53 protein-coding genes (1 of these 53 only partly in view) are annotated in these 56116 nt (G+C 74.6%); 34 read left to right on the forward strand and 19 right to left on the reverse strand.

The genetic code is table 11. The features are described 5' to 3' along the window. Positions 1 to 352, forward strand: partial view of a CocE/NonD family hydrolase gene (locus ACIGG8_RS11935; RefSeq protein ID WP_396547373.1) — the 3' end only. Its footprint begins 1460 nt before the window's first position; the window shows 352 of its 1812 coding nt (coding positions 1461–1812); the start codon falls outside the window, past its left edge; its stop codon occupies positions 350 to 352. Between the two features lie 242 nt (positions 353 to 594). Beyond that, entirely contained in the window at positions 595 to 1593 is a 999-nt protein-coding gene (locus ACIGG8_RS11940) for a ScbA/BarX family gamma-butyrolactone biosynthesis protein (RefSeq protein WP_396547375.1), read from the forward strand. 139 nt (positions 1594 to 1732) lie between these two features. Here the strand turns inward: ACIGG8_RS11940 and ACIGG8_RS11945 are convergent, their stop codons facing one another. Then, positions 1733 to 1969 carry a multiprotein-bridging factor 1 family protein gene (locus tag ACIGG8_RS11945; RefSeq protein WP_396547376.1) on the reverse strand — a complete coding sequence of 79 codons (237 nt, stop codon included), beginning with the start codon at positions 1967 to 1969 and terminating at the stop codon, positions 1733 to 1735. Between the two features lie 320 nt (positions 1970 to 2289). Beyond that, complete coding sequence (locus ACIGG8_RS11950) at positions 2290 to 5457, reverse strand: putative bifunctional diguanylate cyclase/phosphodiesterase (protein ID WP_396547378.1); 3168 nt, start codon at positions 5455 to 5457, stop codon at positions 2290 to 2292. A 327-nt stretch (positions 5458 to 5784) separates the two neighbouring features. Here ACIGG8_RS11950 and ACIGG8_RS11955 point away from each other — a divergent pair, with 327 nt between their 5' ends. From ACIGG8_RS11955 to ACIGG8_RS11995, 9 genes are all read left to right on the forward strand, one after another. Then, the gene (locus tag ACIGG8_RS11955; protein WP_396547379.1) at positions 5785 to 9288 is read left to right on the forward strand and encodes an amino acid adenylation domain-containing protein; all 3504 of its coding nucleotides are present in this window, start codon (positions 5785 to 5787) and stop codon (positions 9286 to 9288) included. Further along, positions 9285 to 10292: a leucyl/phenylalanyl-tRNA--protein transferase gene (locus ACIGG8_RS11960; protein WP_396547381.1), complete on the forward strand. Its 1008-nt coding sequence runs from the start codon at positions 9285 to 9287 to the stop codon at positions 10290 to 10292. The genes ACIGG8_RS11955 and ACIGG8_RS11960 overlap by 4 nt, the downstream gene beginning before the upstream one ends. A gap of 78 nt (positions 10293 to 10370) precedes the next feature. After that, a complete protein-coding gene (locus ACIGG8_RS11965) occupies positions 10371 to 11927 on the forward strand; it encodes a hypothetical protein (RefSeq protein ID WP_396547382.1) in 1557 nt (518 codons plus the stop codon). A 219-nt stretch (positions 11928 to 12146) separates the two neighbouring features. Further along, complete coding sequence (locus ACIGG8_RS11970; RefSeq protein WP_396547383.1) at positions 12147 to 13262, forward strand: hypothetical protein; 1116 nt, start codon at positions 12147 to 12149, stop codon at positions 13260 to 13262. Further along, positions 13259 to 13486, forward strand: coding sequence for a hypothetical protein (locus tag ACIGG8_RS11975; RefSeq protein WP_396547384.1), 228 nt, complete (start codon positions 13259 to 13261; stop codon positions 13484 to 13486). The genes ACIGG8_RS11970 and ACIGG8_RS11975 overlap by 4 nt, the downstream gene beginning before the upstream one ends. Positions 13487 to 13585: 99 nt before the next feature. After that, on the forward strand, positions 13586 to 13837 hold the full coding sequence (locus ACIGG8_RS11980; RefSeq protein WP_396547385.1) for a hypothetical protein: 252 nt from the start codon (positions 13586 to 13588) through the stop codon (positions 13835 to 13837). A gap of 136 nt (positions 13838 to 13973) precedes the next feature. After that, the gene (locus ACIGG8_RS11985; RefSeq protein ID WP_396547386.1) at positions 13974 to 14654 is read left to right on the forward strand and encodes a DUF1707 domain-containing protein; all 681 of its coding nucleotides are present in this window, start codon (positions 13974 to 13976) and stop codon (positions 14652 to 14654) included. Positions 14655 to 14725: 71 nt separating this feature from the next. Further along, on the forward strand, positions 14726 to 15496 hold the full coding sequence (locus tag ACIGG8_RS11990) for an HAD hydrolase family protein (RefSeq protein WP_396547387.1): 771 nt from the start codon (positions 14726 to 14728) through the stop codon (positions 15494 to 15496). Between the two features lie 496 nt (positions 15497 to 15992). Next, positions 15993 to 16766, forward strand: a complete 774-nt coding sequence (locus ACIGG8_RS11995) for a serine hydrolase (RefSeq protein ID WP_350519150.1) — start codon at positions 15993 to 15995, stop codon at positions 16764 to 16766. Between the two features lie 7 nt (positions 16767 to 16773). On the opposite strand, the gene ACIGG8_RS12000 is transcribed toward ACIGG8_RS11995, so the two are convergent. Further along, positions 16774 to 17241, reverse strand: coding sequence for a nuclear transport factor 2 family protein (locus tag ACIGG8_RS12000; RefSeq protein ID WP_396547388.1), 468 nt, complete (start codon positions 17239 to 17241; stop codon positions 16774 to 16776). A gap of 261 nt (positions 17242 to 17502) precedes the next feature. Between ACIGG8_RS12000 and ACIGG8_RS12005 the strand changes: the two genes are divergently transcribed. From ACIGG8_RS12005 to ACIGG8_RS12015, 3 genes are all read left to right on the forward strand, one after another. Then, positions 17503 to 17910, forward strand: coding sequence for a VOC family protein (locus ACIGG8_RS12005; protein WP_396547389.1), 408 nt, complete (start codon positions 17503 to 17505; stop codon positions 17908 to 17910). Between the two features lie 225 nt (positions 17911 to 18135). Next, positions 18136 to 18534, forward strand: a complete 399-nt coding sequence (locus tag ACIGG8_RS12010) for a hypothetical protein (protein ID WP_396547390.1) — start codon at positions 18136 to 18138, stop codon at positions 18532 to 18534. Further along, positions 18531 to 19328 (forward strand): hypothetical protein, encoded by a 798-nt coding sequence (locus tag ACIGG8_RS12015; protein ID WP_396547391.1) that lies wholly within the window; start codon positions 18531 to 18533, stop codon positions 19326 to 19328. Before ACIGG8_RS12010 ends, ACIGG8_RS12015 begins: the two co-directional genes overlap by 4 nt. Before the next feature lies 1 nt (position 19329). Here the strand turns inward: ACIGG8_RS12015 and ACIGG8_RS12020 are convergent, their stop codons facing one another. The 6 genes from ACIGG8_RS12020 to ACIGG8_RS12045 all read right to left on the reverse strand — a co-directional run bounded on the left by ACIGG8_RS12020 (position 19330) and on the right by ACIGG8_RS12045 (position 26149). After that, positions 19330 to 20463: an FAD-dependent monooxygenase gene (locus ACIGG8_RS12020; RefSeq protein WP_396547392.1), complete on the reverse strand. Its 1134-nt coding sequence runs from the start codon at positions 20461 to 20463 to the stop codon at positions 19330 to 19332. Positions 20464 to 20599: 136 nt separating this feature from the next. After that, positions 20600 to 21205: an ATP/GTP-binding protein gene (locus ACIGG8_RS12025; protein ID WP_350519144.1), complete on the reverse strand. Its 606-nt coding sequence runs from the start codon at positions 21203 to 21205 to the stop codon at positions 20600 to 20602. A gap of 2 nt (positions 21206 to 21207) precedes the next feature. Beyond that, entirely contained in the window at positions 21208 to 21573 is a 366-nt protein-coding gene (locus ACIGG8_RS12030; protein WP_350519283.1) for a DUF742 domain-containing protein, read from the reverse strand. 122 nt (positions 21574 to 21695) lie between these two features. Beyond that, complete coding sequence (locus ACIGG8_RS12035; protein ID WP_396547394.1) at positions 21696 to 22160, reverse strand: roadblock/LC7 domain-containing protein; 465 nt, start codon at positions 22158 to 22160, stop codon at positions 21696 to 21698. Next, positions 22160 to 25207, reverse strand: coding sequence for a nitrate- and nitrite sensing domain-containing protein (locus ACIGG8_RS12040; protein WP_396547395.1), 3048 nt, complete (start codon positions 25205 to 25207; stop codon positions 22160 to 22162). Before ACIGG8_RS12040 ends, ACIGG8_RS12035 begins: the two co-directional genes overlap by 1 nt. Before the next feature lie 258 nt (positions 25208 to 25465). Then, positions 25466 to 26149, reverse strand: a complete 684-nt coding sequence (locus tag ACIGG8_RS12045; RefSeq protein ID WP_396547396.1) for a FadR/GntR family transcriptional regulator — start codon at positions 26147 to 26149, stop codon at positions 25466 to 25468. Positions 26150 to 26329: 180 nt separating this feature from the next. Here ACIGG8_RS12045 and ACIGG8_RS12050 point away from each other — a divergent pair, with 180 nt between their 5' ends. Together ACIGG8_RS12050 and ACIGG8_RS12055 are read left to right on the forward strand one after the other, a co-directional pair. After that, positions 26330 to 28126 carry a 2-isopropylmalate synthase gene (locus tag ACIGG8_RS12050; RefSeq protein WP_396547397.1) on the forward strand — a complete coding sequence of 599 codons (1797 nt, stop codon included), beginning with the start codon at positions 26330 to 26332 and terminating at the stop codon, positions 28124 to 28126. A gap of 221 nt (positions 28127 to 28347) precedes the next feature. After that, positions 28348 to 28833, forward strand: coding sequence for a YbaK/EbsC family protein (locus tag ACIGG8_RS12055; RefSeq protein WP_396547398.1), 486 nt, complete (start codon positions 28348 to 28350; stop codon positions 28831 to 28833). A 152-nt stretch (positions 28834 to 28985) separates the two neighbouring features. Here ACIGG8_RS12055 and ACIGG8_RS12060 read toward each other — a convergent pair whose 3' ends face one another. Continuing rightward, positions 28986 to 29798, reverse strand: coding sequence for a nucleotidyltransferase domain-containing protein (locus tag ACIGG8_RS12060; protein WP_396547400.1), 813 nt, complete (start codon positions 29796 to 29798; stop codon positions 28986 to 28988). A gap of 206 nt (positions 29799 to 30004) precedes the next feature. On the opposite strand from ACIGG8_RS12060, the gene ACIGG8_RS12065 reads away from it, so the two are divergent. Then, a complete protein-coding gene (locus ACIGG8_RS12065; protein WP_396547401.1) occupies positions 30005 to 31222 on the forward strand; it encodes a glycosyltransferase in 1218 nt (405 codons plus the stop codon). A 159-nt stretch (positions 31223 to 31381) separates the two neighbouring features. On the opposite strand, the gene ACIGG8_RS12070 is transcribed toward ACIGG8_RS12065, so the two are convergent. Together ACIGG8_RS12070 and ACIGG8_RS12075 are read right to left on the reverse strand one after the other, a co-directional pair. Further along, positions 31382 to 32284 (reverse strand): hypothetical protein, encoded by a 903-nt coding sequence (locus ACIGG8_RS12070; RefSeq protein WP_396547402.1) that lies wholly within the window; start codon positions 32282 to 32284, stop codon positions 31382 to 31384. Beyond that, positions 32281 to 32814, reverse strand: coding sequence for a SigE family RNA polymerase sigma factor (locus ACIGG8_RS12075; protein ID WP_350519135.1), 534 nt, complete (start codon positions 32812 to 32814; stop codon positions 32281 to 32283). Before ACIGG8_RS12075 ends, ACIGG8_RS12070 begins: the two co-directional genes overlap by 4 nt. Positions 32815 to 33024: 210 nt before the next feature. Here ACIGG8_RS12075 and ACIGG8_RS12080 point away from each other — a divergent pair, with 210 nt between their 5' ends. The 10 genes from ACIGG8_RS12080 (at position 33025) to ACIGG8_RS12125 (ending at position 42037) form a co-directional block, all read left to right on the forward strand. Further along, positions 33025 to 33783, forward strand: coding sequence for an alpha/beta fold hydrolase (locus ACIGG8_RS12080; protein WP_396547403.1), 759 nt, complete (start codon positions 33025 to 33027; stop codon positions 33781 to 33783). A gap of 219 nt (positions 33784 to 34002) precedes the next feature. Beyond that, on the forward strand, positions 34003 to 34782 hold the full coding sequence (locus ACIGG8_RS12085) for an alpha/beta hydrolase (RefSeq protein WP_396547405.1): 780 nt from the start codon (positions 34003 to 34005) through the stop codon (positions 34780 to 34782). A gap of 210 nt (positions 34783 to 34992) precedes the next feature. Next, positions 34993 to 35964, forward strand: coding sequence for an urea transporter (locus ACIGG8_RS12090; RefSeq protein ID WP_396547407.1), 972 nt, complete (start codon positions 34993 to 34995; stop codon positions 35962 to 35964). A gap of 57 nt (positions 35965 to 36021) precedes the next feature. Beyond that, entirely contained in the window at positions 36022 to 36327 is a 306-nt protein-coding gene (locus tag ACIGG8_RS12095) for an urease subunit gamma (protein ID WP_363652535.1), read from the forward strand. Positions 36328 to 36330: 3 nt separating this feature from the next. After that, entirely contained in the window at positions 36331 to 37266 is a 936-nt protein-coding gene (locus tag ACIGG8_RS12100; protein ID WP_396547409.1) for a sirohydrochlorin chelatase, read from the forward strand. A 23-nt stretch (positions 37267 to 37289) separates the two neighbouring features. Beyond that, entirely contained in the window at positions 37290 to 37835 is a 546-nt protein-coding gene (locus ACIGG8_RS12105; protein ID WP_396547411.1) for an urease subunit beta, read from the forward strand. Continuing rightward, positions 37835 to 39559, forward strand: a complete 1725-nt coding sequence (ureC, locus tag ACIGG8_RS12110; protein WP_396547413.1) for an urease subunit alpha — start codon at positions 37835 to 37837, stop codon at positions 39557 to 39559. The genes ACIGG8_RS12105 and ureC overlap by 1 nt, the downstream gene beginning before the upstream one ends. After that, entirely contained in the window at positions 39556 to 40281 is a 726-nt protein-coding gene (locus tag ACIGG8_RS12115) for an urease accessory protein UreF (RefSeq protein ID WP_396547414.1), read from the forward strand. Before ureC ends, ACIGG8_RS12115 begins: the two co-directional genes overlap by 4 nt. 86 nt (positions 40282 to 40367) lie before the next feature. After that, on the forward strand, positions 40368 to 40988 hold the full coding sequence (ureG, locus tag ACIGG8_RS12120; protein ID WP_350519127.1) for an urease accessory protein UreG: 621 nt from the start codon (positions 40368 to 40370) through the stop codon (positions 40986 to 40988). After that, the gene (locus tag ACIGG8_RS12125; RefSeq protein WP_396547416.1) at positions 40985 to 42037 is read left to right on the forward strand and encodes an urease accessory protein UreD; all 1053 of its coding nucleotides are present in this window, start codon (positions 40985 to 40987) and stop codon (positions 42035 to 42037) included. The genes ureG and ACIGG8_RS12125 overlap by 4 nt, the downstream gene beginning before the upstream one ends. Here the strand turns inward: ACIGG8_RS12125 and ACIGG8_RS12130 are convergent. Then, positions 42034 to 42516 carry a MarR family transcriptional regulator gene (locus tag ACIGG8_RS12130; RefSeq protein ID WP_350519125.1) on the reverse strand — a complete coding sequence of 161 codons (483 nt, stop codon included), beginning with the start codon at positions 42514 to 42516 and terminating at the stop codon, positions 42034 to 42036. The two genes, ACIGG8_RS12125 and ACIGG8_RS12130, sit on opposite strands and share 4 nt — an antisense overlap. An 86-nt stretch (positions 42517 to 42602) precedes the next feature. Here ACIGG8_RS12130 and ACIGG8_RS12135 point away from each other — a divergent pair, with 86 nt between their 5' ends. The 4 genes from ACIGG8_RS12135 to ACIGG8_RS12150 all read left to right on the forward strand — a co-directional run bounded on the left by ACIGG8_RS12135 (position 42603) and on the right by ACIGG8_RS12150 (position 45119). Then, positions 42603 to 43499 carry an NmrA family NAD(P)-binding protein gene (locus ACIGG8_RS12135; RefSeq protein WP_396547419.1) on the forward strand — a complete coding sequence of 299 codons (897 nt, stop codon included), beginning with the start codon at positions 42603 to 42605 and terminating at the stop codon, positions 43497 to 43499. 16 nt (positions 43500 to 43515) lie between these two features. Further along, complete coding sequence (locus ACIGG8_RS12140) at positions 43516 to 43947, forward strand: hypothetical protein (RefSeq protein WP_396547421.1); 432 nt, start codon at positions 43516 to 43518, stop codon at positions 43945 to 43947. 339 nt (positions 43948 to 44286) lie between these two features. Continuing rightward, the gene (locus tag ACIGG8_RS12145) at positions 44287 to 44490 is read left to right on the forward strand and encodes a hypothetical protein (RefSeq protein WP_396547529.1); all 204 of its coding nucleotides are present in this window, start codon (positions 44287 to 44289) and stop codon (positions 44488 to 44490) included. Continuing rightward, a complete protein-coding gene (locus tag ACIGG8_RS12150) occupies positions 44487 to 45119 on the forward strand; it encodes a restriction endonuclease (protein ID WP_396547518.1) in 633 nt (210 codons plus the stop codon). The genes ACIGG8_RS12145 and ACIGG8_RS12150 overlap by 4 nt, the downstream gene beginning before the upstream one ends. Here ACIGG8_RS12150 and ACIGG8_RS12155 read toward each other — a convergent pair. From ACIGG8_RS12155 to ACIGG8_RS12165, 3 genes are all read right to left on the reverse strand, one after another. Next, entirely contained in the window at positions 45100 to 48063 is a 2964-nt protein-coding gene (locus ACIGG8_RS12155) for an NACHT domain-containing protein (protein WP_396547422.1), read from the reverse strand. The genes ACIGG8_RS12150 and ACIGG8_RS12155 overlap by 20 nt on opposite strands. A 5-nt stretch (positions 48064 to 48068) precedes the next feature. Further along, positions 48069 to 48587 carry a protein phosphatase gene (locus tag ACIGG8_RS12160; protein WP_396547423.1) on the reverse strand — a complete coding sequence of 173 codons (519 nt, stop codon included), beginning with the start codon at positions 48585 to 48587 and terminating at the stop codon, positions 48069 to 48071. Between the two features lie 73 nt (positions 48588 to 48660). Then, positions 48661 to 50241, reverse strand: a complete 1581-nt coding sequence (locus ACIGG8_RS12165; protein WP_396547425.1) for a LuxR C-terminal-related transcriptional regulator — start codon at positions 50239 to 50241, stop codon at positions 48661 to 48663. A 149-nt stretch (positions 50242 to 50390) separates the two neighbouring features. Between ACIGG8_RS12165 and ACIGG8_RS12170 the strand changes: the two genes are divergently transcribed. The 3 genes from ACIGG8_RS12170 (at position 50391) to ACIGG8_RS12180 (ending at position 53327) form a co-directional block, all read left to right on the forward strand. Next, positions 50391 to 51317 (forward strand): NADP-dependent oxidoreductase, encoded by a 927-nt coding sequence (locus ACIGG8_RS12170; protein ID WP_396547427.1) that lies wholly within the window; start codon positions 50391 to 50393, stop codon positions 51315 to 51317. 309 nt (positions 51318 to 51626) lie between these two features. Beyond that, the gene (locus tag ACIGG8_RS12175; protein WP_396547428.1) at positions 51627 to 52418 is read left to right on the forward strand and encodes an SDR family NAD(P)-dependent oxidoreductase; all 792 of its coding nucleotides are present in this window, start codon (positions 51627 to 51629) and stop codon (positions 52416 to 52418) included. Between the two features lie 132 nt (positions 52419 to 52550). Next, on the forward strand, positions 52551 to 53327 hold the full coding sequence (locus ACIGG8_RS12180; RefSeq protein WP_396547429.1) for a GNAT family N-acetyltransferase: 777 nt from the start codon (positions 52551 to 52553) through the stop codon (positions 53325 to 53327). Here the strand turns inward: ACIGG8_RS12180 and ACIGG8_RS12185 are convergent. The 3 genes from ACIGG8_RS12185 to ACIGG8_RS12195 form a co-directional block, all read right to left on the reverse strand. Then, entirely contained in the window at positions 53222 to 54244 is a 1023-nt protein-coding gene (locus tag ACIGG8_RS12185) for an NACHT domain-containing protein (RefSeq protein ID WP_396547430.1), read from the reverse strand. The two genes, ACIGG8_RS12180 and ACIGG8_RS12185, sit on opposite strands and share 106 nt — an antisense overlap. A gap of 144 nt (positions 54245 to 54388) precedes the next feature. After that, positions 54389 to 55060 carry an ABC transporter ATP-binding protein gene (locus ACIGG8_RS12190; protein WP_396547431.1) on the reverse strand — a complete coding sequence of 224 codons (672 nt, stop codon included), beginning with the start codon at positions 55058 to 55060 and terminating at the stop codon, positions 54389 to 54391. Then, positions 55060 to 55941, reverse strand: coding sequence for an ABC transporter ATP-binding protein (locus tag ACIGG8_RS12195; RefSeq protein ID WP_396547432.1), 882 nt, complete (start codon positions 55939 to 55941; stop codon positions 55060 to 55062). The genes ACIGG8_RS12190 and ACIGG8_RS12195 overlap by 1 nt, the downstream gene beginning before the upstream one ends. Between the last annotated feature and the right edge of the window lie 175 nt (positions 55942 to 56116).

Genomic DNA, 56116 nt, shown 5'->3' on the forward strand with positions numbered 1-56116 from the left:
GACCGGTGGTGTGGCGCGCCGGATCCGGGGCGCCGCGAAGGTGCGGCTCACCGTCCGCAACACGGAGGGGCCGGCCACGCTGGTGGCGTACCTCTTCGACGTCGCCCCCGACGGCACGGCGCGCATCATCACCCACGAGCCGTACACCGCCGCCGACCTGGCGCCCGCCGAGGACCGGACGGTCGGCTGGACGCTCCAGCCCGCCGCCTACGACCTGCCGGACGGCCACCGCCTCGCCCTGGTGGTCAACAGCTGCGACAAGCTGTACGCCTTCTCCGGCACGAAGGACAGCACGACCACCGTCTCCTCGCCGCGTGGGGAGGAGGCCGTCCTGGAGCTGCCGCTCGGCTGATCCCGGCCGCACCTCGTGCGAACGGCCCGTCGCGCCCGCGGCGGGCCCTTGCCGTGTCCGCCGCCGGGCTGCTGACCTGGGCAATCCCCGTAATAAGGAGCATTCGGGCGCTCCGTGCACGTGATCGCCCCCGCGTGGCCAGTGTGACAGTAGTAGCTTCGCGGGGAACGGAGGTACGCTCACGCCCGCACCTCGGATCGGAGGGGTACGCACACGCAGGAGTGCTAGGGGGAAGCTCAGCCATGTCCGTAATCCTTGATCGTGCTCTGACCTACTCGAACACCGTCCCGCGCGGCACGGTCCACCGGGCCGCCATCTGTGAGGTCTTCCTCACCGACTCCGTGCAGGTCTCCGGCGAGGAGTTCCTCGTCGCCGCGCAGCTGCCGCGCGTCCACAGCTACTACAGCGACCACGGCAGCGCGCCCGCCACGTACGACTCGATGCTGCTCATCGAGGTCTTCCGTCAGGCGTCGATCTACGTCGACCACACCTTCCTCGGTGCGCCGCTCGACAACAAGTTCGTCTTCATCAGCGGGGAGCTGGAGGTCACCGACCCGGCGGCGCTGGTCATCGGTGCCCGCCCCGGGCACGCCGAGCTCCGTGTCCGGGTGGCCGGGCTGAAGCAGCGGGGCGGCGTCGTCACCGGCAGCACCCTCGACCTGGTCATGTCGGTCGACGGTCGGGAGGCCGCGTCGATGCGCACCTTCGCGCAGTGGATGCCGGTCGCGGCCTGGGACCGGATACGCCGCAGCGGCCGCGCCGCGCTCGACCTCGCCCCGGCCCGGCCGCACCGGACCGGTGGCCGGGTCGCCGCGGTCACCGTCGGCCGCACCGTTGTGCAGAACGTCGTGCTCGCCGGGGCGGAGGTGGGCGACCGCGAGGTCCGCACCCAGGTCGTGGTCGACCAGGACAACCCGGCGTTCTTCGACCACCCGCTGGACCACATTCCGGGAGCGGTGATCTTCGAGGGGTTCCGGCAGTCGGCCATGTACGCGGCTCATGAGCTGTTCGGGTGGTCGCCGCGCGGCCTGCTGCTCTCCAGGGTGCAGACGGAGTTCACGCGCTTCGGCGAGTTCGAGCTGCCGACCGACTGCGTGGTGCGGGTCGTCGACCCGCCCGCGGCGGACGCCGTCGCGTTCGAGATCGCCATGGTGCAGGAGGACGAGCAGATCGCCCGCGCCCGGGTGCACCTGACCCGGACCGGTCAGGGCGCCGGCGACGTGCAGAATCGTTTCGCCTAGGGTGAGGCCAGCGCGCGGCCGACGACTGAGGACCGGCATCGCCCCTCCTCGCGTTCCGGGCCGCGGTTCGCCGAACCACGTGCGCAGCGCGTCGGCCAGTGGGCCCCCGTCCTGATCCGCCCGACCCCCTGACGTGAGCTCAGGGGGTCGGCCTCAGCCCCGCGGAGAGGGCCGTCAGCAGCGGCAGGGTGGGCATGGCGTGGCCGAGTTCCACGGCGCGGACCTGGCGCTCGGAGAGGCCGGAGCGCTCGGCGAGGTCGGGGACGGAGAGGCCCAGGGCGGTGCGGCGCTCGCGGACGGCGTCGGCCAGCGCGGCGGCCGGGTCGCCGTCGGGGTGGGCGGGGAAGTCCTCGATCAGGGGGCGCGCGTGGTCCACCGAAGCTCCTCGTCGGCGAGTGGGGGCCGCACAGTCTGGCACGCGGCCGGAAAGCCTGTGGGGCAAGCGGAGGTCAAGTTTCCTTGACCGTCGCTTGGTTGCGGATGGCCCGCGGGCTCACGGGCGGACCGCCGGCGGGCCCACGCACGCCTGTCGCCGGCGGGCTCGCGCACGCCTGTCGCCGGCGGGCTCGCGCACGCCTGTCGCCGGCGGGCCCACGCACGCCTGTCGCCGACGGGCTCGCGCACCCGCACGCCTATCGCCGGCAGGCAGCCGTACCCGCACCCGCACCCGCCCCGCACGCCTACCGCCGCCGGCGCTCACGCGCCCGTCACACCGGCCCGCAGGGCGGTGCTGCGCACGAGGGAGCGAGCGTGCGGGGAGTCCATGGGGTGGGCGAAGAGGTAGCCCTGGCCGAGCGGGCAGCCCATGGCGGCGAGCAGGTCCCGCTGTTCGGGGTGCTCGATGCCCTCGGCGATGACCTGGACGCCGAGGGTGTCGGCGATCCGGGCGATGCCCTCGACCAGGGCGTACTGCTGCCGGGAGTGGCCGAGGCCGTCGATGAAGGACTTGTCGATCTTGAGGAGGGAGATCGGGAACTCGCGGAGGTAGGAGAGGGAGGAGTAGCCGGTGCCGAAGTCGTCGATGGCGATGCCGACGCCGAGGCCGGACAGTGTGGCCATGTCGGCGTGGATGCGGTCGTCGCGGCGCATCAGGACGGATTCGGTGAGCTCCAGGACGAGGGTGTGCGGGTCGATGCCGGAGGTGGCGATGGCCTGGCGGACGACGTCGACGAAGCCGGCGTCGCGGAACTGCCGGGCGGAGACGTTGACGTTGACGCGCAGCGGGGGACGGCCTCCCGCGGTGCGGGAGGTGGAGCTCGCGGCGTGCCAGGCCGCGGCCTCCTGGGCGGCGCGTTCCAGGACCCAGGCGCCGAGCGGGACGATCTGGCCGCTCTCCTCGGCGAGGGCGATGAACTCGTCGGGCAGCACCATGCCGCGCCGGTCGTGCGGCCAGCGGACCAGGGCCTCGAAGGCCACCAGGTCGCCGGTGCGCAGGTCGACGATCGGCTGGTAGTACAGCTGGAACGCCGATTCCGCGATCGCGGAATCGAGGTGCTCGTTCAGCTCGTGCCGTTCCACCAGCCCCGCCTGCAGGGCCGGGCGGTAGTGGCACCACTGGCGGCGGCCGGCCGCCTTGGCCGAGTAGAGCGCGAGGTCGGCGTGGGTGAGGAGTTCGGCGGCGTCGACGCTGTCCTCGGTGGTCGCCACGCCGATGCTGGCGCTGACCCGGACCGCGCCCGCCTTGAGCTTGAACGGCTCGCTGAAGACCTCCAGCACGCTGGCCGCGATGGTGTCCACGTCGGCCGGCGCCAGCGCGTCCTCCACCAGTACCGCGAACTCGTCGCCGCCGAGCCGGGCCGCGGTGTCGGAGGAGCGCAGCGCGGTGGAGATCCGCAGCGAGACCGCGACCAGCAGTTCGTCGCCGACCGCGTGCCCCTGGGTGTCGTTGACCACCTTGAAGTCGTCCAGGTCGATGAAGAGCACCCCGGTGACGGACCCGCTGCGTTCGCCGCGCGACAGCGCGTGGCCGACCCGGTCCTGGAACAGCACGCGGTTGGCGAGGCCGGTGAGGGAGTCGTGGAACGCCCGGTGGGTCAGCTCGCGCTCCATCTGCCGCTGCTCGGTGACGTCGCGCAGGGTGAGCACCAGGGCGCCGACGGTCGGGTCCGCGCGCAGGTCGTTGAAGCGCACCTCGGCTTCGATCGGGGTGCGGTCCTGGCGCAGCAGCCGCCAGTGCTCGCGGGGCTGCTCGCCGGCGGACGGGGACGGGGTGTCGCGCATCCGGGAGAGCGCCGTGCCGACCGCCCGGCTGTCCTCGGGCGGGACGAGGTCGGTGAGCCGGGCACCCTCTAGCGTGGAGTTTCCGAGCACGGCCGTCGCGGAGGGGGAGGCGTAGCGCACGCCGCCGTCGGCGTCGAGGATCAGGATGACGTCGCTGGCGTTCTGGACGAGCGTGCGGAAGTACAGCTCGCTGTTGCGGCGGTTGACCTCCTTGCTCAGCACGACCCGCTCGACGGCGAGGGCGGCCTGCGCGGCGAGGATCTCCAGCGAGCTCCAGAGGCTGGCCAGCTCCTGCTCGGTGCCGGTGACGATGAGCGCGCCGATCAGCGGGTCGCCCGAGGGACGCTCGGCGAGGGTGAGCGGGCAGATCAAGGCGTACGACATCCCGTCGAGGTGCCCGGTCAGCTCGCTGGCGGGCAGGTCGACGGACTCGACGGGCAGCAGCCGGCTCTCGCGGTAGGCGGCGAGGGCCAGCACCTGGTCGGAGTCGGAGGCCGTGCCCAGCCGGTGCTGCGCCGTGCCGCGCTCGGCGTGCCGGACGTGCAGCACGCCCGCCTCGGCGACGGCGAGCAGGGCGACGTGCCCCGGTTCGGCGGGCATCAGGGTGGAGGCGGCGGACTGGACGGCGTCCGCGACCTCCTCCACGCCGACGGCGGCGGTCAGCCGGCTGCCCGCCTCGCGCAGCGCCCGCTCGCGGGCGATGGCCTGTCTGCGGGCGGAGACGACGACCGCGAGGCGGGCCAGCACGAGCAGGTACAGCACCGCGGAGAAGGCGCCGATCACGCCCGCGTTGTCGGTGTTCCCGGCGAGCGCCTCGATGATCAGGATCGCCGGGGCGATCAGCGAGGCGAGGGTGAGCAGCACCAGCCGCGGGGTGCTCAGGTCCGGTTCCTGGGTGGGGACGGGCTTGGTCAGCTCGACCATCGACGGGTGCAGCGCGGCCGCGCCCCACGCGGTGTAGTAGGCGGCCCAGCCGAGTTCGACGGGCGTGCCGATGCGCCAGGTGCCGTGCAGCTGGATGAGCCCGTACAGCACGTCGGAGACGAGCAGGCCGACGGTGCCGACGGCGAGCAGCTGCAGGGAACGGGAGCTGCCGCCGCGCGGGGTCAGCAGCCGCAGCAGCAGGGCGAGGACGACCACGTCGCCGAGGGGGTAGGCGATCGAGACGGCCCGTTGGAACCAGGTGAGGTCGGGGTTCTGGGTGTACGGGACGATCAGGTAGATCCAGGAGAGCAGGGCCAGGCCGATCGTGAGGATCAGCGCGTCGAGCAGCCCGGCGCGGTCCTGACGGGCCGTGCGCCAGCGGATGAAGCCGAGCAGGCCGATCGCGTACAGCACGTACTCGGCGAGGTAGAAGCCGTCCGCGATGGAGGGGAAGGGATTGGCCAGGTGCAGGATGTCCAGCTGGATGGCCTGCACCACCTCGCCCGCGGTGAAACTCAGGTTGGCGAGCGCCAGCACGTACCAGAAGCGTGCGTGCGCGGGGCGGTTGAGGCGGACGCCGAGCACGATGGCGGCGACGCCACCGAGGCCGATGCCCGTCCACCAGATGATCCGCTGGCTGGGATTGGCGTAGTAGATGCCGGTGAACAGCACCATCCAGAGCAGGTAACAGACCATCAGGCGTTGTCGCCGGCGTGTCAACGAGGCTACCTCCTCCGCGACGTCACCCCGCCGGTCGGACGGGGGAGTTCGGGCGCGGGCGGGATCCGGGAGCTCCGGGTGTCACCGGGGTCTCCGGACGGGGGCTCTGTGCGAGGGTCGGTGCCCGGGGCGGGCGTGCGACCGTGCTCGGGACGGCCGCTTCCTCGCGCGCGTGTGCGGCGTCCGGCCGGTGTGCGACCGGACGTTCTCAATGTGCCGTGAGTGCGTATAGTCGGAAATGTCGCACTCCCAAGCATTCTGCCGCCACAGCACGAGGTCAAGCCGGTGGATGACGCAGCAGACAGCGCACAGGGCGTACCAGCGGATGTGAGCTCCGGACATCACGCCGTGGTGCGCAACGACAACGGTCAGTACGCGCTCTGGCCCGGGGACTTGACCGTTCCGGCCGGGTGGCGGCAGGTGTACGGGCCGGCCGCGCGGGCCGACTGCCGGGCCTGGGTGGAGCGGGAGTGGCGTCCGGCCGGGCTGGGGTTCGCCGGCCCCGCGAGCCCCCGCCGGGTCTCGGCCGGGTTCGCCGACACGGTGCACGGACTGTTCCGCATGCGGGCGGCGCACGACCCGCAGGCACTCGCCGTGATCGCCGAGGACGCCACGCTGAGTTACCGCGAACTCGACCTGCGCAGCGACCGGTTGGCAGCCCGGCTGCGGGCGCACGGGATCGGGCCCGAGCAGGTCGTCCCGGTCTGCCTGGAGCGCGGGGGTGGGCTGGTGACCGCCTGGCTGGGCGTGCTCAAGGCGGGCGGGGCCTTCCTGCCGCTGGACCCGGCGCACCCGGTGCAGCGGCTGGCGGGACTGGTCGAGGACTCCGGAGCACGGGTGGTGGTCACCGACGGTCACGGCTTCCCCGGGGTCGCGGTGGCGCGGGTGGACGACCGGAGCGGCCCCGGAGGGGGCGAGCCGGGGGACCGGTCCGCGCGCGGGGAGTCCCGGCCGGGCGAGGGCGCCAGGCCCGGGGAGTTCCGGGACGACTCAGCCTCGGGGGAGTTCCGGCCGGGCGAGGGCGCCCGGCCCGGAGAGCTCCGGCCGGACGACGGCGCCGGGCCGGACGACCTGGCGTACCTGATCTACACCTCCGGCACGACTGGCCGTCCCAAGGGCGTTCCGGTCACCCACCGTGCGCTGGTGTTCACCCTCGACCGGATCGTCCACGCCTACCGGCTGTCGCCCGGCGAACGCGTCCTGCAACTGGCCGCGCTGGGCTCCGACACCGCACTGGAACAGCTGCTGGGCACGCTGCTGGCCGGCGCCACGGTCGTCCTGGGCGGCGGGAGCGGGGGCGGCGGCACCTGGGCGCCCACCGAACTGGTCGGCCGGCTGCCCGGGCTCGGCCTCGCCGTCGCCGACTTCACCCCCGCCTACTGGCACCACGTGCTCGACCTGCTCCCACCCGGCGGTCCCGGCCCGGACGGGCTGCGCCTGGTCGTGGTCGGCGGGGACGTCGTGCACACCGGCGACTGCCGCAGCGGCCTGGAGCGGCTGCCGGGCGCGCGGCTGCTCAACGCGTACGGGGTCACCGAGGCGGCCATCACCTCCACGCTCTGCGAGGTCACGGCGGAGCTGCTGGACGGCGGGGGAGCCGGCGGGAGCCCGGCCGCCGCCCCGGTGCCGATCGGGCGGCCGCTGCCGGGCGTGCGGGTGCACGTGCTGGACGCGCGGCTGTGCCCGGTCCGGCCCGGCGAGAAGGGGCAGATCCACCTCGGCGGGCCCGGCCTCGCCCGGGGCTACTGGCGGCAGGCCGGGCTCACCGCGGAGTCCTTCCTGCCCGATCCGTACGCACCGCTGCCCGGCGAGCGGATGTACCGCACCGGCGACGCCGGGCGCTGGCGGGCGGACGGGCAGCTGGAGATCCTCGGCCGCTTCGACGACCAGGTGAAGGTGCGCGGCCACCGGGTCGACCCGGCGGAGATCGAGGCGGTGCTGGCCGCGCACCCGGACGTCCGGCAGGCCCGGGTCGCGGCCGACGGGTCGGCGGCGGACGGCAGCCGGGTGCTCACCGCGTACTACACGCTCGCGGCCGGGGCGGACGACGGCGCCGAGGGGATCCGGGCGTTCCTGGCCGAACGGCTGCCGGAGTACCTGGTGCCGGCCGAGTTCGTGCCGCTGGAGGCGATGCCGCTCACCCCCGCCGGGAAGATCGACCGGCGCCGGCTGCCGCACGCCGCGGTGCGGACAGCGTCCCGGGCGGCGGGCGGGAGCGCGAACACGAGCGGGGGATCCGCCGGGGACCGGGAGCAGACCGGGAACGAGGAGCCGGGCGGGAGGGCCGGAGCGGCCGGGGGCGGGGGCGGGGGCGGCGCGGTCGAGGAGGCGGTCGGGCACCTGTGGGCGGAGCTGCTCGGCGTCGAGACCGTCGGCCCGGACGGCGACTTCTTCGCCCTCGGCGGCACCTCGCTGCTGGCCATGGAGATGCTGGCGCGCGCCCGGATCATGTTCGGCATCGATGTCGGCCGGGTGCGGGCGCTCACCCGGGCGCTGCTGCGCGAGCCCGTACTACGGGCCTTCGCGAAGGCGCTGCAGGAGGCGCGCGCGGGCGCCGGGCCCGGCACGGCCGCCGGGGCCCGCACCGAACCAGGCCCCCGTGCGTACGCGGTCCGCGGCGAAGCCGTGGTCGACTGGTTCGAGGAGGCCCGGCTCACCGACCCCGTCGGGCAGTCCTGGAGCCCCGCGCCCTCCCGGGCGGAACCCGCCGAGATCCTGCTCACCGGCGCCACCGGCTTCTGCGGCGCGCACCTGCTGCACGCGCTGCTCGCCACCACCCGGGCCCGGATCCACTGCCTGGTCCGGGCACCCGACGAGGAGCACGCACTGGAGCGGCTACGAGCCACCCAGCAGCGCTTCCTGCGGCACGACCTCGCCGACAGCCGGGTGGTGCCGCTGGTGGGCGACCTCACCGAGCCCCGGATCGGTCTGACGGACCGTCAGTTCGATTGGATGGCGGGCAACCTGGACACGATCCACCACCTGGGCGGGCAGGTCAACTTCCTCTACCCGTACCACCAGCTGCGCGACGCGAACGTCGGCGGCACCCGGGAGGTCGTCCGGCTCGCCGGGCACAGCCGGGGCATACCCGTGCACTACCTCTCCACCCTCGCCGTGCTGGCCGGCTTCGGCGCCGCGGGCGTCGACAAGGTCACCGAACGGACCCCGCTCGCCTACCCCGAACGGATCGGCGTCGGCTACGTCGAGAGCAAGTGGGTGGCCGAACAACTGCTCCATAACGCGGCCGAGGCCGGGCTGCCGGTCACCGTGCTGCGCACCAACGACGTCACCGGGGACCTCGTGAACGGGGTGATGAACACCGGCACCGAGCTGTGCGCGCTGATCAAGTACCTGGCGGACAGCGGCACGTGCCCGGACGTGCGGCTGCTGCTCGACTTCGTGCCGGCCGACCGCTTCAGCCGCGCCGTCGCCCACATCGCCGCCCACGCGCCCGCCGACGGTGAGGTCTACCACCTCACCTCCCCGCAGCCGGGCATCCTGGCCGACCTGGCGGACCGGCTGCGGGCACGCGGCCACCGGATCGACCGGCTGCAGTACGGGGACTGGGTGCACGGGCTGGTCCGGTTCGCGGCCGGGAGGCCGACGCACCCGATCGCGCCGTTCGTCCCGCTGTTCGTGGACCGCGCGCCGGGATCGGAGCTGTCGATCAGCGAGATGTACTTCCGGCCGACGTTCCCGCTCTTCGACCGGGCGAACACGGACGCTGCGCTGACCGGGAGCGGGATCGAACTGCCCTCCGTGGACGCGGTGTTGATCGACCACTACCTGACCGAGCTGGAACGGGAGGGGTTCCTGGGGACGGCCCGGTGAGCGGCGTCCACGAGCCGGCCGGCGGCGGCGACGCCCCCGTTCCGGCCGTCGTCCCCGTTCCGGCTTCCGCCCCCGGTTCAGCCCCCGCCCTCGACCCGGCCCCCGCCCTCGACCCGGCCTCCGCTCTCGACCCGGCCTCCGCTTTCGACGCGGCCGCTGTCCTCGACCGGGGCTCGGCCTTCGATGCCCTCGGCACCGAACTCGCCCCTGGCGACGGCCCGGTGGCGTTCGGCGGCACCCTCGGGCCGGGGGAGCTGCTGGCGGCGTACCGGCGCGGGCTGTTCCCGCTGCCGGCGGCGGACGTGTACGCGAGCGCGTACAACGAGGCGGTGTACGGGGACGCCGTCGAGGCCGGGCAGGTGCCGCTGCTGCCGGGCGGGGAGGACCCGTACGCGCTGGCGTGGTGGTCGCCCGACCCTCGGCCGGTGATCGCCGCCGACGGTGTACGGATCGGGAGCCGGCTGGCCCGGCGGTTGCGCAACCGGTCGGCGTGGTGGACGAGCGCGGACCGGGCCTTCGGCCGGGTGCTGGAGAACTGCGCCGAGCGGCGTCAACCGGCCTGGCTCACCAAGGAGTTGATGGCTGCGCTGACGCGCCTGCACGCGCTCGGGGCGGCCCACAGCGGGGAGGTGTGGGAGGGAGAGGAGTTGATCGGCGGGGTGTTCGGGATCGCGGTCGGCGCGGTGCTGAGCCTCGACTCGATGTTCCACCGCCGCCCGGACGCCGCCCGGGTCGCCGTCGCCGACCTCGGCGCCCGGTTCGGCGCGGTCGGCGGGCGGCTGCTCGACGTGCAGTGGGACGGCCCGCACGTGCGCAGCCTGGGGGCGCAGCCGATGGTGCGCTCGCGCTACCTCGCGGAGCTGGCCGGCGCGACGGGGGCGCCCGGGGCGGCCGGCGGGGCCGGGACGGTTGCCGGGGTCGGGGAGGCTGGCGGGGCCGGATCGGGCCGGCGGCCGGCGGGGTTGTTGCCGACCGAGCCGCTCCCGGTGTCGCGCCTCGGGTGACCTGCGGTTAAACCGGCGTTGGCCGGGGGTTTGGCCTGTCTTCGACAAAGTTATTCCTCGTCAGTAACATGGCGCCGCGTGTTCAAGAGTTCGATAGGCAGGGCCGCGGGCCCCGCCGTCCTCACCCTCATCCTCGCCGGGGCCGCCGCGTGCGGGCCGACCAGCCCCGGCCCCTCCCAGACCGGCGCCGCCCCCGCGGCCGCCACCGCCGCCGACGCCGGCACGCCCGCCGCCGGGGGCAGCCCGGCCGCGGCGGCCGCAGCCGCCGGCACCCCGAGTGCCAAGGCGGCCTCGCCCGCCGCGGGCCGTCCGACCGCAGGTGCGTCGGTGCCCGTCACCGCCGCCCCGGTCGGGGACAAGCAGGCCGCGATCGGCAGCCCCGGCAAGGACGGCGCCGCCGTCACCGCGGCGACGAAGAGCCTGCAGCTGACCGCGTACGACCCGGCGGGCGGCACGGCCGTCCTGACGGCGGCCGGCGGTCCGGCCCCGACCGCTACGGCGGCCCCGACCGCCCCGGGTGCCACGGCGGCCCCGGCCTCCCCGAGCGCCGCGCCCGGCGCCGCCGCCTCGGCCGCGGCCGCCGCGGTCCAGCCCGGCCAGCTGATCGCCAGCCCGCCCACCGCCGCCGCGCCGCAGGGCGCACTGGTCGCCGTCACCGGCGTCCACCCCGGTGCTGGCAACACCGTCAACCTGACCACCCGTCCGGCCACCATCGCCGAACTGCTGGGTGGCACCGAGGCCGACGGCAACGTGCCCGTCGACCCGCACGGCATCACGGTCACCCCGCTGGTCAAGGACCTCAAGGCGACCGTCGGCGCCGACCTGAACGGCGTGAAGGCCGACGCCTCCGGCACCCTGGAGGTGAACGTCAAGGCCCCCGTGCCGCTGCCCGAGGGCGCCAGCCTGGACGCCTCCGGCTCGCTCCAGCTCCACCCGGCCGTCCACTTCGCCTACCACGGCGCCGCCGCGGGCAGCCCGCGCACCGCGTCGATCGGCTTCGACCTGGGCGCCCACGCCGAGTGGAAGGTCACCGGCGACGTCGCCCGCAACACCGGCGCGGCGCCCATCCGGGTGCCCTTCGCCAAGCTGCAGGCCAGCCCCGTCCTGACCGTCGCCGGCCTGCCGGTGGTCGTCAACCTCGGCCTGACCTGCTACCTGGAGGTCAGCGCCGACGGCCAGGTCCACCTGGAGGCCGAGCAGGACGCCGTCGGCTCCTGGGCCGTGCGCGCCGACTACACCGGCGGCAAGGGCTGGACCCCGGTCACCAACGCCGACACCAAGGTCACCCCGGTGCACGTGCGGCTCAACGGCAAGGCCGGTGTGCGGGCCGCGCTCGGCGCCGAGATCAGCGTCGGCCTGTACGACACCGTCGGTGTGGAGACCACCGTCGCCCCCTACCTGAAGGCCCAGGCCGAAGGCTCGCTGATCGCCGATTCCTCCGGCAACCCGCCTCAGGTGCAGGGCAGTTGGTCGCTGGTCGGCGGCGTCGACCTGAACGGGGCGCTCACCGCGCACCTGAAGGTCTTCGGCACCCCGATCATCGAGGGCAAGCTGCCGCTGCCGCCGTTCCACCGCGAATGGCCGCTGATCGGCGGCTCCGCGACCCTGCCGGCGCCGAAGCCCAGCGCGAGCTGACGTAGCGTCATGTCGCCTGTGCCCCCTGGCCGGTCCCCGGCCGGGGGGCCTATTCGCTCCGTGCCGGTTGTCGGGATGCGCGCCCGCCTGCCGCCTGCCGCCGGGCCGACGGCCGACCGGCCGACGGCCCTCCGACCCACCCGGCGTAGTCGCGTGGGGCTCTTCCCATCGCACCGTCCACCTGCATCCTGATGGCCGCAACGGTCTGACGGGGCGGGGATGGGCGAGCGGGGCGAACGGGGCGAGCGGTACCGGGTCGAGAACGCGATCGACAACGGGACGTTCCACGGTCCCGTCGTCCAGGCCGGGAAGGTGTGGATGCTGTTCGGCTCCGGGCAGGGGCCGTTGGTGGTCCTGGCGACGGTGATGGCGCCGATCGCCGCCGTCACCACCTGCCTGGTGCCGGGCCGGGACGACGGCGCCGACCCGACCCTCACCGCCCGCTACGACTCGGCCCGGACGGAGACGGCGGCGATGATGCTGCCCCGGCCGTTCGGTCCGACCGCCGTCCCGGCCTCGGTCTCCGGCTGCCCGGCCACCTGGGCCTGGCTGCACACGCAGGGCGGCCTCGACGTGGGCACCTCGCACCTGGTGGTCGAGGCGACCGGCGGCCGCGGACACACCGTCGCCATCCGGTCCCTGAAGGCCACCGTCGTCGGCACGCCGCAGGACCCGCCGGCCGGAACCATCGCCTACTGCCCCCCACAGGGGTTGGGTGCCGTACTGGAGCCGGGCATCGACCTGGACTCCGCCGACCGCGTCGCCCTGATCGGCACGGCCACGGGCGAGACCTCGTTCGCGCCGTTCTTCAGGGACACGTACCTGTACCTGGAGGCCCGGAAGCCCGAGGAGGTGGAACTCGGCGTCCTCGCGACGAGCAAGAGCTACGAGTACGTCCTCACCGTCGAGGGATCGGTGGACGGCAAGCCCCGGACCTGGACCCTCAAGGACGGCGACCGGCCGTTCCGGGTCACCGGAATCCGCACCGACCTCCCCTCCGACCTGCGCGGCGACGCCACGGTCTGGGGCACCGAGTACGGCGTGCACGTCCCCCCGCCCTTCCGCGGCAACCCGTGCTCCAACGACGGCGCGCCGGTTCCGGGCACCTCCGTGCCCGCGGCGCCGAAGGGATCGGCGCCGTCGCCGGGTTCGCCGCCCCCGTGGGCCGCTCCGGCCGGACGGCCGAGCGCGCCCGCACCCCCGCTGACCGTGGTCCCGCAGGACCCGGAGTCCGTCCCGTCGCCCTCGCCTGGATCGTCACCGTCAACAGCTTCGACGTGCGGCGCGGCGACACCGGGCTGGGCGCCGTCCTGCCCCGACTGCGGCCGTACATGACGCCGAGGGCGGCGCAGGAGGCACAGGCGGAGGCGGCCGTCGGGCCGAAGCCCGACACCCCGGACTGGCCGCCGGAGGTGACCGCGCGCCGAGGCTGGTCGGCGGTCTCCTCCGCCTCGGCGGCCCTGGTGGTCGCGGACAGGCACCTCGCCGGGCAGCAGCCGGGGCAGAGCGCGACCGTGCGCGTGGCGGTGGAGGTCATCTACCGGGCCGACGACGAGTAGTCGCGGAGCGGCCCGGGTCTGTTCGTCGGACAGCTGATCCTGCAGCGGCAGTCCGACGGCACCTACCTGGTGGACGCCTTCCGGCGCGGCGCGTAGGTCGTGCGCTCGGGCGCCGCTCCGGTCCCGACCGTCTGCCGGGGCTTCACCGCCGACGGTCCGCAGGAAGCCTGGGGCCTGTTCAGCCGCAACCTCTGGCTCGACGACATGATGGGCGACCTCGCCACCCTCCTGGACCTGATCGCGCCGCACGTCCGGGAACCCGGCCACGGCGGCCACGTCCGCGAGGAGTGCGACACCGAGCCGAACCCCATCACCTTCCGGGACGGCACGTACGGGCCGCTGACGTTCTGAGCCCGTCCGCGCCGGTGTCGGGTCGGCGCGGGTGCTGACCGGCTCCGAAAGATCGGTCAAGTGTCCGGCACAGGAGGACAGTTCGCTCCATTCTTGGGGTGTGGGACGGGCTGGGCGGGTCGTAAGGTACGTGACCATGAGCATCGAGGAGCCGGGTGGCCGAGTCGAGCGGGATCCGAGTCTGCTGCGGGTCTCGCACGCGGACCGGGACCGGATGGTGGAGATCCTGCGGGACGCGGCGGCGGACGGCCGGTTGGACGCCGAGGAGCTGGAGGAGCGGCTGGAGCGCGCGCTCACCGCGCGCACCTTCGCGGACCTGGCGCCGCTGACGGAGGACCTGCCGGTCGCGCCGCTCGTCCCGCCGACGGTGCCGACGGCGGCGCCCGCCCGGCTCCACGCCGCGCCGGACCATGCTTCGCTTCCCGCGGCGCCGGCGGCGATGCCGGCCACGGCGGGCGGGGACGCGGAGCGGTGGCAGGTGACCGGTCACCGGTTGCGCCGGGAGGGTGCGTGGGTGGTGCCGCACACCATCGAGCTGGAGGTGTACGGGGGTTCGGCGCGGCTGGACTACACCCTGGCGCGGCTGCCCGGGGGCGGGCACAGTTCGATCCGGATCGACCTGCACGGCGGGAACGTGCGGCTGTTGCTGCCGCCGGGCGTCGCGGTGGACCTGAGCGGCATCACGACGTTCGGCGGCAAGGTCCGCGACCACGCCTCCCGGCACGCGCTGCCGGGGGTGGCGGTGACGCACGTGATCACCGTGACGGGGTCGACGTACGGCGGGAGCCTGCGGGTGGACGCCTCGCACGCCAAGTAGTCGATGGCGAGCCGGAGGCCATGAGTTCGCCTCATCCGTCGTGTACGGCGCAGGGTGGATATCATCACCCGATGATCACTTCCAGCGCTCGTACCACGGTCTTCGACATCGACGGCACGCTCTGCTTCGACGGCCGGTCCATCGACGGCCGGATCATCGCCGCCGTCGAGGCCTGCGAGCGGGCCGGCCACCAGCTGGTCTTCGCCTCCGCCCGGCCGGTCCGGGACCTCCTGCCCGTCCTCGACGGGGCCTTCCCCTCCGCCGTGCTGATCGGCGGGAACGGCAGCCTGGTCTCGGTGGACGGCCGGGTACGGGCGCGGGCGGCGTTCGGCGGCGGCGAACTCGCGGACCTGCTGGCGGAGGTCGAGCGGTACCGGGCTGAGTACCTCGCCGACGGACCCTGGGACTACGCCTACACCGGGCCGGCCGACCACCCGATCCGCAGCCGCGTCGACCAGGGCAATCTCGCCCGCAAGGTCGAACTCGCGGACCTCCCGGCCGTGGTGAAGTTCCTCGTCGTCGGCGCGACCGACCTGCCGGCCCTGGCCGAAGCGGGCCGCGCCCTCGGGATGACCGTCAACCACCACCTCGACGAGGCGATCATCGACTTCGCCCCCGGTGCCACGACGAAGTGGGAGGCGCTGGCCTCGCTGGGGATCGACGCGTACAACGCCTTCGGCAACGACATCAACGACCTCGACCTGCTGAGCCACGCACGCCACTCGGTGCGGGTGGGCGCCCACCCCGGCCTGGACGGCGTCGCCCGGGTCACCGTCGCGCCCGATCCGGAGGCCGTCGCCGCCGAGATCTCCCGCCTGGCGACAGCCGCACCCGTGCACTGAGGCCCGCCGGGGGCCGCTGGGCGCGCTCCCGCCGGGTCTTCCCGCGGTGCACTCGCCCACAGCAGCACGGGCGCACCGCAGCAGTCGCCCTCACGGCGGCGCCCGGCGGGCGGAGGTTCCTCGCCTACGCGGTGAGGCCGGGAACCGCCACCGACCTCACGGCCCTCGACTCCGCCGGCCGGCTGGTCTTCTCGGCGGGTGACAAGATCCGGCAGTTCGAGGACCCGGGCCGCTGACCAGACCACCGGGCCGGCTCCGTCGACGTCGGCCCGCGTATGAGTTCGTCGCATGTCAGTCGGCCGATGAGTCCGGCTCATGTCCTCCAGCTCATGAGGCCGGCTCATGTCGGGACTCATGAGCGCGGTTCATGTCCTCCTGCTCATGAGGCCGGCTCATGTCGGGACTCATGAGCGCGCCTCATGTCGGCTCTCCCATGAGCCCGGCTCATGTCGCGAGGGCGGCGGAGGTCCGGCGGAATCTCCCCTACCCTTCCTCCATGCTGTCTGTGGTGGTGGCCCCCTGGGCGGGCGAGGCAGAGCCGGTGTTCGTGCGCAACCCGGACGTCCTGCACGACGCTGCGAGCACGATGAAGGTCGCCGTGCTCGCTGCGCTCTGTCGCGGTGGGGTGAACCTCGGCGCCGAGGTTCCGGTGGTGAACCGTTTCACGTCCGCTGTCGGCGGGGAGTTCCGCAACGACCCGGAGTACGACAGCGACCCGCTTCCCTGGGAGTTGCTGGGCGCGCACGTTCCGCTCAGCCTGCTCGCCGAGCGGATGATCACCCATTCCTCCAACCTCGCGACCAACCTCTGCCTGGCCCGCACCACCCCGCAGTCCATCGCCGAGGTGTGGCGCCGCGCCGGAGCAACCCGCAGCTCCACCCCGCGCGGAATCGAGGACTACGCGGCGCGGGCCGCAGGCGTCAACAACCTGGTCAGCGCCCGCGACCTCGTTCGGCTGTTGCACTCCCTCGCCGGCGAGCCCGAACTCCTCGCCCTCCTCGAAGACAACGACTTCCGGGTGGACCTCGCGGCCGGCCTCCCCCCGAGCACCCGGATCGCCTTCAAGAACGGCTGGATCCCCGGGGCCCGCCACTGCGTCGGCCTCGTCCACCCCTACGACTGCCCGCCCTACCTGCTCGCCGTCTGCTACACCGGCCCGCTCGCCAATGGTGCCGACCGGGCCGACCCGGCCGCCCGCCTGCTGGCACGGATCTCGGCGGCGGTGTGGCGTCGGCGCCATGAGATCCGCTCATCCCCGCGCGGGGCATGACGAACGGTCATGCCGTGGCCCGGCGCAGGTGGCGGCTCATGTCGCCGACCAGGGTGATGCGGACCCGGCGCTCCGTGAACCGCCACCGGCCGTCCCGGCGTTCGAACCGGTCGTGGTAGCGGCCGGCGGCGATGGTCTGCAGCGGGAAGTCGGGCAGGGCCTGCAGCACGGTGACGTACGAACGCGCGACCGCCGTGCCCGCGGGTTCGTCGATCTCGACGGCGGTGTTGGTGGTGACGTGGTGGGTGCGCGGGGTGCCGTCGGCGTGGACGATCAGGGTGTCCCGGAACATCCGCTCGATCGCCTCGCTCCCGCGCACCGGTGCGCCGCTGCCGGTGAAGGCGGCGTCGGCGAGGAGGGCACCCAGGCCCGCGAAGTCGCCGTCGTCGACGAGTTCGGCGTAGCGGGCGATCAGGTTCTCCACGGCGCGGTGGCTCGCCGCCGGATCGGTGGACGGGTCGCTGGGTGCGGACATCGGTCCTCCTCGGGCGGGCCGGGTGGCACGAGCGGGTGGCACGAGCGGGTGGCACGAGCGGGTGGCATCGAGCGGACGGCACGAGTGGGTGGTGCGAGCGGGTGGTGTCGACGAGTGGGACCACCCTCCCGTGCACAGGACACCGGCCACATCGGTCATTCGACTGTCGACCACCGGTGGGAGAACCGTTCCGCCCGTCACACTTCCCGCCCGGGATCCGTCGGTGAAGCAACACACACCGACACACGGAAGGACGGCGCGATGCTGACCACCGTCATGTACGTCACGCTCTACGTCACCGACCAGGACCGCGCGCTGGGGTTCTACACGGAGCAACTGGGCCTGGAGAAGCGCATCGACTTCCCGGCTCCGGGCGGACGGTTCCTCACCGTCGGCGCCCCCGGCAGCCCGGTGGAGATCGTCCTGTGGGCGCTCGCCGCGGCAGCGGGCCGGCCGGTGGAGGTGGGTCCGAGTGGCGCGCCCGGTCCGGTCATCCTCGAATCGGATGATCTGCGGGCGGACTTCGAGGTCTTCCGCGAGCGCGGTGTGGTCTTCGACGCGGACGAGCCGGAGGAGTACGGGTTCGGCCTGCGCATCGAGGCCGTGGACCCGGACGGCAACCGCATCTCGCTGCGCGAACGCGGCCGGGCGGGCCGGGGCGACGGCTGACGAACGGAGTGGGAAGTCGGCCGGCCCGACTTCCCACTCCGTCGTCCCGGGCCATCGCGGGTCCGGTCCCGACGCCACCGGAGAGCCCGCGGGTTCGGTAAGCCGGTTACTGGTAGACCGGCAACCGGTTACCGGCGAACCGGTAACCGGTAAACCCTCCGTCGAATCCGTGGACGATCTGCGAGACTCATGGGCCGGCGACCACGATGCGTGGAGGGGCGGCGAGTGGACCTGGTGTCGGCGGCCGGATGGGGAGCAGTCGGCGGGCTGATCGCGGAGTTGTGCATCGGCTTCCAACGCGTGCTGACCTGGCAGCGCAAGCGGCACGCGGCACGGGCGGCGGGCCGCAGACTCCCGCCGTTCAAGAGGTACTTCGATCCGGTGGCGGATCCCTTGGCGGCCGCGCTGCGCGGGCTGATCGGGGCCGGGGCCGGTCTGCTGGTGCACGGTCAGGTGAACGGGGTCCTGCCGATCGTGGCGACCGGCTACGCGGGGATGGAGTTCCTGCAACGGCTGCCGTTGCTCTTCGGGCACGGGCTCACGGAGAGCGAGGAGCCGGAGCGGCCCGCCGCCGGGGCCGACGGTCGGGAACCGCAGAAGGCCGTGGAGCGGAGGACCCCGTGATCGGCTCGCTGGCGACGCGCTGTCTGGCCGCGCTGGCCGGCCGGGGCGTCGGCGTGCCCGAACGGCGGTGGCAGGGCTACTCGCTGGGCCGGCGGCTGCGGGCCTCGCTGTTCAACCTGCCGTTGGGCCCGCTGGCTTCGGCGCCGCCGCAGGCCCGGCCGAGGAAGGAGCGTCCGCAGGCGCCGACGCTGGCGGACCTCGCGGACCGGTGGATCCTGCGGACACCGGCGCAGCGCCTGGCACACCGAGGACTGCTCTGCGACGTCCTGGCGTCGGTCCGGCTGCTGCTGGCCGAGGCGACGTTGCTGATCGGTCCGGCGGTCGCGGGAGGGGACGAGCGGGTCGTGGACTTCGGTCTGCACGCCCGCGCGATGCTGCGACGGATCCTCGATCCGGACCTTCCCGCGGGGGAGGGCGCCGCCCTGCTGGAGCGCTTCACGCTCGACGCGCAGGAGATCCTCCGGCGCCGCCGCGTTCCCTGGGGCGTCGTCAACGACCTGTGGTTCGAGCCGGTGGCGGACCGGGCGCGGGCAACGGTGCGGGAGTTCGCCCGGGGGGCCGCCCTCCTGGCGTCGGTGGCCGACGAGTTCCTCGGGGCGGACCTGCGGGCGATGGGGACGCTGGACCACGTCCGGCTCGAAGGCGTCCGGTGGGACGCCGACACCCGGTGGCCGCCGGGGTGGGCCGAGCGGATGCGCCGGGTGTCGGAGGAGGAGCGGCCGGGCTCGGGCGTGTTCGTCGTGGTGGCCGAGCGGTCGGGGGAGCCGGCCATGGCGCCGGGCTCCCCCGACTGACTCAGTACGGCTGGGCGAGGACGTGCGCCGCGCCCGGGATGCCGACCTTCAGCAGCTCGTCCTCCTCGGCCGTGGTCGGGGTGCCGGTCTCCTGCTTGAGGATCGCCCGGGACAGGGCCTGCACCCACATGGCGCGCGGGCGGCGCCTGGCCTCCCACGCGGTGAGCGCGGACGGGACGTCGTCCGCCGCGTCCAGGCTCTGGGCGAGTACCAGGGCGTCCTCGACGGCCATCGCGGCGCCCTGGGCCAGGTGCGGGGTGGAGGCGTGGGCGGCGTCGCCCGCCAGCACGATCCGGCCGACGTGCCAGGGCTCCTCGACGGTGACCTGGGAGATCCGCGAGTGGACCACCGCGGCCGGGTCGGTGACCTGCGCGAGGGCTTCGGCGATCGGGCCGCCGAAGCCCGCCAGGCGCTCGCGCAGCTGCTCGTGGGCGTGCTCCGGGTCCGGGCGGAAGTCCTCGGCCTCGGCGAACACCGAGCCCAGGTACATCAGTTCCGCGCTGATCGGGGTGAGCAGCGCCTTCGCGTTGAGGTTGCCGGAGGACATCACCACGCCCTGCACCTCGGGCGAACGCGGCAGCGTGACGCGCCAGTTGGCGAAGCCGGTGTACTCGGGCGCGTACGCCTCGCCGTACAGGTGCCGGCGCAGCGGGGAGCCGATGCCGTCGAAGCCGACGACCAGGTCGTAGCGGCCGGTGTGGCCGTCGGTGAGGGCGACGTCGACGCCGTCGCCGTCGTCCGCGATCGAGGCGATGGTGGTGCCGAAGCGGACGGTGGCGCCGGCCCCGGCGGCCGCGTCGGCGAGGACGCGGGCGAGCGCGGGGCGCGGGATGCCGTTGTTGGAGGGGGCGTCGCCCATCCGGGGCTGCGGGATCGTGGCGAGGGTGGTGCCGGCCGGGTCGCAGATGGTCAGCACCTCCCAGGCGAAGCCGACGGCCAGGCATTCGTCCAGGACGCCGATCTCACGCATCACGTGCAGTGCGTTGGAGGGCTGGATGATGCCGACGCCGAGCGCCTCCGGCTGCTCGCGCAGCTCGGCGACGTCGACGTGGTGGCCGCGTCGGGCGAGGGCGGTGGCGAGTGTCAGGCCGCCGATGCCGCCGCCGTGGACGAGGACGCGCAGGGGTGTGGTCATGGTGGTGCTCCCAGAGAAGTGCGGTTCAACCGGGGGACGGGTGAGGCTGGGAAGTGGCCCGGGCCGGGGATGTCCGGGTGGGGCCGGGCCAGGTCGGGTCGGGTCGTGTCGCGCGGGTCGGGTCGGGGAGGCGGGATCAGCCGGCGGGGGAGGCGGCGGCGAGTTCCATCAGGTGGTCGACCAGGGCGAGCAGCAGGTCCCGGCCGAAGGCGCGCTCGCGGACGTCGCCGAGCAGCATCGGGACCTGCGGGTCGAGGTCGAGCGCGGCCCGGATCTCGTCGGGGGTGCGGGTGTTGGTGTTGTGGAAGCAGTTGATCGCGACCACGAACGGGATGCCCCGGCTCTCGAAGAAGTCGATGGAGGCGAAGCTGGTGTCCAGCCGGCGGGTGTCGGCGATGACGATCCCGCCGAGCGCCCCGTTGACCAGGTCGTTCCACATGAACCAGAACCGTTCCTGGCCGGGCGTGCCGAACAGGTAGAGGACCAGCTCGGGGCTGACGGTGATGCGGCCGAAGTCCAGGGCGACGGTGGTGGTGTCCTTCTGGTCGACGCCGGACAGGTCGTCGACGCCGATGCTGGCCCGGGTCAGGTACTCCTCGGTGCGCAGCGGGGTGACCTCGCTGACCGAGCCGACCAGGGTGGTCTTGCCGACGCCGAAGCCGCCCGCGATGAGGATCTTGACGGCGGCGGGGGCGGTGGCGGCGGTGGTGGGCCCGCCGGTGGCGGAGCGGGGTGTTGCCATGTTCAGAGTCTCCGGAGTCCTTCGCGTACGGCCGTGAGCAGGCCGAGGTCCACGCCCCCGGCGGCGCGGGCCACCGAGAGCGGCGCCCGGGCCTTCAGCAGGCCCTGGGCGACCAGGTCGCCCAGCAGGATCTTGGTGACCGAGACCGGGAGGTCCAGGCCGGCCGCCACCTCGGCGACGGCTGCCGGGCGCCGGCAGCGTTCGAGGATCATGCGGTGCTCGGGCTGGAGGCCGCGGGCACCGGTGCGGCTGCCCCGCGCCGGGGCCGCGGCGGCCTCCTCCCCGACCGTGGTGAGCACGGTGATCAGGGTGAGGTCGTCCCGTTCGGGCGCGGTCCGGCCGCGGGTGATGGTGTACGGGCGCACCATGGTGCCCGTCCCGTCCTCCGCGTCCTCGTCCTCCAGCTCGCTCCAGTGCGGCGGCGCGTCGCGCCGCCGACCGTCGTCGCGGCCGTCCCCGCAGGCGTCGTTCCCGTCCGGGCCCACCCGCGTCAGCCCCGGTTCCGGGCGGCGAAGACGTCGAACCCGGCGGGCGCGGCGGGGGCGCCGGACGGGCTGTCGGTGCGGGCCGGGGTGGTGAGCTTCTGGCCGACCTGCTGCACCAGGGTGTGCATCGCGACGGACATCACCTCGGCGTCCACCTCCTGGGAGGCGACCACGGCCAGGTGGGTGCCCTGGGCGGCGGCGATGACGAACAGCCAGCACTCGGCGAGCTCGACGATCACCTGGTGCACCGGCCCGCCGTCGAAGAGCACCCCGACGCCGCGGGCCAGGCTCTGCTGGCCGGTGGCGACGGCGGCCAGGCGCTCGGCGTCGGCCCGTTCGATGGTGCGGGAGTGGCTGACCACGAGGCCGTCGTCGGAGAGCAGGACGGCGTTCCTGGTCCCGGGTACGGAGTCGACGAGTCCGTCCAGCAGCCAGTCCAGGTCCTGGTGGGTGGCGATCGTGCGGTTCATCACTGGTCATCCGTTCGTGTGGTTCGGGGGTCCGCGGCGGGCACGGCCCAGGGGGAGGGGCCGGGCGCGGGCGCGGGAGCCGGGGGGCCGGCGGGGGCGGGGGGAGCCGACGGGACGTGGACGGCGGGCAACCGGTGCTCGCCGCTGTCCTGGGCCCGGGCGGCACGGGACTGGCGCTGGAAGGCGCCGATCGCCGCACCCGATCGCCGCACCGGGCGGTCGGAGCGCTGGAACGGGCCCGCGGGCGGCGGTGCGGCGCCCTCGGCCGGGCGCTCGACCCACTGCGGGTGGGCCGGCGGCACCCGCAGCTCGGCGGCCAGACTGGCCTGCCGGACGCGCTGCGGCAGCGGGGGCTGCCCGCCCTCGGCGGGGCTGTACGGCACCGAGGTGGGGTACTCGCGGGTGCCGCGGCGCTCGGCCAGCCGGTAGTGGTCGGCCGGCCGGTACTGCTCGTCGGCGTACGGGGCCTCGGCCTCGGTGACCAGGGCGTAGGCGATGTCCGGGTAGGCCGGGGTCTCGTGGGCGGTGGTCGGCTCGGCCGGGGAGCTGTGCTCGATCGGCTGCTCGGCCCGGCGGGGGTGCCGCCCGGTCGGCTGGGCGGGGTGCTGCACGGGGGCGTGCGGCCGGTCCTGCGGGAGAGCGGGGTGGGTCTCCTGGAGCGGTGCCGGCAGGTACGGGGGCTCCTGGACCGGCGCCTGCGGCACCTCCTGCGGCCAGTCCTGCACCGGCTCCACTCCCTGCACCGGCTCCACTCCCTGCGCCGCCGGCGTCGGCAGCACCTGCGCCGCCGGCACCTCCGGCGTCGGCAGCACCTGGGCCACCGGCGCCCGCCCGGGCACCGGCAGCGGCACCGGCGCCGCCTGCGGTGCGAAGTCGCCCGGCCCGAAAGCCTCCACCGGCGCGACCGGCGGCCCGGCCGGGGCCTGGGCGGGTGCCTCGTCGGAGGCCGAGCGCACCGCCCTGCGCGAGCGCCGGACCAGCGGGATCGGCTCGGCGGGCGTGCCCACGGCGCCGTCCGGCAGCCCGGTGTCGCCCTCGATGACCAGCTCGTCCGGGACGAGCACGACCACCCGGGTGCCGCCGAAGGCCGACGGGCGGAACTCGATCCTCAGTCCGTGCAGCGCGGCGAGCCGGGCCACCACGTGGAAGCCGAGGCGGATGTCGTCGGCCCGGGCCAGCACGTCGGTGCGCGGCGGGCGGCTCATCAGCTCGTTGGCCGCGTCGTACTGCTCCGGGTCCATGCCGAGGCCGCGGTCCTCGATCTCGATCGCGAGCCCGCGGCCGACCATCGCGGCCCGGACCTCGACCGGCGTGGGCGGCTTGGAGAAGGTGGTGGCGTTCTCCATCAGCTCGGCGAGCACGTGGGCGACCGGGCCGACGGCCCGCTCGGACAGCCACGGGTGGCCCTCGACGTCGAGCACGATCCGCCGGTAGTCCTGCACCTCGCCCTGCGCGGCGCGCAGCACGTCCAGCAGCGGGACGGGCTTGCGCCAGCGTCGCTGCGGCTGCCCGCCGGCCATGATCACGAGGTTCTCCTCGTAGCGGCGCAGACGGGCGGTCAGGTGGTCGAGGTCGAACAGGCCTTCCAGGACCTCCGGGTCCTCGTGCTTGCGCTCCAGCTCGTCCAGCTTGCGCAGCTGGCGGCCGATCAGCAGCTGGGTGCGGCGGGCGATGCGCTGGAGCAGCCGCTCGAAGCCGCGGTGCTGCTCGGCCTGGCCGACCGCGGCCTGCAGGGCGGAGGAGCGGGCCAGGTTGAGCGCCTGGCCGAGGCGGGCCAGCTCGTCGGTGCCGTTGCCGTGCGGGCCGGCGCTGATGGTGCGGGTCCCGGCCTCGACGTCCACCTGTTCGCCGCGGCCGAGGCGTTCGACCACCTCGGGCAGGGTGCGCTGCATCTCCTCGGCCTGGCTGTGCAGTTCCTCGATGCGGCGGCGCAGCGAGCGGCTGATCCGCCAGGAGGCGATGACCACCGCGACGACCGTGATCAGGCCGATGACGGTGGTGAGCACGACCCGGGTCAGCAGGCCCAGGATCGCTCCCTTGCCGACGTCGACGACGCCGCTGGTGCGGGTCTCGATCGCCTTGACCAGCGGCGGGTTGAGCTGGTCGACGGCCTGGCGCCACTGGTCCTGGGCGGCCGGCAGCTTGACGGTGCCGTTGGCATCGGCGGCGGTGGGCCTGGTGAGCTGCTGCTCGACGGCGGCCTTGGCCTGCCAGGCCGGGCTGTTCATCAGGTCGTGCCAGGCGGGTGCCTCGGCGTCCGGGACGTACGGGACGACCTGGACGGTGAGCAGGTGGTCCTGCGCGCCGATGGCCTGCTGGACCGCCTGGTAGTCGGCGGTGCTGAGGCGGCCGGCGGGCCAGCCGCGGGCCAGGATGGCGTCCTCGCGGGCGAGCATCTCCTTCGCCCAGAAGGCGTTGACGAGGGTCTTGGAGATCCAGGTGACCTCGCCGGTGTCGACGTGGCTGAGCGCGGTGAACAGCCGGAGGTCCACCGCGATCAGGTCGGTGTAGTAGGCGTAGGCGGTCTGCTGGTCGATGGCGCCGCGGTCCACGGCGGCGCGCTGCTCGGCCAGCTTGCCCATGGCCTGGCGGGCCTCGGCGACGGCGGTCCGCACCTCCTCGGGGGCGCTGTCGGCGGTCTCGCCGGACAGGACCTGGAACTGGCGCACGGCGTCGTCGGTCGCCTGCCGCTGGCGGCGCAGCTGGTCGGTGCCGGCGCCGGGGCGGGCGAGCGCCTCGGCGCTGAGCCGGCGCTCCTCCTGGAGGTTGTAGTAGACGATGTTCGACGGCTGGCCGGCCTTCTTGGCCAGGAGGCCCTGGTCGGCCAGCCGTTGGAAGTCGAAGACGGTCTCGCCGCTGGTGACCGCCCAGAGGAGGACGAGGGCGAGGCTGGGGACGACGGCCAGGACGAGCAGCGCCGTCCGCAGGGACAGGCGTGGACGCCTGCGGGGGCCCTTCGGCGTCGGGGGCCGCCGATTCGCACGCGCGCGCAGAGCAGACTCCTTGGGGCTGGCGGCCGGCCGGTGAGGGGCGGGCCGTCCGGGCACGGGCTTTTTGACGAAGCGATATTAGTCATACCGTGTGATTGGAGTGAAAGCCCGTTCGCTGCCTGAGCGGTGCTTGCACACGCCGTGGGCACAATGTCATCCAGCCGTTGACTGTCTGTATGCGGAGCAGGCTGTCCCGGGCTTGCTTGACACAGTGTCAACGAGCCGCGCGGCCGGTGGATGGCCGACGTGTGAAAACTGTGTGACGCTACCCCGGGGGCCTGCTATGGGAGGCTCACCACGGCCCGGGTGCGGCGCTCAGCCCGCCAGGAGACGGGAGCGGGTGGCCTCCAACTCGGCCGCCAGGACCCGCCCGGCGGCCTCCGGCGAGCCGTCGCGGACGGCGCGGACGAGGGCCGCGTGCGCGTCGTAGCCCTGGTTGGGATCCTCGGCCCGGATGTCGAACAGGCCGACCAGGGCCACCAGTTGCTCCCGCAGGACCGGGGCGAACTGGGCGAAGAGGTCATCCAGGACGGGGTTGTGGGCAGCCGCCACGACGGCCGTGTGCAGGGCGATGTCGGCGTCCACGAAGGCGGTGTCGTCGGCCGCGCCCGCCGCCCGGCGGGCCGCCAGGGCGGCGTCGAGGGCGGCGAGGTCCGCCTCCGTGCGGCGGGTGGCCGCGAGGCGGGCGGCCTGCACCTCGACCATCGTCCGCACCTCGTAGACGTGCGCCAGCTCGGCGCGGCGCAGCCGGGTGGACCAGTCCCCGGCGGGGCGGTCGGCGGTGACGAACACCCCGGAGCCCTGGCGGCTATGCACCATCGCGGCCGCGGCGAGCGTGCGCAGCGCCTCCCGCACCGTCGAGCGGCCGACGCCCAGCTCCTTGGCCAGCGCCACCTCGCCCGGCAGCTTCCCGCCGACCGGCCACCGGCCGGTCCGGATCTGCTCCTCGATCCGCGCGGCGGCCTGTTCGGCGAGGGGGGAGGGACGGAGCGGGGTCATCGGGCTCACCTGTCAGGTTGTCTGAGGACTTCTGTCATGGTTACCCTACCCGGCATGCAGCCGTGGATCCTGCCCCCGGGGGGCCTTCTTCTTGGTGGCCGCAGCGGGGCGTGACCGGACCGGCACCCCGCTGCGGGGCGCCGACCTGCCGGTCACCGGTACGCGTCATGAGGAACTCGCATGATCTTCCCGACCCTGCACGCCCCCGCCGGGCCCGTCCCGGCCGACGCCCCCGCCTGGAACCCGCAACGCGGCGGCGCCATGCCCTCCCACCGCTACCTCCCCGCCCACCGGCGGGTCCACGTCCCCGCCCTGCTGCGGCGCTGGCCCGGCCGGCGCGTCGAACGGGCTCCGCTGTGGGTGCCCGTCGACCTGCGGGACGGCAACCAGGCGCTCGCCGAACCGATGGACCCGGCACGCAAGCAGCGCATGTTCGACCTCTTCCTGGCCATGGGCTTCAAGGAGATCGAGGTCGGCTACCCCTCCGCCAGCCGGACCGACTTCGACTTCGTCCGGCAGCTGGCCACCACCCCCGGCGCCGTCCCCGAGGACGTCACGGTCGTCGTCTTCACCGCCGCCCGGGCCGACCTGATCGAGCGCACCTTCGAAGCCGTCGCCGGCCTGCCGCGCGTCGTCGTCCACCTCTACACCGCGACCGCGCCGCTGTGGCGGGACGTCGTCCTCGGCAAGGAACGGGCACAGCTGCGGGCACTCATCACCGAGGCCGCCACGCACATGGCCCGGCTGGGAGACGGCCGGGACGGCCTGCGGTTCCAGTTCTCGCCCGAGGTGTTCAACCTGACCGAGCCCGACTACGCCCTGGAGGTGTGCAACGGGCTGACCCGGCTGTGGGACGCGTGCCCGGACCGCCCGGTCGTCCACAACCTGCCGGCGACGGTCGAGATCGCCACCCCGAACGTCTACGCCGACCAGATCGAGTACATGGACCGCCACCTGGAGCGGCGCGACTCGGTGATCCTCTCTGTCCACCCGCACAACGACCGGGGCACCGGCGTCGCCTGCGCCGAACTCGCCGTCCTGGCCGGCGCGCAGCGGATCGAGGGCTGCCTGTTCGGCAACGGCGAGCGCACCGGCAACGTCGACCTGGTCACCCTGGCGCTCAACCTGCACACGCAGGGCGTCGACCCGATGCTCGACCTGTCCGACATCGACGGGATCCGGCGCACTGTCGAACACTGCAACCGGCTGCCCGTCCACGAGCGGCACCCCTACGCCGGGGACCTGGTGCACACCGCCTTCTCCGGCACCCACCAGGACGCCATCAGGAAGGGCTTCGCGCAGCACGCCAGGACCGCCGCCGAGCTGGGCGTCACCGAACGGGAAGCACCCTGGTCGGTGCCCTACCTGCCGATCGACCCGGCCGACCTCGGCCGGGACTACGAGGCGGTGATCCGGGTCAACAGCCAGTCCGGCAAGGGCGGGATCGCCTACCTGCTGCAGGCCGGCGAGGGGCTGGAGCTGCCCCGGCGGCTGCAGATCGAGTTCGCGCGGGTCGTGCAGCGGGCGACGGACGACAGCGGGAGGGAGATGACGGGCGGGGAACTGTACGGGCTGTTCCGGGCGGAGTACCTCGACGAGGGATCCTCGCGGTCCTGGCGGGTCGGCGACGACTGGGCCGAGGTCGACGGACGGCGGGGCACCGGCGCCGGGCCGCTGGACGCGGTCGCGAACGCGGTGGGGGCGGAGATCCTCTCCTTCAGCGAGCACGCGGTGCGCTCCGGGCCGGACGCCGTCGCCTACGTCCAGGCGCGGATCGGCGGAGCCGGCGGCCCGGTCGTCTGGGGAGTAGGCCGGGACACCTCCGTCCTCACCGCGGGCGTACGGGCGGTCCTGAGCGCGGCCGGTCGGGCGGGGGCCGGTTCCGGTTCCGGCTCCGGTCCTGGCGCCGGTTCCGGTTTCGGCCCTGGCGTCGGGGCGGGGGAGGACATGAGTGGGGCTCATGGGGTGAGGTCATGAGCGGCACTCATGGGATCGAGGACGAGGGCCATGAGGGGAAATCATGGCGCGGAGTCATGAGAGGGACTCATGAGGTCGAGGTCATGAGCGGAACTCATGGCGCCGGAGTCACGAGAGGACCTCATGGGGCTCAGCACGGCGCACGTCATGAGCGCCGTCATGAGCGCACGTCATGAGCTCACGTGATGAGCGCCGTCATGAGCGAGAGGCATGATGGGCCGATGACGTCCCCTTCTCTTCCCACTCGAAGCCAGGCGGTCGCCGAGGCGCTGGCAGCGGCCGGCATCGCCGGTGAGATCGTCGTCCTGCCCGACTCCGCCCGTACGGCGGCGGAGGCCGCGACGGCCCTCGGCTGCGAGGTCGGGGCCATCGCGAACAGTCTGGTGTTCCTGTGCGACGGCGCGCCGCTGCTGGTGATGACCAGCGGGGCCCACCGGGTCGACACCGCCTACCTGGCCGCCCGGTTGGGCTCGGGCGAGATCGTCCGGGCGAGCGCGAGCCGGGTCCGCGAGGCCACCGGCCAGGCCATCGGCGGGGTCGCCCCGACCGGCCACCCGGCCCCGCTGCGCACGGTGGTCGACACCGCGCTCCAGCCGTACGAGGTGCTGTGGGCGGCCGCCGGGCACCCGCACACGGTGGTGCCGATGTCGTACGAGGAACTGCTGCGGGTGACGGCCGGCACCGCCTCACCCGTCACGCCCGACTGATCCGGGGAGGGCAGCCCGTCGCCGCGCGGCGGGCTGCCCTCCGACCGGGGCGTGTCGCGGTGAGCGGCCGAGCTCGGGCGGGACGAGCCCAGGGGCGGGCAGGGACTGCCGGCCGGCCCCGCCCGCCGCCCGGCCGGGAGCCCGGGGCGGGCTCAGCGGGCGAGCGCGGCGACGGCCTCCCGGGTCAGCTCCCGCGCCCGCGCGACCGTCGCCGCCAGGTCGTCCGGCGACCCGCCGGGCGCGGCCAGGAGGGTGCGGACCCGTCGGCCGAAGTCCCGGGGCGCCGTGGGAAGTCGGTCGGCGACGGCCAGGGCGCCCTTCTCGTTGAGGCACCAGCGACGGTCATGGGCGTGGAGCGCCTGAACCAGGACGCCGAACGCCCGGGACAGGCAGAGCGAGACGTACAGGGTGTCCGCGCGGGAGGCGCCCTTCGCGGCGAGGTCGAGCAGGAACCCGGCCTCCCAGGCCGCCCCCGTCAGGGCCGCACGGAGCGGCTCGGGATAGACCTCGGCCAGGTGCTTCAGCCTCGTCAACTCGCCGCTGGGATCGGCGAGCACCTGCCCGCAGGCCACCTCGCCGGCGTAGCAGGGCGACCAGAACCCGAGCGGATGCCCCGGCTGCACCCCCACCTCGTAGCGCCCCTCGCAGCAGTCCGCCCACACCCGCTCGACACGGTCCAGGTCCCGCAGGATCCAGTCCACGGCGACCCCGTCGACCCGCAGCCACGCACCGCCGTTCACCCACGGACCCCACCCACCCGGTCCGGCCACCTCCGTTCCGGGCCCGGCCAGCGCGCGCAGCGCCGCCAGGTCGAGTCCGTCGCCCCGGCCCCGGTAGTACACACCCAGATCCCAGTCCGAACCCGCGTCGTGTTCGCCCCGCGCCCGGCTGCCCCCGAGCATCACGCCCACCACGCCCGGCACGGTGGTCAGTTGCTCGGCCATGCCCTCGATGATCGTTCGCATGGACAGAGTCTGACAGCCCGTCAGAACGGCTGCGCGCCTGCACGGCCGCGAGGCCCGGAAGAGGGGGAGGAAGCGGTCGAGGAGGTGCACTCACTCCTCGCCACTCTCAACGTATAGCGCACGGGGGGCCTTGCCGCAAGGCCCCGGTCGTGCCGCAGAATCACCGACTCAAGGGCAGGAACGGCGAATCACGGGAGAGTCACGACGTGCGAGTGGTGTTGTCGACGTACGGGTCGCGCGGGGACGTCGAGCCGCTGGCGGCGCTGGCGCTGCAGTTGAAGGCATCGGGCGCCGAGGTGCGGGTGTGCGCTCCGCCGGACGAGGAGTTCGCGGCGCGACTGGCCGAGGCCGGGGTGGACCTGGTGCCGGTCGGGCAGGCGGTGCGGTCGCTGGTGAGCGGGCCGCCGCCGGCGCCGTCGGAGCTCCCCGCGCGGGCGGCCCGGCTGGTCGAGCAGTTCCACGGGGCGGTGCTCGCAGCGGCCGAACCGGGCGGCGTGGTGGTGGCGACCGGGCTGTTCCCGGCGGTGGCCGGCGCGCAGGCGGCGGCCGAGCAACTGGGCGCCCACTTCGTGTGCGTCGCCCTGCAGCCGACCATGCTGCCCTCCCCGCACCACCGGCCGTTCGAGTACCCGATGCAGCCGTACCCGGCGGGGGTGACCGACAACCGGGAGCTGTGGGAGCTCAACATCGGCGCGATGAACGCGCTGTTCGGCGAACCGGTCAACACCCACCGGGCGGCCGTCGGGCTGCCGGTCGTCGACAACGTCCGCGACCACGTCCTCACCGACCGCCCCTGGCTGGCCACCGACCCGACGCTCGACCCGTGGCGGCTCCCGGCCGGCCGCGACGTGGTGCAGACCGGCGCGTGGATCCTGCCGGACGACCGCCCGCTGTCCGCGGACCTGGAGGCCTTCCTGACGGCCGGTGAGGCGCCGGTGTACGTCGGCTTCGGCAGCATGCCGCTGCGCGACGCGGCGGGCGCCGCCCGGGTGGCCGTCGACGCCGTCCGCGCCCAGGGCCGCCGGGTCCTGCTCGGGCGCGGCTGGGCCCGACTGGCCGAGGCCGACGGCGCGGACGACTGCTTCGCCGTCGGCGAGGTCAACCAGCAGGCGCTGTTCCGCCGGGTCGTCGCCGTCGTCCACCACGGCGGCGCGGGCACCACCACCACGGCCGCCCGCGCCGGTGTGCCCCAGGTCCTCGTTCCGCAGATCGTCGACCAGCCCTACTGGGCCGCGCGGGTGGCCGAGTTGGGCATCGGCGTCGCCCACGACGGGCCGACCCCGACGACCCACACCCTGTCCGCCGCCCTCCGGCAGGCCCTCACCCCGGAGACCGCCCACCGGGCCGCGGCCCTCGCGGGCGACATCCGCACGGACGGGGCGGCGTTGGCGGCGAAGCTGCTGCTGGAAGCCGCGGCGGGCTGACGGCGACCGGTCCGGGGCAGGCCGAGCCCGTGCACGCCCCGCCCCCACCGGGCCGCTCCCACCCCGCCGAGCACGCCCCACCCCCGCCGGCCCCCCGTCCGCACCGGCCCCCCGAGCGTCACCCCGCCGGGAGACCGGCTCTCGTGGTCCTCCGGACGGTCAGAACGACGCCTCGGTCAGGTACTTGGCGTCGTTGCTCGGGAGCTCCTTGCCGTTCCTGTCGAAGAACTGCCACGACTTCGCCCGCATCGTGCCCGGACGGGCGACCGCCAGACGTCGGGTGGGGGAGTCGCCGACGGTGACCGGCTGGGGCTCGGTGGTCGTGCCGTCCGTCCAGGTCACCACCACCCGGCCGACGTCGGGGCCGACGGAGATCAGCACCACGTCCACGGGGGGCACGATGCCGTCCTTGGTGCTGCGGCCGACCAGGCCGCCGCCGACGTCGGTCGCGGCGCGCGGGTCGAGCTTGCCCGGGGACGGCGTGGTGCCCTCCGAGTCGTGCTGCAGGCGCACCCCGTCCACGACCAGGTAGGTGTTGACGACGTCGGCGTCCGGGTCCCAGTAGTGGGCGACGAAGTCCTCCGTCGGCTTGGAGACGGCCGGGTCGAAGGGGGCGCGCTCCTGCCACACCGCCAGCGCCTGCTCGTACGCCCGCTCCTTCGGCGCCACCGGCCAGAGGGCCTGCCAGAGCTCCCAGGTCCTGCCGTTGGAGACGCCCTGCCCGATCCGGACCCGGACCGGCGTGAACGGGTCGCGCACCGCGGGTCCGGCCGTGGCGGCCGTCGGGGCGGGCGTCGGCGCGACGGATGCCGCGCCGGACCCGGCGGGGGCGAGCCGGCCGGCCGCCGGATCCGGGCGCAGCTCCGCCAGCGCCCCGCCCGTCAGCGCCAGCACCGAGGCCAGCGCCACCGCCCCGACCACCGCGCGGCGGCGGTGCCGCAGGCGGCGGCCGCCCGCCAGGATGTCCGCCACCGGTACCGGGCCGACCTTCGCGCCCGCCGCCGCCTCGGCCATGCCGAGCCCGATCCACGGGTCCTTGTCGGCGGTCACGTCCCTGCTCATACCGTTCCTCCGATGTGTGTCGTGTCCTTCAACGCCACCAGCTCGGTGGCCTGCCGCAGCCGCGCGATGCCCTTCGCCGCGTGGCTGCGCACCGCGCCCACCGAGCACCCCATGGCGGCTGCGGTCTGGCTGTCGCTGAGGTCCTCCCAGTGCCGCAGCACCACCGCCTCCCGCTGGCGCGGCGGCAGGGCCGCCAGCGCCGTCAGCAGCGGCCCGCGCTGGTCGGACCGGGCGAACCCGTCCTCCGGACCGGCCGTGTCAGGCACGGCGTCCACCAGCAGCTCCGGCGGGCGGCGCCGCCAGCGGCGGGCGTGCTGGTTGACCAGGATCCGCCGCACGTAGGCGTACGGATCGTCCGCCCGCCGCACCTTCGACCAGGCCGCGCAGGCCTTCTCCGCGGCGGACTGCACCAGGTCCTCCGCCGCGTACTGCTCGCCGGCCAGCAGGTACGCGGTGCGGACCAGCCGCGGCCAGACCGCGACGATGAACGTCTGGAACTCGTCGTCCCGCCCGCTCTTCGTTTCTCCCATGAGCACCTCCTCACCCACCCGGAGCCCACGGGCGGCCGGAAACGCTTACTCCGGTGCGGGCCCCTCATCCGGTGTCACGGGTGGTGGGGGTGGTGGGGATCGGTGGGGCGGGCACGGCCGGGGGGATCCGGGGGATTCGCGCGGCCGGGTTCGTCGTGAGCTGCGGAAATCGCTTGGGGAACCGGCGGTTGGGCGGTTAGCATCCGCTCGATGATCATTTCTCATGACGTAGCAGGCAGTGGGCCCGCCGTGGTGCTGCTGCACTCCTCGGTGTGCGACCGACGGATGTGGGACGCGCAGTGGCAGCCGCTGCTCGACGCCGGGTACCGGGTGGTGCGGGCGGACTTCCACGGGTTCGGCGAGTCGCCGCTCTCGGAGGTCCCGTACAGCGACTCCCGGGACGTCCTGGCGCTCCTGGACCACCTGGGCATCGAGTCCGCCGCGCTGGTCGGCGCCTCGCACGGCGGGCGGATCGCCCTGACGGTGGCCGCGCTGCGGCCGCAGGCCGTCACCGCGCTGGCGCTGCTGGCGGCGGGCATGCCCGGGCACGAGCCCAGCGAGACCCTGCGGGCGTTCGGCGACCGCGAGGAGGAGCTGATCGAGGCCGGTGACATCGACGGCGCCGTCGCGCTGAACGTCGACACCTGGCTGGGCCCGGAGGCGACCGCGGAGGTGCGCGAGGACGTCCGGCGGATGCAGCGGCACGCGTTCGACGTGCAGATGGAGGCGACGGTCGGCCCGGACAAGGAGGAGGTCGACCTCTCGTCGGTCACCGCCCCGGCCCTGGCCGTCGGCGGCGCGCACGACCTGCCGGACTTCCGGGAGATCGCCGCGACCCTCGCGGCCGTCCTGCCGAACGCCCGGCACCTGGAGCTGCCGTGGGCCGGTCACCTGCCGAGCCTGGAGCGCCCGGAGGAGACCACCGCGCTGCTGCTGGACTTCCTGAAGGAGCACGCGGCGGCCCGGTAGCGGCCGGTCCGCACCGAGCGCGAGCACGGGGGCGCGGGGAGGGGACGTCGGCGGATCCGACGTCCCCTCCCCGCTGTTCACTGCCGTCCGCCGCTGTCCGCTCCTCTCCCCGCTGTCCGCTGCCGTACCCGCCGTTCGCCGCCCGGCGGTGGGGCCCGTGCGGTGGCGGACTGGGGCATTGACCGGACTCGAACGCGTGTCGGGGGCCATGATGGCGGGGTGGACTTCACCTCGGAGATCGACACGGACGGCGTCTCGGAACGCGGCTTCACCCTCGACGGCGTGCCCGGTGTGCTCTGGCAGCCGGCCGGACCGCCGCTCGGCGGGCGGCCGCTGGTGCTGCTGGGGCACGGTGGCGGCGGGAGCAGCCGGACGGTCGAGGAGCGGGCCCGCCGGTGCGTCGTGCGGTACGGCTACGCCGCGGTGGCGCTGGACGCGCCGGGGCACGGGGAGCGGCCGCGCAGCGCGCAGGACGAGCGGTTCGTCACGGAGATCGGGGAGTTGCTGGCGGCCCGGCGGCCGATCAGCGCGTGGGTGGCGCGGCACACGGCGGCCCTCGCGGAGCGGGCGGTGCCGGAGTGGGTGGCCGTGCTGGACGCCCTACAGGGGCCGGACGCCCCGTACGGGCCGGACACGCCGGGCAGGCCCGACGCCCCGGACGCCCCGTACGGGCCGGTCGGGTTCTGGGGGCTGTCGCTGGGGAGCGTGGTCGGGATCCCGCTCGCGGCGGCCGAACCCCGCATCACCGCCGCGGTGTTCGGGCTGACGGGGCACACGGCGCAGACCGAGGCGGCGGAGCGGGTGGGTGTGCCGCTGGAGTTCGTCCTGCAGTGGGACGACGAGCTGGTCCCGCGGGAGGGGGCGCTGGCGCTGTTCGGCGCGTTCGGCTCGGGCGAGAAGACGCTGCACGCCAATCCCGGCGGCCATCTGGAGGTGCCGGACTTCGAGGTGGAGGCCTCGGAGGGGTTCCTGGTCCGGCATTTGGGCATCCCTGAGTAAAACTTCGCAAAGAATTCCCCCCTCCGGGGACGCCGACCCCCGCCTTTTTCAACAAAATGTTGCAGTTCAACGGCCCTGTGGTCACGCTTCGTCGATTTGACGTAACGGCCCGTATGTGACCGACTTCGCAATCCGTAGGAGTACGGTTCCGGAGGAATCGCCGGGGGCTGTCTCCAAACCCACCGGCCGTACCGGGAATTGGTGCGAAGCATGGGTCAGTACGAGGGTGGGGAGAGCACGGTCGCGCCGGCTCGTCCGATATCCGTCAGGTTGGTCGCCGAAGTCCTGCGCGGCGTCGCTCAGGTCGATTTCATGCCGTCCGCCGTGTGCGGACTCCTCTTCGTGGCCGCACTGTTCGCGGCCGGCCCGCAGTTCGGGCTCTACGGTCTGCTCGGCACCGCCGTCTCGACCGCCGTCGCGTACGGGCTGGGGCTCGACCGGCGCGCCGTCCGGGCCGGGCTGCACGGGTACAACGGGTGCCTGGTGGCGCTGGGTTGCGCGGTCCTCCTCGGGGCCGGGCACCCGGCCACGGTCGCGGTGGCGGTGCTCGGCTCGGCCGTCGCCGTGGTGGTCACGGCGGGGCTCGGGACGGTCCTGGCGGTGTGGCGGCTCCCGGCGCTGACCGCGCCGTTCTGCCTGGTCGCGACGGGCCTCACGGTCGCTGCCCCCGGGTTCCGGCGGCTGTGGCGCGGCGCCGAGGCGCCCGCCGCCCTGCCCGCGGTCGCCGTCGGGGAGGCCGGGCCGGGCTGGGACGAGCTCTGGCGCGGCTTCTTCGCGAACATCGGTCAGATCTTCTTCATGCCCCAGTGGTACGTCGGCCTGCTGTTCCTGGCCGGCCTCTTCGCCGCGAGCCGTCTCGCGGGCCTGATGGCCTGTGCGGGCAGAGCCACCGGTCTGCTCACCGCCTGGGGTCTCGGCGCACCCGCCGAGGCGGTCGGGCAGGGGCTGCTCGGCTACAGCGGCGTGCTGGTGGCGCTCGCGCTGTGCGGGGTCTTCGTCGCCCCGAGCCGCTGGAGCGCGGGCTACGCCCTGCTCGGCGCGGCCACCGCCACCGTCCTGACCCCGGCGCTCGCGGCGATCTGCGCGCCCTTCGGCGGCCACGCCTTCACCTGGCCGTTCGTGCTGACCACGATGCTGTTCCTGGCGGCCGTACCGGCCGTTCCCCGCCTGCGCCGGGTCTGATTGTCCGTCCAACTCCCTTGCATTTCATCGGATCCTCGGAAAGGAAGAGTGATTCCCGTGAATCTCTCGCCCCGTGAGATGGACAAGCTGTACATCTACGTCGTCGCCGATCTGGCCCGCAAACGCCGGGACCGCGGCGTCAAGCTGAACTACAGCGAGGCCTGCGCACTCATCAGCGAAGCCATCATGGAAGGCGCCCGGGACGGCCGCACCGTCGCCGAATGCATGGAAATCGGCAAGCAGGTCGTCGGCAACGCCGACGTCATGCCCGGCGTGCGCGAGATGCTGCCGCTGCTCCAGGTCGAGGCCGCGTTCCTGGACGGCACCAAGCTCGTCTCCTGCCACGACCCGGTGGGTGCCTGAGCCATGACGCCACCGCAGTCCGCCACGGTGGTGCTGGCCGGCGGGCACGAGAGCGACGGCGGCCGGGACCTCGCCCCGCTGGTGGCGGCCGACCCCGCCGTCCACGCCGCCGCCCCGGCGGGCCGCCCGCTCGCCGAGGCCGTCCGCCGCGCGCTGGCCGCCGACGACCGGCCGGTCTGCGTCGTGCCGATGACGCTCGGCCGCGACCCCCGGCTGGTGGCCGACAGCGCCCGGGCACTGCGCTGGCTCGCCGCCGGCGAGGGCCGCGGCCGGCTCGCGCTGGCCGCGCCCTTCGGCGCCGCCGAGCACCTCATCGGCTGGCTGCGGGCCGCCGCCCGCACCGCCCCCGACGGCGCCCTGCTGGTCACCGCCCCGACGGCCGGTCCCTTCGAGGACGCCGAACTGTTCCGGATCGCCCGACTGGTCCGCCAGTACGGACGGCACCGCTGGGTGGAGGTCGCCTTCGAGGGCGGTGACCCCGACCCGGCCGAGGGCGCCGAACGCTGCCGCCTGCTCGGCGCCCGCGAGGTGACGGCCGTTCCGGCCTCCTTCGGCCCGGCCCTGCGTGCCGCGCTTCCCGGCGTCCGGGACGGCGCGCGGGACGGCGCCGGGGTGGGCTCGCGGGACGGCGCAGGGAAGGGCTCGCGGGACGGCACGCGCGACGGTGAGCCCGCCGTCGCGCCCGCCGGCATCCGCGACGGAGGCCCGCTGCTGCGCCCGTCGGCGATCGCCGGCGTGATCGCGGCGCGGACGGCGGCCGCACTGCACACGCTCGGGCACGGGGAGGACGGCATCCGGGCCGGCCTCGACGCGGAGCACGGGCACGGCTACCCGCACAGCCACGGACCGGGCGCGGCCCACCACCCCCACAGCCACCCGCACCCCGGTCAGCACCCCCACCGGCACCACCCCCACGCACCCGCACACACCCCCCACTGAACCGGCAGAGAGGAAGGCCAGCCATGTCTGGTGGCGCCGCATACCTGTACGGCGACGACCCGGTGGAGATCAACGCCGGCCGCGCCAAGGCCACCATCACGGTCAGCAACACCGGAGACCGGGCGATCCAGGTCGGTTCCCACTACCACTTCTTCGAGGCCAACCGCGCGCTCGACTTCGACCGCAACGCCGCCTTCGGCAAGCACCTGGACATCCCGGCCGGCACCGCCGTCCGCTTCGAGCCCGGCGACACCAAGGACGTCACGCTCGCCGAGTTCGGCGGCCACCGCCGCCTGGTCGGCTTCAGCAACCTGGTGGACGGCGGCATCGCCGCGCCCGCCACCCGGGCCCGCGCCATCGGCAGGGCGCTCGCCCTCGGCTTCAAGGGCACCAACCTCGACCTCAAGGAGGACCGGCCCCGGGACCTCCACACGGCGATCCACCCGGACCCCCACCCGAACCCCCACGCGGAGATCCTCCCGGACCTCCACGCCGAGATCCACACGAAGGTCCACGCGAAGGTCCCCCCGGAGACGCACCCGGCGACCCACCAGGAAGGCGCCCGCTGATGGCCATCCTCTCCCGCAGGCAGTACACCGACCTGTTCGGCCCCACCGTCGGCGACCGCTTCCACCTCGCCGACACCAACCTGGTGGTCGAGGTCGAGCAGGACTTCAACCAGGGCCACTACGGCGACGAGGCCGTCTACGGCGGCGGCAAGGGCATCCGCGACGGCATGGCCCAGGACCCCGCCGCCACCTCCGTCCAGGGCGCGCTCGACCTGGTCATCACCAACGTCGTCGTCATGGACGCGGTACTCGGCGTGGTCAAGGGCGACATCGGCGTCAAGGGCGGCTTCATCACCGCCGTCGGCAAGGCCGGGAACCCGCACACCCAGAGCGGCGTGCACCCCGAGCTGGTGATCGGCCCCGGCACCGAGGTGATCTCCGGCGAGCACCTGATCGCCACCGCGGGCGGCATCGACACCCACATCCACTTCATCTCCCCGCAGCAGGTGCAGGAGGCGCTGAGCAACGGCATCACCACCCTGATCGGCGGCGGCACCGGCCCCTCCGACGGCACCAACGGCACCACCTGCACCCCCGGCCCGTGGAACATCGGCCGGATGTACCAGGCTGTCGAGGACCTGCCGGTCAACGTCGGGCTGCTCGGCAAGGGAAACGGCTCGCTCCCGGGCGCGCTGCGCGAACAGGTCGAGGCGGGCGTGTGCGGCCTCAAGGTGCACGAGGACTGGGGCAGCACCCCGGCCGCGATCGACAGCGCGCTGAGCGTCGCCGACGAGTACGACGTCCAGGTGGCCATCCACACGGACACCCTCAACGAGTCCGGCTACTTCGAGGACACCCTGTCGGCGATCGACGGCCGCACCATCCACACCTTCCACACCGAGGGCGCCGGGGGCGGCCACGCCCCGGACATCATGCGGATCGCCGGCGAGCCCAACGTGCTGCCGTCCTCCACCAATCCGACGCTGCCCTACACCGTCAACTCGGTCGACGAACTGCTGGACATGGTGATGGTCTGCCACCACCTCAGCCACGACATCCCCGAGGACGTCTCCTTCGCCGACTCCCGGGTGCGCGCCGAGACCATCGCCGCCGAGACCGTCCTGCACGACGAGGGCGTCATCTCGATCTTCTCCTCCGACTCGCAGGCGATGGGCCGGATCGGCGAGTCCTTCACCCGCGCCTTCCAGACCGCCCACCACTGCAAGGACCAGCGCGGCAAGCTCGCCGGCGACAGCGAACGCCACGACAACGTCCGGGTGCTGCGCTACCTCGCCAAGCTCACCATCAACCCGGCCCTCGCCTCCGGCACCGCCGACCACATCGGCTCGCTGGAGCCCGGCAAGCTCGCCGACATCGTGCTGTGGCCGATCAACTCCTTCGCTGCCAAGCCCAAGATGGTGATCAAGGGCGGGGTGATCAACTGGGCGCTGATGGGCGACCCCAACGCCTCGCTGCCCACCCCGCAACCGGTGTACTACCGCCCCATGTTCGGCGCGTACGGGCGGGCCAAGCAGGCCACCCGGGTCTCCTTCATGTCCCGGGCGGCGGTGGACCTCGGCGTCCCGGAACAGCTCGGGCTGGACAGCCGGGTGCTGCCGGTGCGGCGGTGCCGGTCGGTCGGCAAGCAGCACATGGTGCGCAACGACGCGCTGCCGAAGATCGCGGTCGACCCGGAGACCTACCGGGTCACCCTGGACGGCGAGCCGGCGACCATCGAGCCGGCCCGTGAACTGCCGCTCAACCACCTGTTCTACCTCGCGTGAGCGCCGACTCCGGGGGCCCGGGCGGCGTTCCCGAGGACCGGCTGGACGCCCTGCTGGTCTGCCTCCAGCTGACCGACTCCGCCTTCCCCAGTGGCTTCTACACCCTCTCGCACGGCCTCGAAGGCTACGCCCAGGCCAAGGCCGTCACCCCGGACACGCTGCCCGAACTGCTCGCCGACCTGCTGCGGCACGGCGTCGGACCATCCGACGCCACCGCGCTCGCCCTCGCCCACCGGGCCGCCTCGGCGGGCGACTGGGACCTGCTCGCCGAGACCGACCAGCGGCTGCACGCCACCAAGCTCAACCGGGAGCTGCGGCTGGCCGCGACCCGGACCGGGCGCCAACTCCTGGACATCGCACGGGAGTCGGTGGGCGGCGAGCCGCTGGAGCGGTACGCCGCGCTGGTCGCGGACAAACGCGCGCCCGGCTGCCAGGCGGTGGCCGCCGGGGTGGCCTACGCCTCGGCCGCCGTTCCCGTCGAACAGGCAGTCACCGGCGACCTGTTCGCGTTCTGCAGCAGCTTCGTCGGCGCGGCGCTGCGGCTGCGGCTGACCGACCACCGCCGGGCGCAGGTGGTGCTGCGGGCGGTCGCGCCGGTCATCCGGGAGGTCGTGTCGGCCGCCCTGGTGCGGGAGTCGGCCGACCTGGGCGGCTGCGTGCCGGTGGCCGACGCGATGTCCGGACGCCACGAACGGGCCGAGGCCCGGCTGTTCGCGAGCTGAACCCCCGGACGTGCACGACGTGACGACCGCAACCTGACGTACGCACCACAACGCGACGTGAACAACGTCGCACCAGAGGAGGAGAGTTGACCGAGAACGTGCTCCGCGTGGGCATCGGCGGGCCGGTGGGCTCCGGCAAGACGGCGCTGATCGAAGCCCTCGTCCCGGTGCTGATCGCGCGCGGCCACCGCCCCGCCGTCGTCACCAACGACATCTACACCCAGGAGGACGCCCAGCACGTGCGCCGCACCCTGGCCGGGCTGCTGGACCCGGAGCGGGTGGTCGGCGTGGAGACCGGCGCCTGCCCGCACACCGCCGTCCGGGACGACCCGACGATGAACCTCGCGGCCGGCGCCGAACTCCTGGAACGCTTCCCGGACGTCGACACCCTGCTGTTCGAGTCCGGCGGCGACAACCTCACGCTGACCTTCAGCCCGGTGCTGGTCGACCTCTTCCTGTTCGTCCTCGACACCGCCGAGGGCGAGAAGATGCCCCGCAAGCGCGGCCCGGGCATCACCGAGTCGGAGCTGCTGGTCATCAACAAGATCGACATCGCCCAGTACGTCCGCGCCGACCTCGGCATCATGGAGTCCGACGCCCGCCGGGTGCGCGAGGGCGGCCCCGTGGTGCTCACCAACTGCCTGACGGGGGAGGGGCTGGAGGAGATCGCCGCGTTCCTGGAGACCTTCCGGAAGGTGCCGGCGTGACCGGGGCGCGGTCGCGCGTCGCACCGCCGGCGGTGCCCCGGCTCGACCCCCGGCACTACGAGCCCGCCCGCGTCCCGTACGAGGTCCGCCGCCACGCCGGGACGCCCGACACCCTCGCGGTCGGGCGCCCCGGCAAGGTCGGGCTGCTGGAACTGGCCTTCGAGCGGATCGGCGGACGCACCGAACTCACCGGCCACTACCAGAAGTCGCCGCTGCAGATCATGCGCCCGCTGTACTTCGACCCGGCCCGCCCCGACCTCGCCGTCACCTTCCTGATGTCCACCGGCGGCGGCGTCCTGCAGGCCGACCGGCTGCGTACGGACGTGCGCTGCGGCGCCGACACGGCCGTCCACCTCACCACCCAGGCGGCCACCAAGGTCTACCGGATGGAGCACGACTACGCGACGCAGCTCCTGTCCCTGGCTGCCGGCCCGGGCGCCTACGTCGAGTACCTGCCCGAGCCGGTGATCCCCTTCGTCGACTCCCGCCTCTACCAGCGCACCGTCCTGACCGTCGACCCGGGAGCGACGGTGCTGGCGAGCGAGACGGTGCTGGCCGGCCGCCTCGCGCGGGGCGAGCGCAACGCCTACCGGGTGTTCGCCTCGGACTTCGAAGTGCGCCGCCCGGACGGCCGGTTGGTGGCCCTGGACACCGTACGGCTGGAACCCGCGCGCTCCGGCGGCGGGTCGGGGGCGGGCGTCGGCGGTGCAGGCGGCGTCGGTGGCGGAACCGGCGCTGGTGGTGCAGGCGGCGCCGGTGGTGGAACGGGAGTCGACGGTCCGGCCGTGCTGGCCGGCCACGACGTGATGTCCAGCCTCTACGTCCTCACCCCGCTCGCGCCGCCCGCGCTGGTCGCGGACGCCCTGCACGAGGCGCTGGCCGGCTCCGGCCTGCTGTACGGCGTCAGCGTGCTCCCCGAGGACAGCGGCGCCTGGCTGCGCCTGCTCGGCTCGGACACCCGCGCCTGCGCGGCCGCGCTGCGCTCGGCCTGGGACGCGGTGCGCCGGCTGCTGATCGGGGCCCCGGCGCCGGAACTCCGCAAGACCTAGGAGGCGGCCGGGGCGTCGTCGCTTCCCGTCAGGCGGGCGATCTGGCGGTGGCTGAGCTCCACCGTGCGGTTCATGTGCCGCAGCAGGAAGGCGAGTTCGTCCTCGCTGTCGTCGGCGAAGGCGGCCGCCCAGTCGGCGCCCAGGGTGCGCCACACCGCTCCGAAGCGCTCCAGCGCCTCGGGGCGGACGGCGACCAGGACGCGGCGGCGGTCGGCCTCGTCCCGCCGGCGGGCGACCAGGCCGGCCTTCTCCAGGCGGTCGACCAGCCGGGTGGCCGAGCCGCTGGTGAGGCCGGTCAGCTCGGCGATCCGGCCGGTGGTGACCGGGCCGTCCTCCAGGGTGAGCAGGTTGAGGCACTGGACGTCGGTGGGGTGCATGCCGAGATGGTCGGCGACGGCCTGGTTGAACAGCACGTAGGAGGCCAGGTAGCGGCGTGAGACCGGCCACAGCCGTGCCATCAGTTCGTCGCGGGTCGTCATGGGGGAAGGGTAACCGGCCGTCCGTCGGCGGCAGCCTGCCGGATAATTGGTTGCGTGGCGCAGACATCTCTTTCTATGTTGTCTGCATGACGCAGATAAATGGCCTTCCCGGGTTCCCCGAGGTCTCCGAGCTCCCCGTCGCCGTCACCGGCGCCACCGGCGCCCAGGGCGGTGCCACCGCCCGCGCCCTGCTCCGCGCCGGCCGTCCGGTCCGCGCCCTCACCCGCGACACCGGATCGCCGGCCGCCGCCCGACTCGCCGCGCTCGGCGCCCGCGTGGTGCACGCCGACTTCGACGACCCGGCCACGCTGGCCGCGGCACTGGACGGCGCGGGCGCGCTGTTCGCGATGTCCACCCCGTTCGGCACGGACCTCGACACCGAGGTCCGCCAGGGCATCGCCCTGCTCGACGCGGCGGCCGCCGCCGGTGTGCGGCACGTGCTCCTCACCTCCGCCACCAACGCCGACCGCTCCACCGGCATCCCGCACTTCGACTCAAAGCAGCGCATCGAACAGCACCTGGCCGGGCTCGACCTGCCCTGGACCGTCATCGGCCCGGCCGCCTTCCTGGACAACTACGACAACGACTGGACCCTCCGGTCCCTGCGCGAGGGCGTCTTCCACCTCCCCATGCCGCCCGGCGTCCCCATCCCGGTGATCGCCGTCGAGACCATCGGCGCCTTCGCCGCCCACGTCCTCACCCACCCCGACGCGTACGCGGGCCGCCGGATCGACATCGCCTCCCAGTGGTGCACCGGCGATCAGATCGCCGCCGCGATCGCCGCCGCCAGCGGACGCCCGATCCGCTGCGAGGAGGTGCCGCTGACCGTCGTCGAGACCTACTCCGAGGACCTCGCCGCGATGTTCCGCTACTTCCAGGAGTCCGGCCTCGACATCGACACCGACGGCCTGCACGCCGCCCACCCGGACATCGACTGGCAGCCGCTGGAGGCCTGGGCCGCCGCCCGGACGTGGGACCTCTGACGGGTACCGTGGCGGCATGGCCCGCAGGACACCGCGCAGGATCCACGTCGACGGCCGCGACTACCGCTGGACCGTCCGCTCCCGGGACGCCGGGCACGTCGTGGTCCGGGTCTGGCCGGACACCCCCGAGTGCGCCGGGCGTTGCGAGGGCTCCGAGGACGTCGGGGGCCGGAGCCGCAGCCGCCTCGGCCGCACCGGGGGCGCCGGCCGCCCGCTGGAGGTCACCCTCCGCTTCGACGACCCCTGGCTCCACTACGGCGTCCTGCTGACCGCCCCTGCCGAGCGCATCGCCGAGGTCTTCCAACTCGCCCCGGTCACCCCCGCCCTGACCGCCGCCCTGGTCCGGGCCGGCCTCGCCGCCGGCTGGCGGCCCGAGCAGCCGGGCGCGCCACGGCGCTTCACCATGGACGGCGGGCCGGCCGACTTCACGCTCCACCGGGAGGAGTGAACGGCCGACGGGCGCCGGGAAGTGCACCGTACGAGCCGGGTGCCTTCGCGCCAACCTGACGGCACGGCATCGGTGCTGCTCGGCGGCGGTGCCGAGGCGCGCCGCCGGGAGTCGGCCGGAGTGTCGGGTGTCCGGTTCCGGACGGTGCGGTCGTGCGTGTGCCGAGGAACCGCTGCTACATCGAGGGACGGGGTCGGCGGCGCACCGGGCGCCGTCCCCCGCTCGGGAGGCGCAGTGGCAGGCCGGGACGACCGGGTCCTCGTACGGGCACATCTCCGCCGTCGGCCGCGACCGGGCGGCGGGGCCTCCCCACGGGGCAGCGGCTGGCTCATCGCCGGGGTGGTGGCGGCACTGTGGCTCTGGAGCCGCTTCGTCGGGTTCTCCGACACCCCGCCCGCCGCCCCGCCGCCGACCCCGGCGTCCACCGCCGCGCCGGGGGCGGTGTCGACCGCCGCGCCGACCGCGTCCGCGCCCACGGCCTCCGCGCCAGCGTCCGCGTCCGCGTCCACGGCCTCCGCGCCCGCCGAGATCGGCGCGCCCTGATGGCCCGCGCCGTCCGCGTCCGCCGCCCGCGCGGTGCGGGTGAGCGGCTGGGCGCCGCCCTGGTCGCGGTGGCGGCCGCCGTGCTCGTCGTCGGCGTGCTCCAGTCGCTGCTGCGGTCCTGGGTGTTCCTCGCGGTGGTCTCGGCCGGCTGCCTGCTGTCCGCCGCCCGCGGTCCCGCCCTCGACCGGGCCCGGACCAGGCGGCTCGCCGCCCTGCGGATACCGCTGGCCACCGTCGACGCGATGGACGACCGGGCCTTCGAGTTCGCGCTGCGCGACCTGCTGGTCCGGGACGGCTGGAGCGCGCGGCAGGTCGGCCGGCACGGCGACCAGGCGGCCGACGTGATCGGCCACCACCCGCGGCTCGGCCGCATCGTGCTGCAGGCCAAGCACACCAGGGTCGCGGCCAAGGTCGGCGTGCACGTGATGTACCAGGTGAAGGGCACCGCCGGCCCGGCCCACGGCGCCGACGTGGCCGTGGTGGTGACCAACGGCGGTCTGACCCGGGACGCCAAGGCCTGGGGCGACCGGCACGCCGTCCACTGGCTGGACCGGGCGCGGCTGGCGGCCTGGGCGGAGGGCGGGGTGCCGCTGGAGGAGGTGCTGCGGCTCAGGCGCAGGCGGAGGTGAGGCGGGCGACGGCGGCCAGGCCGGACCGGGCGGCGTCGCGGACGGCCTGCTCGGTGTCCGCGGCCGCCGCGTGCTCCAGGACGGTCCGGGTCCCGGGCCGGTCGGGCCACTGCCAGGCGAGCATGGTCAGCGCCCGGCGGCGCACCTCCCGGCCGGGATCGTCCTGCGCCCGCGCGTGGACGACGGACTCGGCGTCGTCGGGGGCGAGCACCGCGTAGTGGCCCAGTGCGGCGCCACGGACTCCCTGGTCCGGGTCCGCCGTGGCCCGGTCCAGGAGGAGCAGCACCGTCTCCGGGTGCGAACCCCGGTACTGGGCCAGGAGGTTGACCGCCTTCAGCCTCAGTTCGGAGTTCTCCGGGCCGGTTGCGAACCGGGTGAGCAGTTCGACGGTCGCCGGGTTGTCGGCGTCCAGGTGGGCGAGGCCTTCGAGGGCGCGGCGGCGGGTGCTGGGGCTGCGGTCGTGCAGCGCCCGGTCGTGCAGCACCGGCAGGACGGCCCGGGTGTCGGTCCGCCGGCGCGCCAGTTCGCGGACGGCGGTCTCCCGGACGCTGATCTGCAGGTCGCCCGCCGCGCGGTCGAGGAGCAGCGGCAGCACCTCGGGGTGCGCGGGCCAGGACCGGGCGAGGGACTGGAGGGCGTCGCACCGGACGGACCCCGTCGTGCCGTTGGCGGCGAGGTCCAGCAGCTGCACCGGGTCGCCCGCGGCGCCGGGAAGCGTGGTCATGGGCGGGACGTCGACCACGTCGCGGCCGACGAACATCGGCGTGGCCAGGGCCGCCTCGACCTCCGGCAGCAGTGGCACGACGTCCGGGTGATCGGGCCATCCGTCCGCCAGCTCGAACAGCACCCTCATCCGGAGCGGGAAGAAGGACTGCTCGGCCGCGATCGCCAGCAGCGCCGGCACGATGCCGGGATGAGCGCTCCACCGGCGGGCCAGTGCGGTGACGGCGGCGTGCGTGTTGTCCCCGGGGCCGAACGCGGCGAGGGCCAGGGAGGTCTCGATGTCGGTGTGGAGGGCGACCGCCACGGTGACCCTCGCGCTGGTCGACGAGGCGAACTGCCCGTGCAGGTGGAACCAGCGGAGGTAGCGCTCGCGCCCCGTCCAGCCGGGAACCGCGCTCAGCGCGGCCAGCGGGGCCAGGAGCGGATCGGTCTTGAAGGCCATGGTGGTGTACCCCGCGAGGCGGCCGGTGAGGCCGTCGATCGCCCGGTCGCTCTGGGCCCGCAGCAGTCCGACCTTCCGCACCTCGGCCAGGGACCGGATCGCCAGGACCAGTGAGGTGTCGTCGCCCCGGTCGAGCAGGTGGTCGATCGCCGTCGCCGCGTCGTGCTCGCTGAGGTGGTTGACCACCAGCAGGAGCACCTCGTGCCACGCCGGGTCGTCGGCCCTGCGCGCGAAGACCTCCTCGATCAGGCCCTCCGGCGTCCACTCGCGCTGCACGGTGTAGCGGTGGACGATGTCCTCCGCCGCCAGGTGTTCCAGGAACGCGCGGTGCACGAAGCCGTACACCTCGCCGCCGTACCTCGCCAGGATGAAGTTGCGCTCACGCAGCTGGTCCCGCAGGGCGCGGGCGGCGGCGAGGCACTGGTGCACCGGAAGCCCGAACTGGCCGAAGTAGTCCCGGAAGACGCACTCCAGCTCCTCGGCGTGGATGTGGTTGCCCGCGATGCCTCCGGTGCCCTCCTGCATCCGGCGGGCGAGCAGGCGCAGCAGTTCCAGGCGCTCGCGGTCGTCGAGGAGGTCGATGGCCTCGGCGGCGCCGGGCTTCAGCGGGGTGCTCAGGTGCTTGGTGTCGCGGTCCCAGTGGGCGACCAGGACCCGGACGGCGTGCTCGTAGACGCCCCGGCGGTCCCTGGGCAGGGTACGGCGCCGGCCGATGATCGCGAGGACGGTCAACAGCAGGGGATTCCCGGCGAGTTCGCGGATCGGCCGGGAGGCGTCCACCGCGTCGGTGATGCGTTCGACCAGCCGGGCGGCGAGTTCGGGGTCCGCCGGGCAGGCGATCGCGTACCAGCGGCGGGCGAAGTCGGCGACCCGGCCGTGGTCGAGGTCCTGCAGCATGAAGTGCGTGAAGCCGGCGCCGCCGAGGGCCGCGCGCTGGTAGCCGATGACCCGCGAGGTGACGACGACGCGCGCCCGCTCGTAGCGGGCCGCGAAGGCGGCGATCCGTTCGGCGGTGGCGGCGCGCACCCCCGGGTCGAAGAGCTCGTCGAGGCCGTCGAAGACGATCACCACCCGGCCCTCGTCGAGGAGCCGCAGCAGTTCGGGCCGGGGGAGGGACATCCCGGCGACGCGGTGGCGGTGGTCGAGGAAGTCCTCGAACGTGCCGTCGCGCCAGTGCCCTTCGGCGTACTGGCGCAGTTCGACCACCAGCGGCACCAGCCCGTCCAGCGGGGCGAGCGGCCCGGCAGCACCCTGGCAGAGGGTGAGGGCCAGGTACCGGGCGAGGGTGGACTTCCCGGAGCCGGGGTCGCCGAGCAGGACGACCCGACGGCCGCGCGGTCCGGTCAGGACGGACAGCGCGTCCTCGGTCGGCCGGTCCAGGTAGTCGTCGCACAGCTGCTCGACGGCCGGCCGGCCGAGCCCGGGCGGGAGCGCGTCCCCGGCGAACTCGCCGTACGCCGCGAGCCGTTGGACCAGTTCACGGGGCAGCTCCACCGGCGGCGGGTCCTCCCGGACCTGTGGGGTGACGAACACCTCCCGCAGCTCCACGGCCGGGTGCTCGCCCTGTTCGGACAGCGGGGTGAGCACCTCAAGGTCCAGCCGGCCGTACGTCTCCCGCACGCGGCGGGCGTACGCGGCGCAGGCGGCCGCCGTCGACCCGGCGGAGACCTCCGGCCCGCCGGCGCGGGTCAGATTGATCGTCCCGGCCTGGTAGACGTCGCCGGTGATCGTGTCGACGGTGACCCGGTTGACCGCCGAAACCTCAGGATCCCCACCCATGCCGCCTAGGCTAGCCGCTCCACGAACTTCCGCTGCCACGGCGTCTCGACGGCGTGCCGGCTGTAGTGCTCGCGCACGTACGCGACCGCCTCCGCCGCCGGGACGCCGTCCAGCACCGCGATGCAGGCGAGCGCGGTGCCCGTGCGGCCGCGCCCGCCGGCGCAGGCGAGTTCGACCCGCTCGGTGGCGGCGCGCTCCCAGGCCTCACGGAAGGCGTCGGCCGCGTCCGCGCGGTCGCCGGGCAGCCGGAAGTCGGGCCAGCGCACCCAGCGGTGCTCCCACGCGATGCCCTTCGGCGGCCGGCCCAACAGGTAGAGGCCGAAGGTGGGTCGGGGCCCTGGCGGCAGCGGGAGGCTCAGGCCGCGGCCGCGCAGCAGGCGGCCGGAGGGCAGGCGCAGCAGACCGGGGGTGCCGGGCGCCCAGGGGGTCGGCGGCCCGGCGGGGCCGGCGGGGCCGGCGGGGAGGGTCGGGTCGGAGGTGTCGGAGGCGTCGGCCGGGTGGGCCGGGTGGGTCGGGTCGGTCATGTGGTGGCTCTCCGGGGAGTCGGCGGCCGTGCGGCGCGGGTGGGGCGGGCGGGGCGGGGTGCGGGCGCCCGGCTCAGGACGCCACGTACAGGCCCAGCGTGCCGCCCGGCATCCCGGCGCGGTGGGCCAGGGCCGCCGCCTCGCCGCGCGAGGCCACGCCCAGCTTCGCCAGGATGTTGGCGACGTGGAACTTCACCGTCGACTCGCTGATGTGCAGCGCGGCGGCGATGTCGCGGTTGCGCCGGCCCTGGGCGAGCTGGTCGAGGACCTCCAACTCCCGCGGCTGGAGGCCGTCCAGGGGGTCGGTGGCGAGGGCGGGCTCGGGGAGGGCGAGCGGCAGGTCGACCGTCACCGTGGTGCCCCAGCCGGGGACGGCCTCGACGGTGCAGCGGCCGCCGAGCGCGGTGATGCGGTCGGCGGTGCGGTGCACGGTGAGGGCGTCGGCGGCCAGCACGCCCAGGCCGTCGCCGCGGACCACCGACCGCAGGGCGGCGCCGTCCGGGGTGAACTGCCAACTGACGTGCAGGCGGCTCGGTTTGTCCTGCTCCAGCATCACCAGGACGGCCACCCGGACGGCGTCCCGGGCGGTGTGCGCGGCGTCCGCCGGGACGGAGCGGCCGGCCTCCGCCGGGGGCGCCGCGTCCAGCCGCACCCGGGTGTGCCGCAGCAGCGGGCGCAGCTCCCGGGCGAGCCGGGCGAAGGCCGCGTCGGCCGGCTCCTCGCTGAGCGTGCGGTCCAGGTCGGCGCCCCGGCGCAGGTCGAGCAGGGCGGTGACGGCCAGTTCGGTGGCCGTGCGGCGCGCGGTCGCGTCGTCCAGGTCGGGCGATCGCAGCGGCGCCAGGATGGCGCTGAGCGCCGCACTGTGGGTGCCGGTGAACTCGGCGATCGCCCGCGCGCGGGCGTTGGCGGAGGCGCGGGAGGCCGCCGCGTGCTTGGGGCCCGCGTCGGTGGCGCGGTGGTCGGAGTGGGCGATGACCAGGTCCCACAGCTGCTGCAGGACGGCGAGGGCCCCCGGCGCCACGGGGTCGGCGTTCGCCCGGACGAGCACCAGGACGGCGCCGTGGCCGGCGCCCGGTGCGGGGCCGGCGCCCGACGTGCCGCCGTCCGAGCTGCTGCTGCTGCTGCTGCCGCCGCCGCTCGTGCTCGGGGTGGTGCCGCCCGGGGCCGGGATGGTGCCGCCCGGGGCCGGGGTGGTGCCGCTCGTGGTCGGGGTGGCGCCGGCCACGGGTGGGGCGCCGCCGCCCGTGCTGGTCGAGACGACGACCACCGGTCGGATGCGGCCCGCGAGTTCGGCCTCGCCCTGCCAGGGCCGGCCGGCCGAGGTGGTCGCGGTGGTGCGCTCGGCCAGTCGGGACAGCTCCAGGCTGCTGACCCCCTCGGTCAGCTCCGGCAGGCCGTACGCGTACGTGGGGGAGAGCGTGCACACGCCGCTGAGCTGGGCGACCGCCACGTGCGGCACGAGCGTCCCGAGCATCGTGGAGAGACGCAGCAGGAGTTCCGGCCGCGGCGTGCGCAGCACCTCCACGGCCCGCGCCAGCGCGTCCTCGGGGCGGCCCCAGGCCTCCCGCCACCCCTCGTCCGCGCCGCCGGCACCGCCCGTGCCGACCTGGTCGTCCCTGCCGCTCGTCCCGCGCACGCCGTCCACACCATCCATGCCGTCGAGCCTAGTCCGGTCGCGATCGGATCCGCCTGGCCGTTCGGACAGGTCGAACCGTCCGAACGGGCAGGGTCCCGGGCCAGGGCCCCGGGACCACGATGGGAACCGCCGGAAGTGCCACATCACCGAAACCCCGAGGAGCTTCCATGACCAAGGCGATCGCCTTCCACGAGTACGGCGGCGCGGAGGTGCTGCGCCCGATCGACATCGAGCTGCCCGCCCCCGGTCCCGGCCAGGTGCGGGTCGCGGTCCGCACGGTGGGCGTCAACCCGCTGGACCACAAGGTGCGCAGCGGCGCGATGGCCGACTTCTTCCCGGTCGTCTTCCCGGCCGTGAACGGCTACGAGGTGGCCGGTGTGGTGGAGACCGTCGGTGAGGGCGTGAGCGGATTCGCGCCCGGCGACGAGGTGTTCGGCGCCGTGATGGGCGGCGGCTACGCCGAGCACGTGCTGGTGCCCGCCGAGATGCTGGGCCACAAGCCGGCCTCGCTCGGCTGGGAGGAGGCCGCGGCGATCCCGGTGGCGGCCGAGACCGCCGAGCGGGCGCTCGACATCCTCGGTGCGCGGTCGGGCGAGACCCTGCTGGTGCACGGCGCGGCCGGCGGGGTCGGCACGGTGCTCCTGCAGTTCGCCCGGGCGCGCGGGATCACCGTGATCGGCACCGCGAGCGAGGCCAACCACGACCACCTGCGCGAGCTCGGCGCGATCCCGGTGACGTACGGCGAGGGCCTGGCCGAGCGGGTGCGGAAGGCCGCCCCGGGCGGGGTGGACCGGGCCCTGGACGCGGTCGGGCAGGGCGGGGTGCTGCCGCTGTCCATCGAGCTGACGGGCGGTGCGGACCGGGTCCTGACCATTGCCGACTTCGCGGGCGCGCAGCAGTACGGCGTTCGTGTCTCCGGCGGCGGCGAGGTCGAGTTCCACCACCAGCGGGCCTACGCCGCCGCGCTCGCCCTGCACGAGGCCGGGACGCTGCGGCTGCCGCTGCACCGGGTGTTCCCGCTGGCGGAGGCGGCCGAGGCGCAGCGGGTCAGCGAGCGGGGGCACCTGCGCGGCAAGATCGTCCTCACGGTCTGACGCCGGGTCCGGCGGCCGCACGTACGCCGCTCCTCGCACACCTGTGCGGAGCGGCAGGTACCGGTCCCCCGAAATGGACCCGGGGTGGACCGGGGTGGGGCCGGGGGCGCGGGTGCCGGGTGCGGGCGGCAACGGCGTTTGGCAGTCCGGCCGTTGACCTCGCAGTCGGCCCTTCCCCGGGGCGTGCCGTCCGGCGACGCTCCGGCGCCGAGGCGCGCCGCGACGTCGTAGGGCGGAACGCCGACGCGCCGACCGTGCGCGGCGGCGGAAGCCCGGCTTCCACCCGCTCCGGTCGGTAGAGTCACGCCCATGGTGACGGTGGACGCGGCGGGAAGCCCTGCGGCCGGTCGGCTGGCCGGCCGCTCCTGCGTGGTGACGGGTGCGGCGAGCGGCATCGGACGGGCCGTCGCCGAGCGGTTCGTCCGCGAGGGCGCGGCGGTCGTCGCCGCCGATGTCGACGCCGCGGGGCTGGACCGGCTGGCCGGGCAACTCCCCGGCGCCGTCAGCACGGTGGTCGGCGACGTGGCCGACGACGAGGACGCCCGCCGGATGGTCGCGGCCGCCGTCGAGCGGCACGGCCGACTGGACGTCCTGGTCGCCAACGCCGGGGTGATCCCGCTGATGGAGATCACCGAGGCCACCGCGGAGGACTGGGACCGCGTGATGGCCGTGGACGGCCGCGGCATGTTCCTCACCTGCAAGTACGCGATCCGGGCGATGACCGCCCAGGAGCGGCCGGGCGGCGCGATCGTCTGCCTCTCCTCGATCTCCGGCGAGGCCGGCCAGCGCGGCCAAGCGGTGTACGGGCCCGCCAAGTTCGTCGCCTCCGGCCTCACCAAGCACCTCGCCGTCGAGTGGGCCGACCGCGGCATCCGGGTCAACGCCGTCGCCCCCGGCACCATCACCACCGAGCGCGTCGCCCGTCTGCGCGACGAGCCCGGCGGTCCCGAGTACCTCGCGGCGATCGAGAAGCTCCACCCGATGGGCCGCCTCGGCGCCCCGGACGAGGTCGCCGCCGCCGTCCTCTTCCTGGCCTCCGACGACGCCTCCTTCATCACCGGCGCCGTCCTGCCCGTCGATGGTGGGTACCTGGCGCAGTAGCGCCCGCGCGGAGCCGCCCCGCCGGGCAGCCCACCCGGTTTGCGGGGTCGGTCGGGTGGCCCGCGTGGCCGCGCGGACGGTCGGGCGGGAAACCCGGTGGCGTGCGCCGCCGCGCCGTGCTGGAGTGAGCGGATGGATCATGACGAGGTGCTCGCCCTGTTCGACGAGCGAATCCGGCGCAACGCACAGTCCGACGGCCCCGGTGTCCGGGTCGAGCACGACGGTGCGGTGGTGCGGCTGGTGGGCGGGCCGGGCGACTGGAACGGCGTGGTGTGGTCCGGCCTGGACGAGGCCGGGGCGGACGCGGCGATCGCCGCGCAGGTGCGCCACTTCACCGAACTGGGACTGGAGTTCGAGTGGAAGGCCTACTCCCACGACCGCCCTTCGGACCTGGGGCAGCGGCTGCTCGCAGCCGGCTTCGAGCCCGAACCGGACGAGGCGCTGATGGTCGCCCGGATCGCCGACCTGCCGACCGAGGTGGTCCTCCCCGAAGGCGTGCGGCTGCACGCGGTGACCGACCCGGCCGGGGTGGACCTGATGGTGGAGGCCCACGCCCAGGCCTTCGGCACCGACCTCCCGGGCCTGCGCGAGCGGATGCTCGGCCACCTGCGGCACGGCAGCGACACCGTCAGCATGGTCGTCGCCCTGGCCGGCGACCGCCCGGTGTCGGCGGCCCGGATGGAACTGAACCCCGGCACCGGCTTCGCCGGCCTCTGGGGCGGCGGCACCGCCCCCGACTGGCGCGGCCGGGGCATCTACCGCGCCCTCGTCGCCCACCGCGCCCGCGTCGCCGCCGACCACGGCTACCGGTACCTCCAGGTCGACGCGAGCGACGACAGCCGCCCCATCCTCCAGCGCCTCGGCTTCGTCCGGCTGAGCACGACGACGCCGTACGTGTACCGGCCGTAGGGCCCGGTCCGCGGCGCGTGCGTCGGATCTCGGATCTCCCGGCCCGGCCGCCGGGCCGGAGGCCGTCCCGGACGGTGATCCCGGCCCGTGATCCACTTCCGGTCGTTCCCCCTGATCAACCAGGAGCCACGTACGGGCTGATCGTCCACGACGGCGGCGCGGCGAGCCTCGGGATCGATCTCCGCGACGCCCGCCGGTGTGATCGGCCGGGCCCGGACGGCGGCGGAGGAGTCGAGGACCCGGGCCTCCTTGGCGGCCTGCCGGTACTCGTCGGTGCGGCTGGTGAGGACCACGGGGTCGCCGGCGGCGAGGGTCCGGTTCAGCAGCCGGAACGCCGGTGCCTGCTGGGCGGGCGGGAGTTCGTCGAAGCCGTCCAGGACGGGCAGCACGCGGCCCTCGGCGGGCAGCCGGGGCACCGGCAGGGACGGGTAGTCCTTGCGCAGCCGCTCGGCGAGCCAGTCGCGCAGACCCTGCCGGGCGGGGTTCCAGGGGGCGAGCGGCACGAGGACCGGGACGGGGTCGTCGGGGCCGAGCCGGTCGATCAGGGCGAGCAGCAGCAGGACGGCGAGCGAGGTCTTCCCGGAGCCGGCGTCCCCGAGGACCACCTGGCGCCGCTCCGGCAGCGCCAGGAAGGCCTTCGCGAACGCGGCGAGGTCGGCGGACGACGCCTCGGGCAGCGCTCCGGCGAGTTCGGTACGGTCGGCGAGGTGCCGGTCCGCCCGCCACGGCACCGGCAGCGGCACGGGGTCGAACAGCCCCCGGGCCGCCGCCTCGTCGCGCCACTGGCGGGCGACGGCGAGGGCCAGTCGGCGGGCGTCGGGGTCGGTGGTCGTGGGCTGCGGCCCGCCGTAGAGGTTGATCACCTCGGTCTGGTGGACGGTGCGCGCCTGTCCGCCGGAGAACCGGTTGGACGTCACGCTCTGCTTCGCCCTGCCCCGGGCATCGTTGTGAACCTCGTCCCGCACGGTTCCTCAGCGTACCCGCGGGGGAAGGCAGTCGGACCGCCTGTGCGGAGTGGGACGGCCTCCCTCCCGACTGGGGGCGGGCCCGGCCCGCGCCGGTCATCGGGTGACTGCGAACCGCCCCGGGAACGGCTCCCCGGGCTCACCCGAGAAGACCACCTCGCCCCGGTGCAGCACGTGCACCACGGCCGCCCCGGCGAGCGTGCGCGGCAGCGACTGCGAGGCCAGCACCACCGTACGGCCGGCGGCGGCGTCCGCCAACAGACGGGCGTGCAGCCGGGCGGCGACGGCGGGGGCGAGGCCCCGCTCGGGCTCGTCGAGCAGGAGGAACGTCGGTCGGGCCGCCAACGCCCTTCCGACGGCGACCAGTTGCTGCTGGCCGCCGGAGAGACTGCCGGCCCGGCGGTCCAGCAGCCCGGTCAACTCGGGGAAGAGTTCCAGCACTTCGGTCGGGCCCGGGCCGCCCAGGGTCAGGTTCTCGGCGACGGTCAGCGACCCGAACGCCCCGCGCTCGGCGGGGACGAGAGCCAGCCCCCGCCGTACCCGCTGGTACACCGACAGCCCGCCGATGTCCCGGCCCCGCCACAGCGCCCGCCCGCCCGACAGCGGTACGACCCCGGCGAGGGCGTGCAGCACGCTCGTCCGTCCGGCGCCGTTGCGGCCGAGCAGGACGGTGAGGGCGGCGGAGGGGAAGGCGAGGTCGACCCCGTGCAGTGCCTCCAGCGGGCCGTACCGGACCCGGGCGGCGCGGAGCGCGGCTTCGACGGGCATCAGGTCACCGCCCCCCAGACCCGGGTGACCCGGGGATCGACCAGGACGGTAGCGGTCGGGCCGCCCGCCACCATCCGGCCCTCGACCATGGCGTAGACGGAGTCCGCGAGTTCGGCGACCAGCTCGACGTCGTGCTCGACCAGCAGCAGCGCCATGCCGCGCCCGGCCAGGCTCCGCAGCACGGACACCAGACGGGCCGTCTGCGCGGCGTCGAGTCCGGCGGCCGGCTCGTCCAGCAGCAGCACCCGGGGCTCGCCCGCCAGCGCCCGCGCCAGCTCCACCAGCCGCAGCACGCCGGTGGGCTGCGCCCCGGCGGGCTCGGCGGCGACGTCCTGCAGCCCGAACAGCCGCAGCGCCCCGGCCGTCCGCTCGGCCACGGCCCGGGCCTCGACCCGCCCGCTCCGCCGGGGCCGTCCGGGCGGGTGGGGTCGCTGCTCGGTCCGTCGTCCTGTTCGTTGCTCGGTCCGTTGTCCTGTTGGTTGTTCCGCTCGTCGTTCCGTCCGCTGTTCGGCGCCGACCCGGACGTTGTCGGCCACCGAGAGGGTGGGGAAGACGGCGATCTGTTGGAAGGTCCTCGCCAACCCGAGCCGCACCCGCCGGTGGGCGGGCAGGCCGGTGACGTCCCGCCCGCCCAGCAGCACCCGCCCGGCGTCCGGACGCGCGGTGCCGGCGAGGCAGTCGAACAGGGTGCTCTTGCCTGCCCCGTTCGGCCCCACCAACGCCGTGATCCGCCCTGGCAACGCCACCAGGTCCACCCCGGCCACGGCCTCGATCCCCCCGTACCGCCGCACGATGCCCCGGGCGGTGAGCCGGGCAGCGGGGTGGGTGGCGGGGTGGTTTGCGGCGTGGGAGGCGGCGCGGCGGCCATGAGAGTCGCTCATGGCTGTCCGTTCCGTGCACCGAGGACTGCCGCTCGGTCATGGGAGGGGCGATGGCATGAGAGCCGCTCATGGCTTGTCGCGCGGGGGGTGGGATGACTGTTGCTCATGGCTGCTCCTCCGCATGGTCGGCGAGGTGGCATGAGTGTTGTTCATGGCCTGGGGCCGGAGGGGGTTT

Origin of the sequence: Kitasatospora sp. NPDC085464 (assembly GCF_044541955.1) — a bacterium.
Lineage (GTDB): Bacteria > Actinomycetota > Actinomycetes > Streptomycetales > Streptomycetaceae > Kitasatospora.

Coding starts and splice junctions, on each gene's coding strand:
- ACIGG8_RS12005 (WP_396547389.1), top strand. CDS start 17,503: ATGCTGACCACCGTCATGTACGTCACGCTCTACGTCACCGACCAGGAC.
- ACIGG8_RS12190 (WP_396547431.1), bottom strand. CDS start 55,060: ATGCCCGTCGAAGCCGCGCTCCGCGCCGCCCGGGTCCGGTACGGCCCG.
- ACIGG8_RS12045 (WP_396547396.1), bottom strand. CDS start 26,149: ATGACCCCGCTCCGTCCCTCCCCCCTCGCCGAACAGGCCGCCGCGCGG.
- ACIGG8_RS12130 (WP_350519125.1), bottom strand. CDS start 42,516: ATGACGACCCGCGACGAACTGATGGCACGGCTGTGGCCGGTCTCACGC.
- ACIGG8_RS12035 (WP_396547394.1), bottom strand. CDS start 22,160: ATGAACCGCACGATCGCCACCCACCAGGACCTGGACTGGCTGCTGGAC.
- ureC (WP_396547413.1), top strand. CDS start 37,835: ATGGCCATCCTCTCCCGCAGGCAGTACACCGACCTGTTCGGCCCCACC.
- ACIGG8_RS12000 (WP_396547388.1), bottom strand. CDS start 17,241: ATGTCCGCACCCAGCGACCCGTCCACCGATCCGGCGGCGAGCCACCGC.
- ACIGG8_RS12055 (WP_396547398.1), top strand. CDS start 28,348: ATGACGTCCCCTTCTCTTCCCACTCGAAGCCAGGCGGTCGCCGAGGCG.
- ACIGG8_RS11970 (WP_396547383.1), top strand. CDS start 12,147: ATGGGCGAGCGGGGCGAACGGGGCGAGCGGTACCGGGTCGAGAACGCG.
- ACIGG8_RS11975 (WP_396547384.1), top strand. CDS start 13,259: ATGACGCCGAGGGCGGCGCAGGAGGCACAGGCGGAGGCGGCCGTCGGG.
- ACIGG8_RS12070 (WP_396547402.1), bottom strand. CDS start 32,284: ATGAGCAGGGACGTGACCGCCGACAAGGACCCGTGGATCGGGCTCGGC.
- ACIGG8_RS11940 (WP_396547375.1), top strand. CDS start 595: ATGTCCGTAATCCTTGATCGTGCTCTGACCTACTCGAACACCGTCCCG.
- ACIGG8_RS12025 (WP_350519144.1), bottom strand. CDS start 21,205: ATGGCAACACCCCGCTCCGCCACCGGCGGGCCCACCACCGCCGCCACC.
- ACIGG8_RS12135 (WP_396547419.1), top strand. CDS start 42,603: ATGACGCAGATAAATGGCCTTCCCGGGTTCCCCGAGGTCTCCGAGCTC.
- ACIGG8_RS12075 (WP_350519135.1), bottom strand. CDS start 32,814: ATGGGAGAAACGAAGAGCGGGCGGGACGACGAGTTCCAGACGTTCATC.
- ACIGG8_RS12090 (WP_396547407.1), top strand. CDS start 34,993: ATGGGTCAGTACGAGGGTGGGGAGAGCACGGTCGCGCCGGCTCGTCCG.
- ACIGG8_RS12050 (WP_396547397.1), top strand. CDS start 26,330: ATGATCTTCCCGACCCTGCACGCCCCCGCCGGGCCCGTCCCGGCCGAC.
- ACIGG8_RS12140 (WP_396547421.1), top strand. CDS start 43,516: ATGGCCCGCAGGACACCGCGCAGGATCCACGTCGACGGCCGCGACTAC.
- ACIGG8_RS12160 (WP_396547423.1), bottom strand. CDS start 48,587: ATGACCGACCCGACCCACCCGGCCCACCCGGCCGACGCCTCCGACACC.
- ACIGG8_RS12105 (WP_396547411.1), top strand. CDS start 37,290: ATGTCTGGTGGCGCCGCATACCTGTACGGCGACGACCCGGTGGAGATC.
- ACIGG8_RS12100 (WP_396547409.1), top strand. CDS start 36,331: ATGACGCCACCGCAGTCCGCCACGGTGGTGCTGGCCGGCGGGCACGAG.
- ACIGG8_RS12155 (WP_396547422.1), bottom strand. CDS start 48,063: ATGGGTGGGGATCCTGAGGTTTCGGCGGTCAACCGGGTCACCGTCGAC.
- ACIGG8_RS12060 (WP_396547400.1), bottom strand. CDS start 29,798: ATGCGAACGATCATCGAGGGCATGGCCGAGCAACTGACCACCGTGCCG.
- ACIGG8_RS11995 (WP_350519150.1), top strand. CDS start 15,993: ATGCTGTCTGTGGTGGTGGCCCCCTGGGCGGGCGAGGCAGAGCCGGTG.
- ACIGG8_RS11990 (WP_396547387.1), top strand. CDS start 14,726: ATGATCACTTCCAGCGCTCGTACCACGGTCTTCGACATCGACGGCACG.
- ACIGG8_RS12165 (WP_396547425.1), bottom strand. CDS start 50,241: ATGGATGGTGTGGACGGCGTGCGCGGGACGAGCGGCAGGGACGACCAG.
- ACIGG8_RS12080 (WP_396547403.1), top strand. CDS start 33,025: ATGATCATTTCTCATGACGTAGCAGGCAGTGGGCCCGCCGTGGTGCTG.
- ACIGG8_RS12175 (WP_396547428.1), top strand. CDS start 51,627: ATGGTGACGGTGGACGCGGCGGGAAGCCCTGCGGCCGGTCGGCTGGCC.
- ACIGG8_RS12030 (WP_350519283.1), bottom strand. CDS start 21,573: ATGGTGCGCCCGTACACCATCACCCGCGGCCGGACCGCGCCCGAACGG.
- ACIGG8_RS11985 (WP_396547386.1), top strand. CDS start 13,974: ATGAGCATCGAGGAGCCGGGTGGCCGAGTCGAGCGGGATCCGAGTCTG.
- ACIGG8_RS12180 (WP_396547429.1), top strand. CDS start 52,551: ATGGATCATGACGAGGTGCTCGCCCTGTTCGACGAGCGAATCCGGCGC.
- ACIGG8_RS12170 (WP_396547427.1), top strand. CDS start 50,391: ATGACCAAGGCGATCGCCTTCCACGAGTACGGCGGCGCGGAGGTGCTG.
- ACIGG8_RS12020 (WP_396547392.1), bottom strand. CDS start 20,463: ATGACCACACCCCTGCGCGTCCTCGTCCACGGCGGCGGCATCGGCGGC.
- ACIGG8_RS12195 (WP_396547432.1), bottom strand. CDS start 55,941: ATGAGCGACTCTCATGGCCGCCGCGCCGCCTCCCACGCCGCAAACCAC.